At 34.0% G+C, this 57,671-nt stretch carries 53 protein-coding genes and 3 tRNA genes (1 of these 56 running past the window's edge); 34 read left to right on the forward strand and 22 right to left on the reverse strand.

What is annotated here, in order from left to right; genetic code table 11:
• On the forward strand, window positions 1–1,267 hold a 1,267-nt coding region (locus tag ACM55G_RS12040), incomplete at its 5' end, for a T9SS type A sorting domain-containing protein (RefSeq protein ID WP_416844187.1).
• A gap of 778 nt (window positions 1,268–2,045) precedes the next feature.
• Here the strand turns inward: ACM55G_RS12040 and ACM55G_RS12045 are convergent.
• The 3 genes from ACM55G_RS12045 to ACM55G_RS12055 all read right to left on the reverse strand — a co-directional run bounded on the left by ACM55G_RS12045 (window position 2,046) and on the right by ACM55G_RS12055 (window position 2,319).
• A tRNA-Arg gene (locus ACM55G_RS12045) sits at window positions 2,046–2,119 on the reverse strand.
• A 23-nt stretch (window positions 2,120–2,142) separates the two neighbouring features.
• Window positions 2,143–2,217 (reverse strand) — tRNA-Pro (locus tag ACM55G_RS12050).
• An 18-nt stretch (window positions 2,218–2,235) separates the two neighbouring features.
• Window positions 2,236–2,319: transfer RNA gene (locus ACM55G_RS12055), tRNA-Ser, on the reverse strand.
• Between the two features lie 229 nt (window positions 2,320–2,548).
• Here ACM55G_RS12055 and ACM55G_RS12060 point away from each other — a divergent pair.
• Both ACM55G_RS12060 and ACM55G_RS12065 read left to right on the forward strand, forming a co-directional pair.
• Entirely contained in the window at window positions 2,549–3,727 is a 1,179-nt protein-coding gene (locus tag ACM55G_RS12060) for an acetyl-CoA C-acyltransferase (RefSeq protein ID WP_416844188.1), read from the forward strand.
• 73 nt (window positions 3,728–3,800) lie between these two features.
• Window positions 3,801–4,562, forward strand: a complete 762-nt coding sequence (locus tag ACM55G_RS12065; RefSeq protein ID WP_416844189.1) for a C40 family peptidase — start codon at window positions 3,801–3,803, stop codon at window positions 4,560–4,562.
• 61 nt (window positions 4,563–4,623) lie between these two features.
• Here the strand turns inward: ACM55G_RS12065 and ACM55G_RS12070 are convergent, their stop codons facing one another.
• Together ACM55G_RS12070 and gyrA are read right to left on the reverse strand one after the other, a co-directional pair.
• Window positions 4,624–5,892, reverse strand: coding sequence for a tetratricopeptide repeat protein (locus ACM55G_RS12070; RefSeq protein WP_416844190.1), 1,269 nt, complete (start codon window positions 5,890–5,892; stop codon window positions 4,624–4,626).
• 48 nt (window positions 5,893–5,940) lie between these two features.
• Window positions 5,941–8,592 (reverse strand): DNA gyrase subunit A, encoded by a 2,652-nt coding sequence (gyrA, locus tag ACM55G_RS12075; protein WP_416844191.1) that lies wholly within the window; start codon window positions 8,590–8,592, stop codon window positions 5,941–5,943.
• Between the two features lie 256 nt (window positions 8,593–8,848).
• Between gyrA and ACM55G_RS12080 the strand changes: the two genes are divergently transcribed.
• The 5 genes from ACM55G_RS12080 to ACM55G_RS12100 all read left to right on the forward strand — a co-directional run bounded on the left by ACM55G_RS12080 (window position 8,849) and on the right by ACM55G_RS12100 (window position 15,263).
• Complete coding sequence (locus ACM55G_RS12080) at window positions 8,849–11,395, forward strand: ATP-dependent Clp protease ATP-binding subunit (RefSeq protein WP_416844192.1); 2,547 nt, start codon at window positions 8,849–8,851, stop codon at window positions 11,393–11,395.
• A 137-nt stretch (window positions 11,396–11,532) separates the two neighbouring features.
• Entirely contained in the window at window positions 11,533–12,903 is a 1,371-nt protein-coding gene (gene rimK, locus ACM55G_RS12085; RefSeq protein WP_416844193.1) for a 30S ribosomal protein S6--L-glutamate ligase, read from the forward strand.
• A 97-nt stretch (window positions 12,904–13,000) separates the two neighbouring features.
• The gene (locus tag ACM55G_RS12090; RefSeq protein WP_416844194.1) at window positions 13,001–13,516 is read left to right on the forward strand and encodes a DUF421 domain-containing protein; all 516 of its coding nucleotides are present in this window, start codon (window positions 13,001–13,003) and stop codon (window positions 13,514–13,516) included.
• 484 nt (window positions 13,517–14,000) lie between these two features.
• The gene (locus ACM55G_RS12095) at window positions 14,001–14,879 is read left to right on the forward strand and encodes a pirin family protein (RefSeq protein ID WP_416844195.1); all 879 of its coding nucleotides are present in this window, start codon (window positions 14,001–14,003) and stop codon (window positions 14,877–14,879) included.
• Window positions 14,880–14,981: 102 nt separating this feature from the next.
• Window positions 14,982–15,263, forward strand: coding sequence for a GNAT family N-acetyltransferase (locus ACM55G_RS12100; protein ID WP_416844196.1), 282 nt, complete (start codon window positions 14,982–14,984; stop codon window positions 15,261–15,263).
• Window positions 15,264–15,333: 70 nt separating this feature from the next.
• Here the strand turns inward: ACM55G_RS12100 and ACM55G_RS12105 are convergent, their stop codons facing one another.
• Genes ACM55G_RS12105 through hutH form a run of 3 tightly spaced genes read right to left on the reverse strand, consistent with a single transcriptional unit; the run spans window position 15,334 to window position 18,914 of the window.
• Complete coding sequence (locus tag ACM55G_RS12105; protein WP_416844197.1) at window positions 15,334–16,674, reverse strand: inorganic phosphate transporter; 1,341 nt, start codon at window positions 16,672–16,674, stop codon at window positions 15,334–15,336.
• 31 nt (window positions 16,675–16,705) lie between these two features.
• Complete coding sequence (locus tag ACM55G_RS12110; RefSeq protein WP_416844198.1) at window positions 16,706–17,350, reverse strand: DUF47 domain-containing protein; 645 nt, start codon at window positions 17,348–17,350, stop codon at window positions 16,706–16,708.
• Between the two features lie 49 nt (window positions 17,351–17,399).
• Window positions 17,400–18,914, reverse strand: a complete 1,515-nt coding sequence (gene hutH / locus ACM55G_RS12115; RefSeq protein ID WP_416844199.1) for a histidine ammonia-lyase — start codon at window positions 18,912–18,914, stop codon at window positions 17,400–17,402.
• A 651-nt stretch (window positions 18,915–19,565) separates the two neighbouring features.
• Between hutH and thrA the strand changes: the two genes are divergently transcribed.
• The 6 genes from thrA (at window position 19,566) to ACM55G_RS12145 (ending at window position 26,275) form a co-directional block, all read left to right on the forward strand.
• Window positions 19,566–22,013, forward strand: coding sequence for a bifunctional aspartate kinase/homoserine dehydrogenase I (thrA, locus tag ACM55G_RS12120; protein WP_416844200.1), 2,448 nt, complete (start codon window positions 19,566–19,568; stop codon window positions 22,011–22,013).
• 170 nt (window positions 22,014–22,183) lie between these two features.
• Window positions 22,184–23,104 (forward strand): homoserine kinase, encoded by a 921-nt coding sequence (locus ACM55G_RS12125; protein WP_416844201.1) that lies wholly within the window; start codon window positions 22,184–22,186, stop codon window positions 23,102–23,104.
• A 136-nt stretch (window positions 23,105–23,240) separates the two neighbouring features.
• A complete protein-coding gene (thrC, locus tag ACM55G_RS12130; RefSeq protein ID WP_416844202.1) occupies window positions 23,241–24,530 on the forward strand; it encodes a threonine synthase in 1,290 nt (429 codons plus the stop codon).
• A gap of 234 nt (window positions 24,531–24,764) precedes the next feature.
• Complete coding sequence (locus tag ACM55G_RS12135) at window positions 24,765–25,259, forward strand: hypothetical protein (protein ID WP_416844203.1); 495 nt, start codon at window positions 24,765–24,767, stop codon at window positions 25,257–25,259.
• A 56-nt stretch (window positions 25,260–25,315) separates the two neighbouring features.
• Window positions 25,316–25,585, forward strand: a complete 270-nt coding sequence (locus ACM55G_RS12140; protein ID WP_416844204.1) for a hypothetical protein — start codon at window positions 25,316–25,318, stop codon at window positions 25,583–25,585.
• A gap of 174 nt (window positions 25,586–25,759) precedes the next feature.
• Entirely contained in the window at window positions 25,760–26,275 is a 516-nt protein-coding gene (locus ACM55G_RS12145; protein WP_416844205.1) for a DUF421 domain-containing protein, read from the forward strand.
• A gap of 330 nt (window positions 26,276–26,605) precedes the next feature.
• On the opposite strand, the gene ACM55G_RS12150 is transcribed toward ACM55G_RS12145, so the two are convergent.
• Window positions 26,606–27,145, reverse strand: a complete 540-nt coding sequence (locus tag ACM55G_RS12150; RefSeq protein ID WP_416844206.1) for a lipid-binding SYLF domain-containing protein — start codon at window positions 27,143–27,145, stop codon at window positions 26,606–26,608.
• A gap of 240 nt (window positions 27,146–27,385) precedes the next feature.
• Here ACM55G_RS12150 and ACM55G_RS12155 point away from each other — a divergent pair, with 240 nt between their 5' ends.
• On the forward strand, window positions 27,386–27,895 hold the full coding sequence (locus ACM55G_RS12155; protein ID WP_416844207.1) for a GNAT family N-acetyltransferase: 510 nt from the start codon (window positions 27,386–27,388) through the stop codon (window positions 27,893–27,895).
• A gap of 385 nt (window positions 27,896–28,280) precedes the next feature.
• Window positions 28,281–29,471 carry a BaiN/RdsA family NAD(P)/FAD-dependent oxidoreductase gene (locus ACM55G_RS12160; protein WP_416844208.1) on the forward strand — a complete coding sequence of 397 codons (1,191 nt, stop codon included), beginning with the start codon at window positions 28,281–28,283 and terminating at the stop codon, window positions 29,469–29,471.
• A 72-nt stretch (window positions 29,472–29,543) separates the two neighbouring features.
• Here ACM55G_RS12160 and ACM55G_RS12165 read toward each other — a convergent pair whose 3' ends face one another.
• Together ACM55G_RS12165 and ACM55G_RS12170 are read right to left on the reverse strand one after the other, a co-directional pair.
• On the reverse strand, window positions 29,544–29,927 hold the full coding sequence (locus ACM55G_RS12165; protein WP_416844209.1) for a DUF3037 domain-containing protein: 384 nt from the start codon (window positions 29,925–29,927) through the stop codon (window positions 29,544–29,546).
• On the reverse strand, window positions 29,905–30,699 hold the full coding sequence (locus tag ACM55G_RS12170; protein WP_416844210.1) for a HipA family kinase: 795 nt from the start codon (window positions 30,697–30,699) through the stop codon (window positions 29,905–29,907). Before ACM55G_RS12170 ends, ACM55G_RS12165 begins: the two co-directional genes overlap by 23 nt.
• A gap of 286 nt (window positions 30,700–30,985) precedes the next feature.
• Between ACM55G_RS12170 and ACM55G_RS12175 the strand changes: the two genes are divergently transcribed.
• A complete protein-coding gene (locus ACM55G_RS12175; RefSeq protein ID WP_416844211.1) occupies window positions 30,986–32,332 on the forward strand; it encodes a TlpA family protein disulfide reductase in 1,347 nt (448 codons plus the stop codon).
• 28 nt (window positions 32,333–32,360) lie between these two features.
• Here ACM55G_RS12175 and ACM55G_RS12180 read toward each other — a convergent pair whose 3' ends face one another.
• The 3 genes from ACM55G_RS12180 to nadC all read right to left on the reverse strand — a co-directional run bounded on the left by ACM55G_RS12180 (window position 32,361) and on the right by nadC (window position 35,057).
• Window positions 32,361–33,209, reverse strand: coding sequence for an NAD(P)H-hydrate dehydratase (locus ACM55G_RS12180; RefSeq protein WP_416844212.1), 849 nt, complete (start codon window positions 33,207–33,209; stop codon window positions 32,361–32,363).
• An 82-nt stretch (window positions 33,210–33,291) separates the two neighbouring features.
• Complete coding sequence (locus ACM55G_RS12185; RefSeq protein ID WP_416844213.1) at window positions 33,292–34,203, reverse strand: YihY/virulence factor BrkB family protein; 912 nt, start codon at window positions 34,201–34,203, stop codon at window positions 33,292–33,294.
• The gene (gene nadC / locus ACM55G_RS12190) at window positions 34,200–35,057 is read right to left on the reverse strand and encodes a carboxylating nicotinate-nucleotide diphosphorylase (RefSeq protein WP_416844214.1); all 858 of its coding nucleotides are present in this window, start codon (window positions 35,055–35,057) and stop codon (window positions 34,200–34,202) included. Before nadC ends, ACM55G_RS12185 begins: the two co-directional genes overlap by 4 nt.
• A 274-nt stretch (window positions 35,058–35,331) precedes the next feature.
• On the opposite strand from nadC, the gene ACM55G_RS12195 reads away from it, so the two are divergent.
• The 5 genes from ACM55G_RS12195 (at window position 35,332) to ACM55G_RS12215 (ending at window position 38,867) form a co-directional block, all read left to right on the forward strand.
• On the forward strand, window positions 35,332–35,814 hold the full coding sequence (locus ACM55G_RS12195; protein ID WP_416844386.1) for a hypothetical protein: 483 nt from the start codon (window positions 35,332–35,334) through the stop codon (window positions 35,812–35,814).
• Between the two features lie 427 nt (window positions 35,815–36,241).
• Window positions 36,242–36,733: a VOC family protein gene (locus ACM55G_RS12200; RefSeq protein WP_416844215.1), complete on the forward strand. Its 492-nt coding sequence runs from the start codon at window positions 36,242–36,244 to the stop codon at window positions 36,731–36,733.
• A 326-nt stretch (window positions 36,734–37,059) separates the two neighbouring features.
• Window positions 37,060–37,488, forward strand: a complete 429-nt coding sequence (locus ACM55G_RS12205; RefSeq protein ID WP_416844216.1) for an SRPBCC family protein — start codon at window positions 37,060–37,062, stop codon at window positions 37,486–37,488.
• A 102-nt stretch (window positions 37,489–37,590) separates the two neighbouring features.
• Entirely contained in the window at window positions 37,591–38,064 is a 474-nt protein-coding gene (gene rlmH, locus ACM55G_RS12210) for a 23S rRNA (pseudouridine(1915)-N(3))-methyltransferase RlmH (protein ID WP_416844217.1), read from the forward strand.
• Between the two features lie 320 nt (window positions 38,065–38,384).
• A complete protein-coding gene (locus ACM55G_RS12215) occupies window positions 38,385–38,867 on the forward strand; it encodes a CHRD domain-containing protein (protein ID WP_416844218.1) in 483 nt (160 codons plus the stop codon).
• A 461-nt stretch (window positions 38,868–39,328) separates the two neighbouring features.
• On the opposite strand, the gene folP is transcribed toward ACM55G_RS12215, so the two are convergent.
• Window positions 39,329–40,153 carry a dihydropteroate synthase gene (gene folP / locus ACM55G_RS12220; protein WP_416844219.1) on the reverse strand — a complete coding sequence of 275 codons (825 nt, stop codon included), beginning with the start codon at window positions 40,151–40,153 and terminating at the stop codon, window positions 39,329–39,331.
• A gap of 87 nt (window positions 40,154–40,240) precedes the next feature.
• Here folP and ACM55G_RS12225 point away from each other — a divergent pair, with 87 nt between their 5' ends.
• The 8 genes from ACM55G_RS12225 (at window position 40,241) to ACM55G_RS12260 (ending at window position 46,828) form a co-directional block, all read left to right on the forward strand.
• On the forward strand, window positions 40,241–40,789 hold the full coding sequence (locus tag ACM55G_RS12225) for a DUF1599 domain-containing protein (RefSeq protein WP_416844220.1): 549 nt from the start codon (window positions 40,241–40,243) through the stop codon (window positions 40,787–40,789).
• A 9-nt stretch (window positions 40,790–40,798) separates the two neighbouring features.
• Window positions 40,799–41,899 carry a BT_3928 family protein gene (locus ACM55G_RS12230; protein ID WP_416844221.1) on the forward strand — a complete coding sequence of 367 codons (1,101 nt, stop codon included), beginning with the start codon at window positions 40,799–40,801 and terminating at the stop codon, window positions 41,897–41,899.
• 334 nt (window positions 41,900–42,233) lie between these two features.
• On the forward strand, window positions 42,234–42,728 hold the full coding sequence (locus ACM55G_RS12235; RefSeq protein ID WP_416844222.1) for a TlpA family protein disulfide reductase: 495 nt from the start codon (window positions 42,234–42,236) through the stop codon (window positions 42,726–42,728).
• 51 nt (window positions 42,729–42,779) lie between these two features.
• Window positions 42,780–43,532, forward strand: coding sequence for a triose-phosphate isomerase (gene tpiA / locus ACM55G_RS12240; protein WP_416844223.1), 753 nt, complete (start codon window positions 42,780–42,782; stop codon window positions 43,530–43,532).
• A gap of 105 nt (window positions 43,533–43,637) precedes the next feature.
• Window positions 43,638–44,471: a 50S ribosomal protein L11 methyltransferase gene (gene prmA, locus ACM55G_RS12245; protein ID WP_416844224.1), complete on the forward strand. Its 834-nt coding sequence runs from the start codon at window positions 43,638–43,640 to the stop codon at window positions 44,469–44,471.
• A gap of 46 nt (window positions 44,472–44,517) precedes the next feature.
• Complete coding sequence (locus ACM55G_RS12250) at window positions 44,518–44,793, forward strand: ATP-dependent Clp protease adaptor ClpS (protein ID WP_416844225.1); 276 nt, start codon at window positions 44,518–44,520, stop codon at window positions 44,791–44,793.
• A gap of 94 nt (window positions 44,794–44,887) precedes the next feature.
• Entirely contained in the window at window positions 44,888–46,141 is a 1,254-nt protein-coding gene (locus ACM55G_RS12255; protein ID WP_416844226.1) for a sterol desaturase family protein, read from the forward strand.
• A gap of 15 nt (window positions 46,142–46,156) precedes the next feature.
• Window positions 46,157–46,828 carry a lysoplasmalogenase gene (locus tag ACM55G_RS12260; RefSeq protein ID WP_416844227.1) on the forward strand — a complete coding sequence of 224 codons (672 nt, stop codon included), beginning with the start codon at window positions 46,157–46,159 and terminating at the stop codon, window positions 46,826–46,828.
• A gap of 41 nt (window positions 46,829–46,869) precedes the next feature.
• On the opposite strand, the gene ACM55G_RS12265 is transcribed toward ACM55G_RS12260, so the two are convergent.
• Both ACM55G_RS12265 and ACM55G_RS12270 read right to left on the reverse strand, forming a co-directional pair.
• Window positions 46,870–47,283, reverse strand: a complete 414-nt coding sequence (locus ACM55G_RS12265) for a DUF6691 family protein (protein WP_416844228.1) — start codon at window positions 47,281–47,283, stop codon at window positions 46,870–46,872.
• On the reverse strand, window positions 47,280–47,843 hold the full coding sequence (locus ACM55G_RS12270) for a YeeE/YedE family protein (protein WP_416844229.1): 564 nt from the start codon (window positions 47,841–47,843) through the stop codon (window positions 47,280–47,282). The genes ACM55G_RS12265 and ACM55G_RS12270 overlap by 4 nt, the downstream gene beginning before the upstream one ends.
• Window positions 47,844–48,036: 193 nt before the next feature.
• On the opposite strand from ACM55G_RS12270, the gene ACM55G_RS12275 reads away from it, so the two are divergent.
• The 4 genes from ACM55G_RS12275 (at window position 48,037) to ACM55G_RS12290 (ending at window position 51,050) form a co-directional block, all read left to right on the forward strand.
• Complete coding sequence (locus ACM55G_RS12275; protein ID WP_416844230.1) at window positions 48,037–48,489, forward strand: 2-dehydro-3-deoxyphosphooctonate aldolase; 453 nt, start codon at window positions 48,037–48,039, stop codon at window positions 48,487–48,489.
• A 179-nt stretch (window positions 48,490–48,668) separates the two neighbouring features.
• Window positions 48,669–49,487, forward strand: coding sequence for a 3-deoxy-8-phosphooctulonate synthase (gene kdsA, locus ACM55G_RS12280; RefSeq protein ID WP_416844231.1), 819 nt, complete (start codon window positions 48,669–48,671; stop codon window positions 49,485–49,487).
• 16 nt (window positions 49,488–49,503) lie between these two features.
• Complete coding sequence (locus ACM55G_RS12285) at window positions 49,504–50,349, forward strand: hypothetical protein (RefSeq protein WP_416844232.1); 846 nt, start codon at window positions 49,504–49,506, stop codon at window positions 50,347–50,349.
• A 431-nt stretch (window positions 50,350–50,780) separates the two neighbouring features.
• Entirely contained in the window at window positions 50,781–51,050 is a 270-nt protein-coding gene (locus tag ACM55G_RS12290; protein ID WP_416844233.1) for a hypothetical protein, read from the forward strand.
• Window positions 51,051–51,162: 112 nt separating this feature from the next.
• On the opposite strand, the gene bglX is transcribed toward ACM55G_RS12290, so the two are convergent.
• The 5 genes from bglX to ACM55G_RS12315 all read right to left on the reverse strand — a co-directional run.
• Window positions 51,163–53,463 carry a beta-glucosidase BglX gene (gene bglX / locus ACM55G_RS12295; protein ID WP_416844234.1) on the reverse strand — a complete coding sequence of 767 codons (2,301 nt, stop codon included), beginning with the start codon at window positions 53,461–53,463 and terminating at the stop codon, window positions 51,163–51,165.
• Between the two features lie 127 nt (window positions 53,464–53,590).
• Entirely contained in the window at window positions 53,591–54,958 is a 1,368-nt protein-coding gene (locus ACM55G_RS12300) for a glucoamylase family protein (RefSeq protein WP_416844235.1), read from the reverse strand.
• Between the two features lie 96 nt (window positions 54,959–55,054).
• A complete protein-coding gene (locus ACM55G_RS12305; RefSeq protein WP_416844236.1) occupies window positions 55,055–55,957 on the reverse strand; it encodes a LamG domain-containing protein in 903 nt (300 codons plus the stop codon).
• 18 nt (window positions 55,958–55,975) lie between these two features.
• Complete coding sequence (locus ACM55G_RS12310) at window positions 55,976–57,430, reverse strand: RagB/SusD family nutrient uptake outer membrane protein (RefSeq protein WP_416844237.1); 1,455 nt, start codon at window positions 57,428–57,430, stop codon at window positions 55,976–55,978.
• Between the two features lie 4 nt (window positions 57,431–57,434).
• Window positions 57,435–57,671, reverse strand: partial view of a SusC/RagA family TonB-linked outer membrane protein gene (locus tag ACM55G_RS12315; protein ID WP_416844238.1) — the final stretch only. Its footprint extends 2,772 nt past the window's final position; 237 of the gene's 3,009 nt are visible here — the last part of the coding sequence; the start codon falls outside the window, past its right edge; it ends in the stop codon at window positions 57,435–57,437.

Here is a 57,671-nt window from a genome sequence, read left to right on the forward strand (position 1 = left end):
CAACTATCAAATCAGCCCTGTCTTCGCCAATCTGGCCTCTGGCAGCTATAATGTAACGGTAAATGATGCTCTCGGATGTACTTCCGCTGCAACCCCAGCGGTGCTTCTCAGTGCTCCGCCAGCATCGGTAGCGATTGTTTATGCAGGAGTCTCATTCTGTACTACGACAACCACTGCAGCCGTTACTTTAACCGGAACAGGAGGCGGAACATTTAGTTCAACCGCAGGATTAACAATTAATGGCACAACAGGGTTAATAACACCAAGTGCGAGCCTTGCAGGTACGTATGTCGTAACATATACCATTGCGGCGAGCGCAAGCTGTCCGGCAGTAGTGGCTAACAAAAGTGTAACCATTACGGCAGCGCCAACGGCAACCATTGTTTATGCAGGAGCGTCATTCTGTACTACGGTAGCCACTGCAGTTGTAACCTTAACAGGAACGGGGACTTACCTAGGCGGAACATTTAGTTCAACCGGAGGATTAATAATTAATGGCACAACAGGATTAATAACACCAAGTACGAGTGTTGCAGGTACGTATGTCGTAACCTATACCATTGCTGCGAGTGCAGGCTGTCTGGCAGTAGTGGCTAACACATCAGTATCAATTGAATCTTGTTATGTTGCGGAAGGATGTACTTTGGGATATTGGAAAAATCACACCAATAGATGGTGTTCAACCTATACCCATTCAATGTTGTTTGGTAGTGTGTTTACAAATGCCCCAAGTCTTGCTAATTTAACTTTATTACAAGCTCTAAATTTAGATGGTGGAGGTATTTATAATTTAGCTCGTCAAGGGGTAGCCGCTTTACTGAATGCTTGTAGTGATGAAGTTGATTATCCAGAACCTTATTCTATTAGTCCTCAATTGGTAATAAATGCTGTTAATGCGGCGTTTTTAACTGGAGGAAAAGCGCCGGGAGCATTAGCAACTCAATTGAACATTCTTAATAATTCAGGTTGTCCTTTAGGAGGAACTCGTGCTACAAAAAATTCGAAAGAAGCTGATTTCACAGCCTACCCAATACCATTCAAAGAAAGCATCACCATTCGTTATGACTTTGATTACATAACAAATGCAAAAATAGAGATATTTGATGCGCTAGGGGTATTGTTGATGACATACGATGATTCGGATGCTTACTTTAACAAAGAAGTGATTTTACACACCAGATTTAGTCATAGTGAAGCACAAATATTCTTTATTAAAGTGATTACAAATAAAGGTGCTATGACTAAAAAGATAATCTCTAGTAAATAATTTAATCGACTTATTTACTTAAAAAACACTTGTAAAATAAGTGACTATTAGGTAGAGAAAGAATGCAGATTACATGAAATTCAAAGAGAAGCTGAAGAAAAAATAAGAAAAGAATTTGAAGCACGAAAAGAGAACATTTTCATAAGACACACTCTGCTAGAAAAAAAATAAAAAAAGAAAGTAAATTTAAGTTACGGTTTCAAAAGTCAAGTTCAGGCTCTGTTTTTTGAAAAAATATCACCCTTATATTTTCAATTCAGAATCCGGATGTAAAATCAGTTATGCACAACTCAAGACGAGTTGGATTGTATTTTTTCAAAAAAAATGGACTTCTTTTGAAACCTCCGCTAATGCGACTACTTTCTTTTTTTCCTTTTTTTCTTTTGAAAAATCGATGAATGAGTGGAAGTTGAAACATCCCTTGAGAGTACTATAGCTCGCTGCAAATGCTGCACGGCCTATATAAAGCCCTACCCCAGGCATCCTGACAATTTTCAACAGCTAGTATGTAATTTCACCACATTCTAAAAGCTTTCATTAGAGATTTTTTATCTTAAATTTTGGTTTTTGCAACATCAAAAATAATTATGAGCCATAGAAGCAGTGATGCACTAGGCGGTTATCCACCCCGTCAACATATATGGGAAAATGAAAATGGTAGCGAAATTTCTAAGTTAGATACTTGTTTGAAATTATTTTGATGGAGGAAGTCTTATATTTTAAACAAACAAAATGGCTTAAAAAAAAATAACCCACTGATTATCAGTGGGTTATTTAGTGAAGGCAGAAGGATTCGAACCTTCGACCGCCTGCTTAGAAGGCAGGTGCTCTATCCAGCTGAGCTATGCCTCCATTACTCATGTAAAAAAATCTAGTCGGGGTGGCAGGATTCGAACCTGCGGCCTCCTGCTCCCAAAGCAGGCGCGATAACCGAGCTACGCTACACCCCGAAGTGCAAAAAAATTAAGCGGAGGGACAGGGACTCGAACCCTGGCATCGATTGCTCGATGACAGTTTAGCAAACTGCTCCATTACCACTCTGGCACCCCTCCAAGCTCAAAGAAACGTGTCCTGTTTTGCGGTTGCAAATTTAAGACATCTTTAGACTTCTCACAACTATTTGAGGTCTTTTTTTTAATATTTTTTATCATTTTTACAAAAACACTTCACAATCAAATATATAGAATCAAAATAAATTTAAAAAAAGATAATGATATAATCTAAATTTGAAATTGTTCAAAAAAGATTAAATTTGCTTCATAAACCAACATTCTATAAGTTATGGACAAAAGAGTTGTTATCGTTTCTGCCGTTAGAACACCTATCGGAAGTTTCATGGGGGGATTATCTACAGTTACCGCTCCAAGATTAGGCGCAGTCGCTATTAAAGGTGCTTTGGAAAAAATAAATTTAGATCCAAATTTAGTTGACGAAGTATTTATGGGCAATGTAGTTCAAGCCGGCACAGGACAAGCTCCTGCACGTCAAGCAGCTCTATTTGCCGGTTTACCAAATACCGTTGCCTGTACCACAATAAATAAAGTTTGTGCTTCTGGAATGAAAGCTATTATGTTGGGCGCGCAAGCAATTCAATGTGGCGATGCTGAAATTGTAGTTGCTGGTGGAATGGAGAACATGAGTATGATTCCACATTATATGCACTTGAGAAATGGAACTAAATTTGGTCCTACAACTATGATTGACGGCATGCAGAAAGACGGACTGACTGACGCATACGACAACAGCGCTATGGGAGTGTGTGCTGACTTATGTGCTGCAGAATATAAATTTACCCGTGAAGACCAAGATAACTTCGCAATTCAATCGTATGAACGTAGCACGAAAGCATGGGATTCTGGGAAATTTGACAATGAAGTGGTTCCTGTTCCAGTTCCACAACGAAAAGGAGATCCTATTGTAGTTTCTAAAGATGAAGAATACACTAATGTAAAATTAGATAAAATACCATCATTAAACCCTGTTTTCACAAAAGACGGAACCGTAACTGCAGCCAATGCATCTACTATAAATGATGGAGCAGCAGCGGTAATATTAATGAGTGAAGAAAAAGCGGTCTCTTTAGGTCTAAAACCTTTAGCATACATTAATGGTTACGCCGATGCAGCACAAGAACCAAAATGGTTTACCACTACTCCATCTAAAGCAATTCCTAAAGCTTTAGAAAAAGCAGGAATAGCAATTGGCGATGTTGATTATTTTGAATTCAATGAAGCTTTTGCCGTTGTAGGTTTAGCAAATTCAAAAATTCTGGGATTAGATGACAGCAAAGTAAATCTAAACGGTGGCGCTGTATCTTTAGGACATCCATTAGGTTGTTCAGGAGCACGAATCATTGTTACGTTAATAAATGTTTTAGAACAAAATAACGGTAAATTTGGAGCTGCTGCAATTTGTAACGGCGGTGGCGGTGCTTCAGCAATTGTTATCGAAAGAGCCTAAAAAAATTATAAGTTATGGGTTATGAGTTTTGAAACTTATAACCCATAATTATTAACTCATAAACCAACCCTAAATGTTCGGAATTTGTAATCTAGCCATAATCCCACTTCGCTTTGAACCCAGTGACAGAAGCGAAATTGTTTCTCAAGTTTTATTTGGCGAACATTTTGAAATTCTAGAACAATTAAAACAATGGTCCCGAATCAAAATGCAATATGATGATTACGAAGGCTGGGTAGATTTTAAACAATACCAACTGATTTCCGAATCCAGTTTCAATCAACTCTCTGAAGATGCAAACATTTTGAATGCTGATTTAATAGAATACATTACAGCACCAAATAATATATTAATCCCAATTCCATTAGGTTCATCGGTATCATTTTTAAATTATAATGAAATCAATACTTCAAATTTTGATTTTGAAGGAACTAAAATTAGCGGTATAAAGACTAAAAAAGGTTTGATCAACACAGCCTTCCTATATCTAAATGCTCCTTATCTATGGGGAGGAAAAACACCATTTGGCATTGATTGTTCCGGTTTTACACAAATGGTTTATAAACTCAACGGATATAAATTATTACGCGATGCGTCACAACAAGCAACGCAGGGAGAGCCTTTGAGTTTTATTGAAGAAAGCGAGCCCGGGGATTTAGCTTTCTTTGACAATGAAGAAGGCAAAATCATACATGTAGGAATCATTATGGAAGACAACTATATCATTCACGCCAGTGGAAAAATACGGATAGATAGATTAGATCATCTCGGTATTTATAATCCCGAAATAAATAAACATACTCATAAACTTCGCGTAATTAAAAAAATAATTTAAAAAAAACCTATCAAGAATTATTTTCGAGATAGGTTTTTTAAAATCTTTTTAGAAAGAATTATTACATTTTAGCTTTCAATGCTTTTTTCTTCTCAGTCATTTCTAATGCTCCGTAAACATTTAACAAAGTAGCCTTAACTTCTTTATTTGATGGATCCAATTCACTTGCTTTTTCCAAAAATGGCAAAGCATTCATAAATACCACTTCTCTCTGTTTTTTAAGAACCAAATAACGCTTATTATCCTTTTCTGAGTTTCCTAATTTATTCATTTCCTCAAAAAGTTTTTTATCAGCATCCAGTTTCAAAATTGCTAAATTAAGATAGGCATTTACATAATCTGGTTTTATTTCGATGGCTCTCTTATAATATTTCTCAGCTTCAACAGTATTATTGGCAGTTGTACTTATCACTCCTAGATTAAAAATTAAATCGGCATCATTAGGATTTTTTTCTAATACTTCTGAGATTAATTTTTTATAAGTAACATAATCTTTCGTTTCTAAATATAAATTAGCTTCTGTCAAAATCAATGAAGTATCATCCGGGTTTGCAACTCTGGCAGTAGCGATAGCTTTTTTAGCTTCTTCAGTTTTTCCGTTTTGAACCAAAATTAAAGCAATATTTTTATATATTTCTCCTCTTTTGGAAGGGACAGCCTCAGTTCTTGGTTTTTCATGAGTTCCCAGTTTCACCATTCTGTCTCTTTCTTGAGCTGTAGCATAAACATCTTCTTCACTAGATAATTTATTCATCGCAAAATAACTCGTTCCTTTTCCAGAATAGTTTAAGTTTTTCAACTCATCATATAACTTAAGTGCTGAATCATATTCTTTAGCATTTATATAAGTAGAAGCTGCATAATATAAATTAATAGTGTCATTTTTATCTAACAAATAAGCATCATATAATTTTTTAGCACTATCCGCGTGTTTATCAATTTTAGAATCTGCAATCGCATTATTAATTAATTTAAATTTTATCTGCGTAATTGAATTAGCAGCTTGAGTAGAAAATTTAACTTTTCCAGAGGCTTTTTCAACAGCAATTAAATCTTGATACGCTTTTGCAGCAAGTGAAAGATTTTTATTGATGTCAACATTCTTATTTGCTAAGTCTAGCAAAGCATTTCCTTTTATAAAGAAAAACTGTGCTTTCTCAACATCAGTGGCATTAGTAATCAACGATTCAGCACCTTGTAAAATTGTTGCCGCTTCTTGAGAATTTCCGCCTTTCATAGCTTTTTCTGCAGCTTTAATTTGATCTTTTTGAGCAAAAGTAGCTACTGATATCAATAATGCTGATGCAAGTATTACATATTTACTTTTCATAATATTCTTGTTTTTGTTTTAATAATTATTTTTTTTACATTTTTATTTTTATGCTTCATCATCAGAATCTTCGTCTTCGGCATCATCTTCAGAATCCTCGTCCTCTTCAGAATCATCCTCATCATCGTCTTCCTCTGTCCCTTCGTCTTCAAGTACTTCTAAAACTGGCTTAACTCTTTCAATAGCCTCTGTTTCAATAATATTACCTTCTTCATCAACAACAACTTCAGCCACATCGTCTTTCATTACTTTTGTAACTGCTGCAATTGAATCTTTACCTTTTAGATTAATCAATTTAACACCTTGAGTGGCACGACCCATAACGCGTAAATCTTCAATAGCCATTCTGATAGTCAATCCAGATTTGTTGATAATCATTAAATCATCGGCATCAGAAACTGCATTGATGGAAATCAATTTTCCTGTTTTCTCGGTAATATTAAGGGTTTTAACACCTTTTCCTCCACGATTTGTAATTCTATAAACATCTTCACCATCTTCGTCAACTAATTTGGTACGTTTACCATATCCGTTTTCAGTTACCACTAAAATTTGTGAATCAGTAATATCATTTTTATCAACAGTAACCATGCCAATCACTTCATCAGTATCATCTTTAAGCGTGATTCCACGAACTCCAGAAGCTGTTCTTCCCATTGGACGGGTTTTAGTTTCTTCAAAACGAACTAATTTACCAGATTTCACAGCCAAAATAATTTGGCTTTCTCCATTGGTTAATTTGGCTTCCAATAATTCATCACCTTCCTTAATCGTAATTGCAGCAACACCATTAACTCTGGGTTTAGAATATTTCTCTAAAGATGTTTTCTTAACCTGACCTTTTTTGGTTACCATAATAAGGTTATGGCTATTGATGTACTCTTTATCTTTTAAATCTTGGGTACAGATAAATGCTTTTACTTTATCGTCACTTTCAATATTTACCAAGTTTTGGATTGCTCTACCTTTAGCCGTTTTACTTCCTTCCGGTATTTCATAAACACGCATCCAGAAACATTTCCCTTTTTGGGTAAAAAACATCATATATTGATGATTCGTTGCCACAAACATGTGTTCTAAGAAATCTTGATCTCTTGTTCCAGCACTTTTTTGACCAACTCCTCCTCTATTCTGAGTTTTGTATTCCGTAAGATTAGTACGTTTAATATAACCTGCATGCGAAATTGTAATTACCACATTTTCATCTGCAATTAAATCTTCAATACTGACATCTCCTCCTGAATATTCAATTACAGAACGACGTTCATCTCCATATTTATCACGAATTTCAGTCAATTCTTCTTTAATCAAAGCAATTCTCAAGTTTACATCTGCTAATAAAGCTTTCAAATGCTCTATTAACTTCATGATTTCATCGTATTCTGTTCTTAACTTATCTTGTTCCAGACCTGTTAATTGTCGCAAACGCATTTCTACAATGGCACGAGATTGAATATCTGATAAATTGAATCTTGCGATTAATCTTTCTCTTGCTTCTTCGGTACTTTTTGAAGCTTTTATTAAAGCAATCACCTCATCAATATTATCGGAAGCGATAATCAAACCTTCTAATATATGCGCTCTTGCTTCCGCTTTTTTCAATTCAAATTGCGTTCTACGAGTCACCACATCATGACGGTGTTCAATAAAATAATGAATCAAATCTTTCAGATTCAACATTTGCGGGCGCCCTTTTACAATTGCAATATTGTTTACACTAAACGAAGATTGCAATTGTGTAAACTTATAAAGTGTATTTAAAACCACATTTGGTGTAGCATCGCGTTTTAAAATATAAACGATACGCATCCCGTTTCTATCCGATTCATCACGGATATTTGCAATTCCATCTATTTTTTTGTCATTTACCAAATCAGCCGTACGCTTAATCATATCGGCTTTGTTGACTTGATAAGGAATTTCAGTAACGATAATACACTCTCTTCCGTCAACTTCTTCAAAACCTACTTTAGCACGCATTACAATACGACCTCTACCTGTTTTAAATGCTTCACGAACGCCTTCATATCCATATATGATACCACCAGTAGGAAAATCTGGCGCTTTAATATGCGTCATCAACTCGTCAATCTCAATATCATTATTGTCCATGAAAGCTAGCGTACCGTTGATTACCTCGGTTAAGTTATGAGGTGGCATATTAGTAGCCATACCTACTGCGATTCCTGTTGCCCCATTTATTAATAAGGTAGGAACACGAGTTGGCATAACTGTTGGCTCTTCTAGTGTGTCATCAAAATTCAATTTAAAATCAACCGTCTCTTTATCGATATCCGCCAAAATTTCTTCCGAAATTTTACGCATCCTAGCCTCCGTATAACGCATCGCTGCAGGACTATCGCCATCTACAGAACCAAAATTACCCTGACCATCAATCAATAAATAACGCATACTCCATTCTTGTGCCATACGAACCATGGCATCATAAACAGAGGTATCACCGTGTGGGTGATACTTTCCAAGAACTTCCCCGACAATTCTTGCTGACTTTTTATGGGCAGATCTTGAGTTAACCCCTAAATCATGCATTCCAAATAATACTCTTCGATGTACTGGTTTCAAGCCATCTCTAACATCTGGAAGTGCTCTGGATACAATTACGGACATCGAATAATCGATGTAAGCAGTTTTCATTTCATCTTCAATGTTAATAGGAATTAACTTTTCTCCTTCAGACATAAGTTGTTATATTAAAAAATTATATTAGTTTCAAAACGTGCCAATATACGGCTTTTTGAAATTTTTGAACTTATTTTGACCTACTTATTTCAATGATTTATTAACAAATTAATCTTCACTTTTAGTTAATAAATTAAGGGAAATTTAACTGTACTATTATTAATATTTTTGTCTATTAGCTGACAGTAGTTGTTAAAGGAACGATTTTTGTTTTTCAATTACTAATTCACTAAATTTACTATATCAAATATATATTATGGATGATAATTTTTCACCAAGAGTAAAAGATGTTATTACCTATAGCAAAGAAGAAGCTTTGCGATTGGGTCATGACTTTATAGGAACTGAACACCTGATGCTGGGTATTTTAAGAGATGGAAACGGAAAAGCAATACAAATATTGAATAACTTATCTGTCGATTTAGATCATTTACGCAGAAAGGTGGAAATCCTAAGCCCCGCAAGTCCAAGCGTAGAAGTTAATATTGAAAAGAAAAATTTACACTTGACACGCCAGGCAGAACGAGCGTTGAAAACGACTTTTCTTGAAGCAAAAGTATTTCATAGTTCGTCTATTAGTACAGCGCATTTATTGCTATGTATTTTAAGAAATGAAAACGATCCAACAACCAAGCTATTGAATAAACTTAAGATTGATTATGATGTAGCTAAAGAACAATATTTAAATATGACTCCAAGCGAAGAAGAATTTTTAGAAAACTTGCCAAGAAACGAATCGTATAATGACGATTCAGGACAAGATGACAGTCTTAAAGAAGGCAACTTTAATAATCCTGCCAATAAATCAAACAAAAAATCTAAAACACCTGTTTTGGATAATTTTGGTAGAGATTTAACCGAAATGGCCGAAGAAGGAAAGTTAGATCCTGTTGTAGGACGTGAAAAAGAAATCGAACGTGTTTCTCAAATTTTGAGTCGTCGCAAAAAGAACAATCCACTACTGATAGGGGAACCTGGAGTAGGAAAATCAGCTATTGCCGAAGGATTAGCTTTGCGCATTATTCAAAAGAAAGTATCCCGAATCCTTTTCAACAAACGCGTTGTAACATTAGATTTAGCAAGCCTTGTCGCTGGTACAAAATACCGTGGACAGTTCGAAGAGCGCATGAAAGCAGTAATGAATGAATTAGAAAAGAATGATGACATTATTCTTTTCATAGATGAAATTCATACCATTGTAGGAGCTGGTGGCGCAACAGGTTCATTAGATGCATCTAATATGTTCAAACCTGCATTAGCAAGGGGTGAAATTCAATGTATTGGCGCTACAACACTAGATGAATACCGTCAATATATTGAGAAAGATGGCGCACTGGAAAGACGTTTTCAAAAAATAATTGTGGAACCAACATCTGTTACCGAAACGATTACGATTTTGAACAATATCAAAAACAAATACGAAGACCATCACAATGTTACTTATTCTCAAGAAGCAATTGAAGCTTGTGTGAAATTAACGGACAGATATATGTCGGAGCGTTTCTTACCCGACAAGGCTATTGACGCATTAGATGAAGCAGGTTCAAGAGTTCACATTACTAATATTGAAGTTCCAAAACAGATTTTAGATTTGGAACGCCAATTAGAAGATGTACGAGAATTAAAAAATGTTGTTGTTAAAAAACAAAAATACGAAGAGGCTGCCAAACTTCGTGATGACGAAAAAAAGATTGAAAAAGATTTAGCAATTGCTCAGGAACAATGGGAAGAAGATGCTAAAAACAATCGAATTGAAGTTACCGAAGACAATGTAGCCGATGTGGTTTCTATGATGACTGGAATTCCTGTAAATCGTATTGCACAAACTGAAAGTAACAAACTAGCTAAACTACCAGACCTTATCGAAGGAAAAGTTATTGGACAAAGAGAAGCGGTAATGAAGATTTCTCGTTCTATCCAAAGAAATCGTGCTGGATTAAAAGATCCGAACCGACCAATTGGTTCTTTTATTTTTTTAGGACAAACTGGTGTTGGTAAAACACAATTGGCTAAAGTATTGGCAAAAGAATTGTTTGATTCTGAAGATGCGTTAATTCGTATTGACATGAGTGAATATATGGAAAAATTTGCGATCTCTCGTTTAGTTGGTGCGCCTCCGGGATACGTGGGTTACGAAGAAGGTGGACAATTAACAGAGAAAGTAAGAAGAAAACCATATTGTGTTGTATTATTGGATGAGATCGAAAAAGCGCATCCTGATGTTTTCAATATGCTATTACAAGTGCTTGATGATGGATATTTAACAGATAGCTTAGGTCGAAAAATTGACTTCAAAAACACTATAATCATCATGACTTCAAATGTTGGAGCCAGACAATTAAAAGATTTTGGTCAAGGAGTTGGTTTTGGTACTGCAGCTAAAGTGGCTCAAGCCGATGATAATTCGAAAAGTATCATTGAAAATGCATTGAAAAAAACTTTCGCCCCTGAATTCCTTAATAGAATTGATGATGTAATTGTGTTCAATGCTTTAGAAAAACATGATATTGATTTGATTATTGAAATCGAATTGAAAAAATTATATGCTCGTGTTGCAGAATTAGGGTATCAATTAAATCTTTCTGATAAAGCCAAAGCTTTTATCGCTGAAAAAGGATTTGATAGACAATTTGGTGCAAGACCATTAAAAAGAGCTATTCAGAAATATGTTGAAGATGCACTTGCTGAAGAAATTATCACTTCAAAAATTGCTTCAGGAGACGAAATTTTCATGGATATTGAAGAAGGAGCACAAGAACTGACAGTACAAGTTCATAAAGCCGGCGAACCAACCAATCCATAAATTCTTTTGAAATTACAAGAAATATACCCGTTACGTTTTTATAACATAGCGGGTTTATTCTTTATACAAATTCGACATTTTTTGAAAACAAATATTTACATTTGGTTTTTAAAAAATAGGTCAAATAAAATTAATTTATGTCTCAAGATAAAGTTATACTGGGTAGTGAAGAATGGTGTTCTTTTCCTGAATTAGGAATTCCTACAATAAAAGCAAGAGTTGATTCAGGAGCAAAAACGTCCGCTTTACACGCTATAAACATTGCCCCTTTTATAAAAAATGAAGCAAACTGGGTAAAGTTTGATATCAATCCAATTCAAAACAATCTAAAAACGGTAATTCATTGCGAGGCTCCTTTAGTTGATAAACGTTTTGTAAAAAGTTCCAGCGGATTTAGAGAACAACGGTATGTTATCCAAACCAACTTGAAAATTGGTGATTCGATGTGGCCTATTGAAATGACATTGACCAATAGAGATTCCATGGGTTTTAGAATGCTTTTAGGTCGGGAGGCCATGAGCGGAAGAGTTCTTGTAGACCCGGAACAGAAATATCTTTTAGGACAACCTACCTCAGATATTTTAAAAGAACTTTATAAAAATTCAGAAAAAGCAAGTTCTGGTTTACGTATTGGTCTTTTAGCCAGCAATCCCGAATTATACAGCAACAAGCGTATTATGGAGGCGGGTGAAATGCGTGGCCATGAAATGCATTTTTTGAATATCAAAGAATGTTATATGAAACTGGATGCAAAAACACCGGAAATTCATTATCGTGGAGGGAAAATATTAAATCAATTTGATGCCGTTATTCCTAGAATTAGACCTAGCATCACCTTTTATGGCTGTGCTTTAACGAGACAGTTTGAAGCCTTGAATGTGTTTTGTTTAAATTCTTCTAATGCGATTACACAATCACGCGATAAATTATATTCCTTACAATTACTCTTACACAGTGGAATTGACATCCCTACAACAGGATTTGCAAATTCACCTTTGGATACTGACGATTTGATAAAAATGGTTGGAGGCTCTCCTTTAATTGTTAAATTATTGGAAGGAACACAAGGGAAAGGTGTTGTATTAGCTGAAACCAAAAAAGCAGCAGAAAGTGTAATTAATGCTTTCAAAAGTCTAAATGCTAATATATTAGTTCAGGAATTTATAAAAGAAGCCAATGGCAAAGACATTCGTTGTTTTGTAATTGACGGAAAAGTGGTAGCTGCTATTCAACGGGAAGCAATGCCAGGAGAATTTAGAGCTAACATACATCTTGGAGGAACAGCTTCAGTCATAAAAGTGACAGCTGAAGAAAAACGTATTGCGATAAAAGCAGCAAAAGCAATGGATTTGAAAGTAGCTGGTGTTGATATTATTCGTTCCTCAAAAGGACCATTATTATTAGAAGTAAATTCATCTCCAGGATTAGAAGGAATTGAAGGCGCCACCAATAAAGATATTGCAGGCGAAATGATAAAAGCAATTGAGAAAAATTTTAAATTGAAATAGTTTTAAAGAGGTTCAGTCTCACTTGCAGTTTACAGTCTGCTATGTAACTCAAAACTGAGACTGAAAACTGAGACCAAAAAACCGAAAATTAAAAACAATGAATCCATATTTCGATATTATCATTCGCAGTGCCGCCGTTTATTTTTTTATGGTTATTGCTTTGAGGTTTTTTGGAAAGAAAGAATTATCCCAACTCAATACTGCCGATGTCATTTTAATTTTGCTGATAAGCAATTCTGTACAAAACGCTATGGTTGGTACGAACACCTCTCTTTATGGTGGTATGGCTGCAGCAACAGTACTTTTTACTATTAATTTCATCTTGAAGAAATTGATGTTTAAATACAAGAAATTCAGTGATTTTATGCAGGAAAAACCGGAGATTTTAATCCACGATGGAAATCTGGATTTTAAAGCATTAAGCAAATTAAATATTTCTTCCGATGAATTAAAAGAAGCAATGCGCGAGCATGGAATTGAATTTTTTAAAGATGTAAAATTAGCTATGCTAGAGATTGATGGTAATATCAGTATTATATCCGGTAATAAAAATTTAAAACAAACCCATTACAAACGAAAACGCATTCATAAAAATTTAGCAGGAATAAACTAGATCTAAACCAACTCAAAAACATTTTCACGAATCTTTCTGCAATAGTGAAATATTTATGTTTGATTCATTCAAAACATATTTTTAATCCAAAAGCAATCTGATTTTCGAACAATTTCTTTTGATTATGGGTACATAACAATCCAAAAAGTAGAAAAAGGAACTAAACTTCTCCATCAGGTCGGTATTTTTCATCATTCCTTTTTTGTAGTTCGTATTTCAACGAACCTTCTGAATTATTTATTGATACCATCGAAGAAAGAGAAATTGTTTTAATCGATAAAAATTTCATCAATGCCGCAGCTGAAATTAGTATTTCTTTCCGACTATATGGTTTAGAAAAAATTATTTAGAATAAGTTTTGCGTTTTTGATATTAATCAAGCTCAGGTTATTAATTTTTATACAAATTATTTTCTTTTCCTATATCAATACATCTGGTTTAAATCTATGGTAAATTTGTACTATAATTTAAATCCGAGATAGAAATGAAAACAAAAAATATTGAACTAGTATTGGCTCCACCGACACCTCACATGGTTGGTGACGGATTTAGAGTACATAATTTTATTCCGAGTGGTCATAATTTAGACATGAAAAGAATGAGTCCGTTTATTATGATGGATTACAATTCTAAATTCTATTTTCCGCCAACGGATCAACCCAGAGGTGTAAGTGTACATCCACATAGAGGTTTTGAAACCGTTACAATTGCCTACAAGGGAAAAGTGGCACATCACGACAGTTCAGGAAATAGCGGTATCATTGGCGAAGGTGACGTACAATGGATGACTGCAGCTTCGGGAATTTTACATAAAGAATACCACGAAGCTGAATTCAGCAAAAATGGGGGTGATTTTCAAATGGTACAGCTTTGGGTTAACCTTCCTGCAAAGGACAAAATGTCAACACCAAAATACCAAGGAATTACCAACGACCAAATCAATAAATTTGAACTTCCTGAAAATGGTGGGATAATTGAAGTTATAGCGGGACAATACGAAAATGTAAAAGGTACTGCTTCGACTTTTACTCCTGTTCATTTACTAAATGCCAAATTAAATAAAAATGCAAAGGCATCCTTTAATTTTCCGGCAAATTATAACACCGGATTATTGGTAATTGAAGGAAGCATAAAAGTTAATAATACCGAAAATGTTCCTGCAGACCATTTTGCATTATTTCAAAACGACGGAGAAACATTCACCATTGAATCTACTGAAAACACAATCGTTTTGATTTTAAGTGGGGAACCAATTATCGAACCAATTGCAGCACACGGTCCTTTTGTGATGAACACTCAAGCCGAAATCATGCAAGCATTCGACGATGTGAATAGGGGAAAATTTGGTTATTTGGAAGAATAATTTCTTTTTTTAAATTAAACATACAGAAATATCAAATTGAGCATAGAAGAACTCTCATTACTCTATTGGTAACTTTATGGTTGGGCGATTAAACTAAAAATTATGATAATTGAACAAATAAACGAAATTAAAAAAGGCTATTTCAGAGCTTCTGATAATGAAATAGAAGCCGGAAGAATGACTTATACTTGGGCTGGAACTGATAAATTTATTATTGTTCATATCGAAGTGAATAATGAATTTGCAGGGCAAAGCGTGGGCAAAAAACTGGTAATGGAAGCGGTACAGTATGCGAGGGCAAATAATCTTAAAATCTTGCCTTTATGTCCTTTCGCAAAAAGCATATTTAACAAAACGGAAGAAATACAGGATCTTTTATATTAAAGAAATTAAAAGGTATAAAAAAACCATTCGTAACTCGAATGGTTTTTTTTATAAATTTTAAGTATTAAAATTACAAAAACAAACTTAGGAAATAGTAAACCAATGCCGCTAATAAAGCCGAAATAGGAATCGTTAGAACCCAAGCCCATAATAAGCTTACTGTTACCCCCCAACGAACCGCAGAAACACGTTTAGTTAGTCCAACTCCAATTATAGATCCTGTAATAGTATGTGTAGTACTTACCGGCACTTTAAAATGCTCCGTAAAATATAAAGTCAATGCACCAGCTGTTTCGGCAGCAACCCCTTCAAAAGAGGTCACTTTGGTGATTTTTGAACCCATTGTTTTCACAATTTTCCAACCGCCACTTAAAGTACCTAAAGCAATCGCAGTATAACAAGCTAAAGGAATCCAACCCGGCATCGCCCCTTTTATATTTTTATCTTCGTTTGGAAGTATTACTTGTAACCAATCTGGAAGACTTACAATGTCAACACCACTTGCATGAATATAAACGGCAACTGCAGCTGCAATAATACCCATCACTTTTTGCGAATCGTTACCACCATGGCCTAAACTAAAGGCTGCAGAGGATAATAATTGCATCTTTTTCAACCAAGCTGTAGCTTGATGTAAATTTAGGCTGCTAAATATTAAGCAAAACAAACTCACTGTAAGGACAATAAAGGCAACCAAAAACCATTTTATATTATGAGATTCAAAAACAACGCTCCAAAAATGAGAATCAAAACGCGGTTTTTCAATTTCAGCAAAATTCACCATTTGTCCTTGAACAAACCAAATTGTTAAAATCATTAATGAAAGTGTAAAAAGTTTTGGGTATATACTTTTTCTTGAAGCATTAAGAAGCCAAATCGAAATTAGATAAGAAATAAAAGCGCCTAATAAAGGGGCTAATACTATAAAAGCAATGATAACAACAACACCAGATGGCATTCCGCCGTCTTTCCCTACTTTGTACCAACTTACTATATTATACCAATGATGGATTGTCCCATCAACAGTATAGTCGGCAAAACCATGTGTGGCAATGGCATGAGCAAGTGCAGCACCTGCGAAACCACCAATTAATGTATGCGAAGAACTCGAAGGAATACCTTGCCACCATGTGATTAAATTCCAAACAATAGCTGCAATAACTCCTGCAAGAATTACCACTAAGTTTATTTCACTTGTTTCGGCTGTTTTGGCTACTGTATTTGCCACCCCTAAGCCAAAAACCCAATAAGCCAAAAAATTAAAGAAGGCAGCCCAAACTACAGCTTGAAAGGGGGATAAAACTTTTGTTGCAACAACAGTAGCAATAGCATTTGCCGCATCATGAAAACCATTGATATAATCAAAAATTAAAGCTAGAACTATAATAACTATTAATAAAGTAAATTCCATAAAATATTATTTCAGAATAAAACTGATTGAATTAAGAATGTTTTACAGCGATCGATTCTAAAACACTTGCCACGCTCTTGCATTTATCCGTTGCCGATTCTAAAACCGACAATACCTCTTTATATTTTATAATATTTTTTACATCGGTTTCATTTTCAAATATTTCAAATACGGCTTTATTATAAACAGTATCGGATTTATTTTCAAGTTTACTAATTCTTGCACAAGCATCTGTTATATTCTTGATTTTTTTAAAATTTTTCAGCTCTTTTACTGCAACATCAATATTTTGACAAGCTTCAAGATTTATTTCCGTCAATTTTCTAATCGATTTTGTAATCTTATCCACATGATATAATCTAATTCTACTGGCAGCACCATGAAGATTATCAGCAACATTGTCAATTGAAGTAATCAAGGAATGAATATCTTCTCTATCAAAAGGGGTAATAAAATTTCTGCTCAATTCCAAATTTGTCTGACGAGTAATGTCTTCTCCTTTTTGCTCCAATGCATCAATTTTTTGAAAAAGAACTTCTCTTTCTTTCAAAGGAAGATTTACTGCTTCGTGCAAATTTGAAGCTAATTCGATTAAATTACTGGATGCTTCTTCGAAGAGAGGAAAGAATTTTTTGTCTTTTGGAACTAAAAATTGGAAAATACTATTTATTGACATTTTATTAGATTTTAGAATTGCAAAAATAATTTATTATTTTTCGTAAATGTTAATTTATTAATAACAAATCGTCCTCTATTTGGAAACTATTCAAAAAAGAAACTGTTTTTTCAATGTCATAATGCAAAATTCGGTCTTCTTTTACCAAAGGAACTTCCTCGCGATACGCAGTTAAAAACATTTCGATAAAATCGCTGGATTGTAATGGCCTTCTATATTCTATGGCTTGCGAGGCGTTCATCAATTCTATTGCTAAAATTCGCACCAGATTATCCATCACACGTAACGCTTTTGTAGCGCCGTTTGCCCCCATACTTACATGGTCCTCCTGTCCGTTACTAGATACAATACTATCAATACTGGAAGGCGTTGCTAATTGCTTATTCTGACTTGCAATACTGGCAGCCGTATATTGTGGAATCATTAAACCGGAGTTTAAACCTGGGTTATCGACCAAAAAAGCTGGAAGATTTCGCAAACCTGATATTAATTGATACGTTCTTCGTTCTGAAATGCTTCCTAATTCCGCTAAAGCAATTGCCATAAAATCCAAAGCTAACGCCAATGGTTGTCCATGAAAATTACCTCCAGAAATGATTTGGTCACTTTCGATAAATATATTAGGATTATCCGTCACCGAATTGATTTCTGTTTTGAAAACTCTTTTTACATAATCAAAAACATCTTTTGAAGCACCGTGAACTTGTGGCATACATCTAAATGAATACGGATCTTGAACATGTATTTTTTCTTGCGCAATGATTTCGCTTCCTTCAAGAAAACCTTTTATTCGATTAGCCGTTATAATTTGGCCTTTGTGAGGGCGAATAAAATGAATCAATTCATGAAAAGGTTCTATTCTCCCATCAAATCCTTCAAGGGAAATAGCGCCAATTAAATCCGCTAAATAAGAGAACTTATTCGCTTTCATCAATATTTGAGCTCCGTAAGCACTCATGAATTGAGTACCGTTCAATAAAGCCAAACCTTCTTTGGATTGCAAAACAATCGGTTCCCAATTAAAACGCTTCAAAACTTCACTGGAATGGACTTTTTTACCTTCAAAATACACATCTCCTTCTCCCAATAAAGGCAAAGACAAATGGGCTAATGGAGCTAAATCGCCCGAAGCACCTAGAGAACCTTGCGTATAAATTACAGGTAAAATATCATTATTATAAAAAGCAACCAATCGTTCTACTGTTTGCAATTGAATTCCGGAATGACCATAACTCAACGATTGAATTTTGAGCAACAGCATCAATTTGACAACTTCATTTGGCACTTCCTCACCTGTTCCGCAAGAATGCGATTTTACTAGATTTTCTTGAAGTTTTGATAAGTTTTCATTCGAAATTTTCACATTACAAAGGGAACCAAAACCAGTATTAATTCCATAAATAGGTGCTGAATGCGTGACCATCTTTTTATCCAAATAATCTCTGCATTTCTGGATATTTATTTTTGCCTCGTCTGATAATGCTATTGTTTTTTGATGCGTAATAATTTCGTTTAAAACCTCTAACGAAAGTACTTCTGTGCTTATATAATGTGTGTTTTCCATTCCAATTGTATTTTAAATATCCAAAATTGAATAAATCAATATTATAAATCAATATTTTTTAATAATAATCTAAAATTCATATCCAAAAAAAACAAATAATAGATTTCATGCAAATTATTCTATATTTAATGTTATTAAAATTCTTAATTTTAGAATCCTGCCTAGATTTATAATAATGAAATAATTTTATTGGCATAAAATTAAAGAAATTCAGAGCGAATTGAATATAAACAGAACAAATTTAGAATTTAAGTTTAATTAAAAGTGAGTACAACAACTCAAAGCGTTATAAAATCCTGACAATTATAAGAATCATACCAACGAAAAGGATATTTATTGAAAAATATTTATTTTTAACCCAAATGCGATTGAAATTTTAAAATATTCGCAAAAACTTAATTTAATGCTTTGGTTTTTATAAAAAAATGTACTTTTGGTGAATCAAAATGGCAAACAACAGATCTAAATATCAATCTTCGATAACAACTCAAAACTGGGTTGCAATTTCTGTTACATTTACTGCTACAACAACTACAACTACCCCTTAGGGGTATTCATTTTACATATAATCCTATTTATTATACTTTTTTCTCAAAGAAGAAAGATTTTGGATGTATAAAAAACATTGCCTTTTAAAATAAAACATATATAATGAAGATATTAAAATTTGGCGGAACTTCGGTTGCCAATCCACAAAATATAAAACTGGTACTAGATATCGTCATCAATAAAGCAAAAGAAGAAAAATTAGTAGTAGTGGTTTCTGCTTTTAGTAAAGTTACTGACATGCTTCAGCTGGCTTCCCAAAAAGCGGCTGCCGGAGATGAAAGCTTTAAAGATATTCTTGCCGAAATAGAGAAAAAACATTTAGATGCCTTAAAAGAATTTATTCCTGTAAGCGAACAAAGCAGTCTGTTAAGCCATATAAAAAGAATTGTAAATCATCTTGAAACGTTACTGGACGGTTGTTTTCTTTTGGGGGAATTATCCGCTAGAACTTCGGATACAATTTTAAGTTTTGGTGAATTATTGTCTTCTTATATCATTTCTGAAGCATTAAAACAAAATCTAAAAAACAGCGGTTATAAAGACAGCCGAGAAGTAATAAAAACGGATCATCATTTCGGAAAAGCTATCGTGAATTTTGAAGTTTCAAATCAACTAATTGCTGATTTCTTTGCTTCAAATGAGAATCAAGTGGTTGTAATGCCTGGATTTATTGCCGCATCAATTGATGGTATCAACACTACTTTAGGTCGTGGGGGTTCCGATTATACTGCTGCAATTATTGCTGGAGCAGTGAATGCATCCGACTTGGAAATTTGGACTGATGTAAACGGAATGTTTACTGCTAATCCAAAAATTGTAAAACAAGCACAACCTATCGCCTTCATTTCCTATCAGGAAGCAATGGAGTTATCTCATTTTGGTGCTAAAGTTTTATATCCGCCAACCATTCAACCGGTATTGAGAAAGAATATTCCAATTCATATCAAAAATACTTTTGAACCGGAAGCCGAAGGAACTTATATTTCAAACCAAGAAATGGCTCACACCAATCCTGTAAAAGGGATTAGCCATATCGATAATATTACTTTGATTACACTTGAAGGACCAGGAATGATTGGTGTTACAGGTTCGTCAAAAAGACTTTTTGAAGTATTATCGCATGAAAGCATCAACGTTATTTTTATTACGCAAGCTTCATCGGAGCATTCAATCTGTATTGGGATTTTAAATTCGGATTCTGATATTGCTGAAGAAGCCATCAATAAAGTTTTTGAAATTGAGATTTTACAAAACAAAATTGATCCCTGTATCGTTGAAAAAAACCTTTGCATCATTGCTTTGGTTGGCGAAAACATGAAAAACCACCAAGGTTTGAGCGGAAGAATGTTTAGCACTTTGGGTAAAAATAACGTAAACATCAGAGCCATTGCTCAAGGTGCTTCCGAAAGAAATATTTCGGCGGTTATCAATGAAAGAGATGTAAAGAAAGCATTGAACACGTTGCACGAAAACTTTTTTGAAGAAAACACCAAACAATTGAACCTGTTTGTAATGGGTGTTGGAAATGTAGGGGAAAAATTCATCGAACAAATTCACCAACAAAAGAAATTCCTAAAAGACAATCTAAAAATAAACTTACGCGTTATCGCTTTGTCAAATTCCCGAAAAATGTATTTTGATGAAGACGGAATCGCTTTAAAAGAATGGCAATTTCTACTAGAAACTGGGGAACCTGCTGACAAAGAAAAGTTCATTTCGAATGTAAAAGAACTCAATTTACGCAACAGTATTTTTGTTGACATTACTGCAAATGAAAGCGTATCCAAAACCTATGAACACTATTTAAAACGCAATATTGCCGTAGTAACTTGTAATAAAATTGCCTGTGCTTCTGAGTACGACAATTATAAAAAACTAAAAAAACTATCCAGACAATTCAATGCACCTTTTCTATTTGAAACCAACGTTGGAGCTGGATTGCCAATTATTGATACCGTAAAGAACTTGATTGCCTCAGGTGATAAAGTGAATAAAATCCAAGCTGTTTTATCAGGAAGCTTGAACTTTATCTTTAATAATTTTGATGAAAACAATACTTTTCATGATGTTGTTAAAGAAGCTGGCGTACAAGGATTTACAGAACCAGACCCTAAGATTGATTTAAGCGGAATTGACGTTGCCAGAAAGATCTTAATCCTGATCAGAGAAAGTGGTTATAAAATGGAAATTGACCAGATTGCCAACGAATCTTTTATGCCTGCTGAATGTCTCGAAACAACTTCAAATGAAGCATTTTTTGAATCTTTAGTGAAACATGCCTCTCATTTTGAAACTATTTATAAAGAAGCGTTGAGCAAGGAATCCAGACTAAAATATGTAGCCCAATTCGAAAACGGAAAAGCAAATGTTGGGTTGCGATTCATTCCTAAAGACCATCCTTTTTACAATTTAGAAGGAAAAGACAATATTGTTTTATTCTTTACGGATCGTTACGTAGACCAACCTTTATTGATAAAAGGTGCCGGTGCCGGAGCAGCAGTTACGGCTTCAGGAATATTTGCTGATGTAATCCGAATTGGAAATGTTTAAAAAGAGATACTAAGGCTAAGGTTCTGAGGCACTAATAAATCCCGGAACTTTAGATTCTTAAAAACAGAATTGGAAGCATGTAAAAGAAGTTGCTAAAACACTAAGGAATGAGGAACTACTGAACCTCATAACCTTAGCACTTAGATACTCCGAACCTAAAAAAAAAAAATATGAATGAAATAAAAATATTTTGCCCCGCCACAATTGCCAATCTATCCTGTGGATTTGATGTCCTTGGGCTTTGTTTAGAAACTGCGGGTGACGAAATGATTATTCGAAAATCAGACATAAAAGGGATTCGTATCACTAAAATTGTGGGTGCCGACTTGCCTTTGGAAACCGAAAAAAATGTTGCTGGAGTATCTGCTTTGGCGATGTTGGAAGCCATTGACACGGAATTTGGATTTGAAATCGAAATCTACAAACACATCAAAGCCGGAAGCGGAATTGGCAGTAGTGCCGCAAGTTCAGCGGGTGCTGTTTTTGGAATCAATGAATTATTGGGGCGTCCATTTACCCGAAAAGAATTGGTTTTATTCGCCATGCAAGGCGAAAAATTAGCCAGTGGAAACGCCCATGCCGATAACGTTGCTCCTGCCCTTTTAGGTGGCTTTACGTTGGTAAGAAGTTCAAATCCTTTAGACATTATCAAAATAGAAAGTCCCTCCGAATTGTACGCCACTGTGGTTCATCCTCAAATTGAGTTGAAAACATCGGATGCGCGTTCGGTATTGAAACAAACTGTTTCCTTGAAAAGTGCTATTACACAATGGGGAAATGTGGGCGGATTAGTAGCTGGATTATACACCAAAGATTACGATTTAATCGGACGTTCGCTGCATGATGAAATCGTGGAACCACTGAGAAGTGTATTAATTCCGGGTTTCGATTTAATCAAGCAAACAGCTTTAGAAAACGGAGCTTTAGGTTCCGGAATATCAGGTTCAGGTCCTTCTATTTTTGCTTTAAGCAAAGGAAAGGAAACCGCTGATAAAATCGCCAAAGCCATGAGCGTCGTATACGATGCCATGAATTTACCGTATGAAATTCACGTTTCTAAGGTAAATGATGAAGGAATGAAAATAATATAATCCCTCTACCCCCGAAGGGGAATAAAAGGAATAAAAATAGTGATTTTAAAATTACAATAAACACATTCTGAATCCAGTTTCGTCTCCCTTCCCTTTGGGGACGGTTGGGATGGGGATTCTAAAATTAGTATATATAATGAAATATTACAGTTTAAACCATAACGCACCTAAAGTTTCTTTTCAAGAAGCCGTAATACAAGGATTAGCAACAGATAAAGGATTGTATTTTCCGGAAACAATTACCCCATTAGCTCCTACTTTTTTTGAAACTATCGAAAATTTAAGCAACGAGGAAATTGCTTTTGAAGCGATTCAACAATTTGTAGGTGACGAAATCCCGGAAGCCATTTTAAAACAAATCATCACCGAAACTTTATGTTTTGATTTCCCAGTGGTTGAAGTGGAAAAGGGCATTTATTCCCTTGAATTGTTTCATGGTCCAACGATGGCTTTTAAGGACGTTGGTGCGCGTTTCATGTCGCGTTGTTTGGGTTACTTCAATAAAGACAATAAAGACAGTAAAAACACCGTTCTTGTAGCCACTTCTGGTGATACTGGAGGTGCAGTAGCCAGTGGTTTCCTTGGTGTAACCGGTGTGGAAGTGATTATCCTGTATCCATCCGGAAAAGTGAGCGATATTCAGGAACGACAATTGACCACTTTAGGACAGAATATTAAAGCGCTTGAAGTAGACGGCGTTTTTGATGATTGTCAGGATATGGTCAAAAAAGCGTTCTTGGACGAAAGTCTAAAACATAAAAATCTAACTTCGGCGAATTCAATTAATATTGCGCGCTGGTTGCCACAAATGTTTTATTTCTTCTTTGCATATAAAGCATTAAAAAAACAAAATAAACCATTGGTTTTCTCTTGCCCAAGTGGTAATTTCGGGAATATTTGCGCAGGTATCATTGCCAAAAAAATGGGATTGCCTATTGAACATTTTGTAGCTTCTACGAATGTGAATGATACGGTGCCACGATTTCTAGAAAACGGAATTTACGACCCAAAACCTTCTATCGCAACGATTTCGAATGCTATGGATGTTGGGAATCCAAGTAACTTTATCCGAATTCAGGAAATGTACCACAATGATTTGGATCAGTTCAAAAAAGATTTTTCATCGTTTACGTTCTCCGATGCAGAAACTTTAGAAGCCATGAAAACCATTTACAATACTGATGGTTACATTGCAGAACCTCACGGAGCAGTTGGTTATTTGGGATTAAAAAAAGAATTGCAAAACCACCCGAATGCGATTGGTATTTTCTTAGAAACTGCCCATCCGATAAAGTTTTTGGATACGGTTGAACCAACATTAAACGTGAAATTGCCAATTCCTACACAAATTGAAAGCGTATTAGGAAAGGAAAAAGTGAGTACAAAAATTAAAACGTATGAGGAATTTAAAGCGTTTTTGGTATAATAGTTCAATATTCCAGATAAAAATACAAACCGACTGAGAAGTGATTTTCAGTCGGTTTTTTTGTGGGAATTAGTAAGATTTTTTTTCATTAGTTAGATTAGTTTTCTGTAAGTAAAATCATTAATTTTATTGAGTATAAAAAAATTATAGCGCTAAGCCTACCAAAAACAGGCAGATATACGCTATTTGATATCGAGTATATATAAGTTACCATACAGTTTTGAAAACCGAAATATGACAGAAACATTAGAATATAAAATATCAAAATACTTGTCAGAAAATGATAACGGTATTTATATTGATATTTCATTTTTATCCGAAAATAAAAATTTGATGTTACAGAAGTCAATTGAGTTAAAAAAAGCAGGTTATCTTACTTTTTATCCTACAACTCGAATTGGATCTTCGACTCGCTTACAAGTTCCTGACTGCAAAATACAACTTGCAGGAAAAAAGTTTTTATCTGAAATTGAACTAAAAAATAATAACATAACTAATCAATTCAATAATTCTACAATTAGTCAGTTAAATCAAGATTCCGATTTTTTTAAAAGTCCTAATAGTATAAAAACAAAAGCTGCACCAAGCAATAATCCAGTAATAAAATCCCGACTTAATACTATATTATTAAATCCTTGGCTTATTGGAATTTCATTTGCTTTAATAGCTGCTATATTTAACGGAAAAAGATTTATGAGTTTTATAAATAACATACTTGACAATTTTTAAATTTATTATTTCCACTTTTATGGTGGAAAAGAGAAACCAAAAACAAACTAATTTTTATGGAAATTAAAGACTTTTTAGAAAATCCAGGCGGACAAAAATTTGAAGTAGACTTAGGTTTATCTTTAATAAAAATTTTACAGATTAGTTACTCTAATCAAAACTACTTGAGATCCATATTAAAACGACAATTAGAAACACAAGAATTAATAAAAGGAAATACAATATTAAACGAGAATATTTCTGAAAAAATGGCTGAAATAGAAAATTTAATTTATAAGTTTTCCGATGAGGGTTTTCAGGACATTTTAAATAAGGTTTTGAAATAATTGTATTTAAATCACCAGCTAGCGCGATCGTCCCGCTCATGCTACCTAACAAAAGGAAATAAGAGATTATAATTCAAAATTGTAATAGGCACGAGCGAGGATCAATCTTACTTGCAGTTTACAGTCTGTTATGTAACTGAAAACTGAGATCAAAAAAAACAAAAACTAAAAACAATGAATCCATATTTCGATATTATCATTCGCAGTGCCGCCGTTTATTTTTTCATGGTTATTGCTTTGAGATTTTTTGGAAAAAAAGAATTATCCCAACTTAATACTGCCGATGTCATTTTAATATTATTGATTAGCAATTCTGTACAAAACGCAATGGTTGGGAATAACACCTCACTTTATGGCGGTATTGCTGCGGCAACAGTCCTTTTTACTATTAATTTTATCTTGAAGAAATTGATGTTCAGATACCCGAAATTTAGTGATTTTATGCAGGAAAAACCGGAAATTTTAATTCACGATGGAAATCTGGATTTTAAAGCATTAAGTAAATTAAACATTTCTGCTGACGAATTAAAAGAAGCAATGCGCGAGCACGGAATTGAATTTTTTAAAGATGTAAAATTAGCTATGCTAGAGATTGACGGTAATATCAGTATTATATCCGGTAATGAAAATTTAAAACAAACCCATTACAAACGAAAACGCATCCATAAAAATTTAGCGGGAATTAACTAGATCTAAACCAACTCAAAAAATATTTTTACGAATCTGTCTGCAATTCTTAAATTTATGCTTGATTCATTCAAAACATATTTTCAATCTTAAAACTAATCTGACTGACGAATAATTTCTTTTGATTACGTGTACATTACAATCCAAAAAAGCACAAAGAGGAACTAAACTTCTCCATCATTCCTTTTTGTGCTTTTTTGGATTGTTGCGCTCTTATACGATTGAATAAACAGAAAAAAAGCTAGATTTTTAAATAAATATAGCTTTTTTTTATATCTTGTTTTAAAATAAAAAAATGTTCAAATCACTCTTATTTCACAATCAAAAATAGTATCACATTTTATTAAACTTAAACTTCTGTCCACCAATCGAAGCTTCGTACATAAGTCCACCTTTCTGCATGGTGAAAACCATAACGCCATTAGTATATTTCACGTTTGCTGAGGCGCCTTCTGATACTGCTACTGCTGAAGCTTGTCCGGAAAACTCGAATCGGCTTTCTTTAAAGCGATCCAAATCCTTTTTTGACTCAAAAAATATTACTTCCCGATACGCTTGTCCGCCTGCCTGAAATCCTATGCTTAATTGTGTTAACTTTGCCATACCTACCATCGTGTTATGTTCATAGACAACCCCATTACCAGCCGCTCCTCCAATGCCGAGTCCTGCTTTACCCACATTAGGAAAGATGGCATAGCCGGACGCTTTTTCAAAAAGCCCTTTCATAAGCGGGTCACTTTTAATGAACTCCGCCTTTGCTGTATGGCTATCAGCGATAATTTTATTCTTTCTTGCGGTCGATTGCCCTAATATTGGACTTATGTTTAGCACACAAGTCATCACAATTACCCAAATAATATTTAAATTTTTCATAATTATAGCTATTAAATTGTTATAAATTTTCTTTACTCAAAGGTAAAAAAAATTTACATAAAATACTGACTATCAATAAAATGAATTTAAACACTATGTAATTAACGCAATTTTGAAAAGTGAATTATTTTTTATTCATCATCTAATTCGATACTAACAAGACTGGAACGAAATTCAATAATGCAATCCTTTTTTCTACCTTTGAAAAACACAAAGCAGTAACTCAAGAATATAATACGCATGATTATAAAAGCAACAATAGCAGACGTTTCTGCATTAAGTAGATTAATCAATTCAGCATACCGAGGGGAATCCTCTAAGAAAGGATGGACCACGGAAGCGAACCTTTTAGAAGGACTGCGAACTACTGAACAGGAACTAACTGAAACCATTCAGGACCCAAAAAATACGATTCTAAAATTCACGGAGAACAACCAGATTATAGGTTGTGTATTGTTAATTGAAAAAGAGCATCAAATGTATTTAGGAATGCTATCAGTTTCGCCTGAGTTGCAAAATAGTGGTGTAGGAAAAAAATTATTGCAACAGGCTGAAATTCATGCTTTGGAATTGAGTTTACCTAAAATTGTAATGACGGTGATTTCTGTTCGGGAGGAATTGATTGCATGGTACAAACGCAATGGTTATACAGACACGGGAGCAAGAGAACCTTTCCCGGCAAGCGACGTTCATATTCCAATTACTGAACAGCCTTTGGAGTTTATTGTATTAGAAAAAAGAATTGGATAGTTTTTATTTGTTCGGTTAATCATGAATTCTATGTGAATTCAAGTTAATATTATTGGTTAATAGATTTTTGAATGAAGATTAACAATTCTTGATTGCAGATTTCTGAAAATCTTTAATCTTACGATTGATGTTTATATAAAACGACTGTTCTGCATAAAGTAATCGGATAATTTCTCTAGATCAAGGATTTCCGCGTAAGGGATTGCGGCGGCATCCTTTATTTTTTTTCTTTAAAAAAATAAAGATAAAGCCAAAAGCCCGACCCCTGAGCTGTAGATTCGCGAAGCGAAACGGGGATTTTCTGCTTTGGGGTTACGCCCAAACAATAGCCAATATAAAAACCCATATCAGGGTTAATCGGTAAAACAAACCGTATTTTTGCAGCGTGAAGAAATCAATTTCAATTATTGGAGGAGGACCTGCAGCACTTTTACTCGCTGCATTACTCGATTGCAAGAAATTTACCGTTACCATCTACGAGAAAAACAAAACACTGGGGAGAAAATTTCTGGTGGCCGGAAAAGGAGGCTTTAACCTCACCCATTCGGAACCTATTGCTGAACTCATAGCGCGGTATACACCATCCGATTTTTTAGAAAAAGCACTCCTTGATTTTGACAATCACGATTTCCGAAATTGGCTTGATTCCATCGGTATTCCAACCTACATCGGCAGTAGCAAACGGGTGTATCCTGAAAGCGGCATTAAACCTATAGCGGTGCTCAACGCAATCCTTACCGTTCTTGATAAAAAAGGTGTTTCCATACAATACGAACACACCTGGACGGGTTGGACTAACAATAATACTCTTGTTTTTAATACTGCTAAAGAAGTACAAGCTGATTATACCATTTTTGCTCTGGGCGGAGGCAGTTGGAAAGTAACCGGATCTGATGGTGCGTGGCTCGATTTATTCAAAACACAGGGAATTGGTGTCGTACCGTTTCAATCTTCTAATTGTGGGTACGGTGTGAACTGGCCAGAAGATTTCATCAGGGAACATGAAGGGAGTCCGCTTAAAAACATTTCTATTAGCTGTTCGAATAAAACTCAAAAAGGCGAAGCGGTAATCACGAGTTTCGGTTTAGAAGGCAATGCGATTTATGCGCTCAGTCCACAAATTAGGGAGCAGCTTGAAAGCCAACAAAAAGCCACTGTTTTTGTGGATTTAAAACCTGCATTAAGTTATGAGGATTTGTATCAAAAGATCAAGAAATCAACCTTAAAAAAGACAAGCGAAAAATTACAAAAAGAAGTTAAATTGAGCCCTGCGCAGATTGGACTTTTGAAAAAATACCTATCAAAGGAAACCTACCTGAATCCGGAGTTATTAGCACAAAACATCAAAAAATTGCGTATAGAAATCACTAGTTCTTCGCTATTGAACGATGCGATATCCACAACTGGAGGTGTTCAATTGAATGCCGTGGATAAAAACTTCCAAATGGCAAAGATGAAACACCACTATTGTATTGGCGAAATGTTGGACTGGGATGCACCCACCGGTGGGTATCTTCTTCAAGCATGCTTTAGCATGGGCATGCATCTTGCACGTCATCTGAATAGTATTTCTTAATTTTTTTATTTATATCCGAATTCAAAAGAATATTTTATAAAACTTCTCAACCATTTTTCCAATCCAATTCATTTACAATACCATTTCCTCAAACAAGCGTTGGGCCGTTTGTTCCAAATCATAACACAATCCCGGATGCGGTCTCGAAGTTTGAATCGCCGAACTGCGAAGTGCTGTCAACCAACGGAAACGCGATGGAATATCGAATTGCGCTATTGGCCCACCCGATTTTTCCCCATGCCCCACTTTCTCAAATGCTTGCAAATTTAAATGCAATTGTTCCAAATCTAAATCGGCTGAAAACAATTGAAGCTTGGCTTCGTTAAACGAACAGAGCACTTTTATAAACTTGGCTTTTTTACTAAAGAGAATAATGCCCACATTGAGGAATTCTTCGCGTTCTACCCTTGGCACAACCCGGATTACGGCATACTCATATAAGTGTTTCTCGTGCATTTTGGGCTTCATTTATAAAAATTTCGGAATGGTTTAAGCGTATGGATAAAAACTGGAAATAGACTTCCCGGAGTGCTTCGGGAGTTTCATCGGTGCCTTCCCACTGAAGCCATTCTGTTGGAATAAGATTGACAATAGATTGCAACACTTCGTCACTAAGTATTTTTTTGAATACTGCGTCGGTTTCTTTCAGCAATGAAGCTTGTGGCAACAATACATGATCTTTTATTAATACGAAAGGACTTTGCGCGTGCGCTTTCCAATTGTTCCACGAATGATGAAAATAAAGGCTGGCGCCGTGATCAATCAGCCATAATTCCTTATGCCAAATCAGCATATTCGTATTTCTGAAGGTTCGATCGACATTAGTAATAAAAGCGTCGAGCCAAACAATTTGAGAAGCTAGTTTTGCATCAACCACCGTCACCACAGGATCAAAATTTATGGCTCCCGATAAATAATGCAAAGCCAAATTAAGTCCCTGACTTCCTTGAAGCAAGTCTTGAATTTCTTCGTCGCCTTCTGAACGACCAAAAGCTTCGTCGAGATGTGCATAAACGAGTTCCGGCATTTTTAGGTTTAAAACACGTGCTATTTCTCCGCCTATTAATTCGGCAATTAAGGCCTTTACGCCATGTCCGGCACCTTTAAATTTCAATACATATTTAAAATCATCATCGGCTTCAGCAAGCGCAGGTAAAGAACCGCCTTCCCGCAACGGAGTGATGTATCGCGTAACATTTACGGTTCTAAGATGGGGTATTTTTTCCATAATCAAATTGGATAAAGCTGTTTTGCTTACGTGCAAACTTACAAATAACTGGGGTAAAATTCATTTATAAGCACTATTTACTCAAACTTTCTAAACTAAAATAAGCTTTACCAATATTTAAAATAACATCTGAAACGATAAACGATTGATAGCCCGTTTCGGTAAAAATGAAATCAAGTATTCATTTATAGATAAAAGTACAAACCCTTTATTCAATTTCCAAAAAATAAAACATTAATTTTATAGGAATTAGTTTATATTTGAGTACCCTTAAAAATACCCCGCTATGAAAAAAACTATTTATCTGTTGCTAATCGTGGTTTTTGCCTCATTCACCATTTCAAATGAGCTAATAACAATTTCAGGAAAAATTACAAATACCGAGAACAGGAAACTCACCATTAAAGGAGAGTCATTTGAGAAAGAAATCAAATTAAAAGCTGACGGTACTTTTTCAGAAAACATAACAATAGAATATAATGGAATTTACACCCTGGAAATCAACAAAAACAGTAGTTTAATATATCTGTCAAAAGGTGCAAAACTAACACTGATTGCTGATGACAAAGCTTTTAATACCAGTATAAAATATACAGGTAAAGGAAGTATAGAAAATCAATACTTGACCAAAAAATCAAATATAACTTCTCAAATTCCAGATGAAGAACTTTATAAGTTAGACGAAAATGATTTCCTGAAAAAAATTAAAGAAATAAAAAGTGCTATTACGACTTTGTATAATAAAACAAAATTTTCTGATATTAATTACAAAGAAAAAGAGGCTAAACATATTCACTATTGGGAGCAGAAAAATTTATTTACTTATAAAAAATATCATTACTTCTTCGCAAGATTAAATGGATTTGAAGTTTCTGAAAATTTTCCAAAAATTGACGAGGAAATCAACTTGGATAATGATTCTGATTTTTTGTTTTCCAATGAATATAAGGAATTAGTATTGACTAAATTCTACGAAAATATCAAAGGGGGAGATGGAACAATTACGGCTAAAGATGCAATTCCAGAAATTAAGGCTCTTAAAAGTCAAAGCATAAAGAATCGCTTAATTCAAAACTCGGTCTCTGATATTAACATTGAAAATATTAATTACGAAAAAATATACAACGAATACCTTGCTATCACAACTGACACAAAATTAAAAGAGATCCTTACTGCTAATTACAACAATACCATAATTTTAAAAAATGGCAATCCCTCTCCAAAATTTGATTATGAAAACTACAAAGGCGGAAAAATAGCATTAGAAAGCCTAAAAGGAAAATACGTTTACATCGATGTTTGGGCTACTTGGTGCGGTCCATGTCGCCAAGAAATTCCATCTCTTCAAAAAGTGGAAGCACAGTATCAAGGTAAAAATATTGAGTTTGTCAGCATTTCAATTGACAGCATGAAAGATCATGAAAAATGGAGTAAACTTGTAAATGAAAAGCAATTGGGAGGAATTCAATTACTGGCAGATAAGGAATGGGATTCTAAATTTATAAAAGATTATGGCATTCAGGGAATTCCCAGATTTATTCTTATTGATCCAAATGGCAATATTATTAATTCCCAAGCCCCGAGACCATCCGACACTAAACTGATTGATTTATTCAACAGTTTGCAACTATAATTTCTGAAGCCCTTTTTAAGGGCTTTTTTTATGCTGTAATACTCAAAAAAGCTTTTCCAATATTCGCAATAACATCAGAAGCGATAAAGGATTGATAACCGGTTTCAGGCAGTGCGATATCAGCAGTTAATCCATGAAGGTAAACGCCAAGTATGGCCGCATTTATTGGTTCATAAGATTGTGTCAATAAACTGGTAATCATTCCCGTCAAAACATCTCCGGTTCCTGCAGTAGCCAAAGCGGCATTTCCAGTGGTATTTTCGTAGATTGTATCTCCATCGATGATTCGGGTTGGTGCGCCTTTCATTACTATAATTAGGTGATATTGTTTCGAAAAAGCAACTGTTTTTTCTAGTTTTTCTTCTTCAGAAGTCCATTTTCCTATTAAGCGTTCCAGTTCTTTGGGATGCGGCGTTAGGATGGTTTTGGGTTGTACTAAAGGAAACCATTCTTTATTTTTGGATAAAATATTTAACGCATCCGCATCAATTACCAAAGGAATTTTATTCGTTTTTAGCAATTTATAAACAGCTTGTTGCGTTTCGATTTCCAAACCTAAACCCGGTCCTATTCCGATAGCTTGTGGTTTGATATCGAAAGTAATATTGGAGATGAATTTTTCGTCTTTATCCGTTACCACCATGACTTCTGGAATGGCGATTTGAAGGATATCGTAGCCGCATTTTGGTATAAAAACAGTGACTAATCCGCAACCGGTTTTTAAACAAGCTTTGGACGAAAGACAAACGGCTCCCATTTTCCCATAACTCCCACCAATGATAATCGCGTGTCCCTGAATTCCTTTGTGGGTATGCGGATCAGGTTGTTTATAGCGTTTCAGAACTTCTTTTTGGTCGATGTAAATTGGATTCATCATGGAATTTATTTATCAAAAAATTCATATTTAAAATGAAAGGACACGAGCGAAGCGAACTGCGGAAGTTAATAATTCTTAAAAACTAGGCTTCTTTTTTTATTTTTAATTTGTTTATTGAAGCATTCAATTCAAAACCCAACAGTAATATCATGCAGTTGATCCAAATGTAAAACATCAGTATTAATAAGGTTCCAATAGAGCCATATAATTCATTGTATTTTGAGAATCGTACTACCCAAATACCAAAAACATACGAATCCAAAAGAATCAATATTGTAGTAAATACAGAGCCTATCGAGATAAAAGCCCTGTTTTTGTCGTGTTTTGTGCCAAACTTGAAAAGTATCGAGGTTGTCGTCAAAATCATTAAAATTATAAATACATATCTTCCTAAAATGATCAATTGGACCTGATCGTTAAATACGGTTTTTTGAATAAATACCTCAAAAATCACTATTATCGCTACGGTTACTATCAAGAGTAATGACAATAACAATGACATGCCCAGTGCGACAATGTATTGGTGTACAAATCCTCTTTTGATTAGGACATGACGCGAGGATTCAAAGCCGCCCAAAATTCCATTCAGTCCATTTGCCATCAAGAAAATAGACAATATAAAACCCGAAGACAATAATCCGGAATGACTGTTATTGAGAATATCATTGATGATTTTATAAATCGCTTCATAGGTATTTGGCGGTACTCCTTCCCTCACAAATTGAAGAAAATCATCTTGAAAACCTAAAATCGGAATGTATGGAATAAGATTTAATATGAACAGCGCAAAGGGAAATAATGCCATAAAGAAACTAAACGCAATTGCACTTGCATGATAAGTCAAGGCGCTTTCGACAATTCCTAATCCGTACAATTCCAATAAATCATACAACGATAAACCCTGCAACCATGGGAGTTTTATTTTTTTTAACCCACGGGCAAGATTCCGTATTACCGGGATTCTTTCTATTCTCTTTTCTATTTCTTTACTCATATTGCTTTTAAGCTCAAATCCATGTTATAGACAGAATGCGTTAAGGCTCCGGACGAAATATAATCTACGCCACATTCCGCATAATGGCGAATTGTTTCTTCATTAATATTCCCTGAAGATTCAGTTTGACACTTGTCACCTATTAAAATTACTGCTTTTTGGGTATCTTCATAATTGAAATTGTCTATCAAAATTCTATAAACACCTTCGCTTTCTAATATTTCTTTGATTTCGTCCAAATTTCTGGCTTCGACAATGATTTTTAGATCCAAATTATTTTCTTTGAGATAGGCTTTGGTTTTGGCTATGGCCAAAGTAATTCCACCGGCAAAATCATTGTGATTGTCCTTGAGCATAATCATATCATACAAAGCAAAACGGTGGTTTTCCCCTCCGCCAATTTTCACTGCCCATTTCTCACAAGCTCTGAAACCAGGTGTTGTTTTGCGAGTGTCAAGGATTTTAGTTTTTGTTCCTTCTAAAAGACGAACATATTCCTTGGTTTTGGTAGCAATTGCCGACATTCTTTGCATCGAATTCAAAACTACCCGTTCCGATTTTAAAATGGATTGTGAACTTCCCGAAACATGAAAAACAACATCCCCCTTTTTCACAGGAATTCCATCCTCAATAAATGTTTCTACTTGCAAATTAGAATCTACATACTCGAAAACCATTTTGGCGAAAGCCACTCCAGCAATAATACCATCTTCTTTTACAAGCAACTTCGCTTTTCCGGTTGCAGTTGCGGGAATACAAGCCAAAGAGCTATAATCACCAGGGCCAATATCTTCCCGAATGGCGTTTTTTATCAGTATTTGTAACTCGTTTTTGAACTGTGCTTCGCTAATCATTTTAAAGGAAATTTATTGGAATGCTAAAGTAAGATTTATTTTGTGGATTTAAAAACATGTGCGCTTTGTTCTTAATAAAACAAGTTAAATTAATCTATTTTAACAAAATATTATCCAGTGTGAAAGATGAGATCACAATAGAATGTTGCATTAAAAATTCTAAACATTATCATTTAATTATCAAGAGATTGAAACTCTTTAAAGCAGATATTTTATTTGGGCCTTTAGTTTTAAAATCTTATATTTGAGTTTTGTAACAACAAAATAACTGACGATGAAATCTCTTTTAAGCCTTCTTTTTATATCCTCAATATTATTGATTTCTTGCAAAAAAGAAATCGAACTTCAGAATAGTACTAGTCCGGCAAACATAGTTCCCTTTACTGAAGTTGGTAAACAAATGCGTAGTCAAGCTTCAACGCCATCTGAAGAACAGCAAAAAACTAATGCGGTCGATCAAAATCAAGCTTCTACAACTTCTAATCCTGTTGCTAAAGGACTAAATCCAGCACACGGTCAACCTGGTCATCGTTGCGAGATCCCTGTTGGAGCTCCATTAAATTCTCCTGTAGCTTCAGCTAAAAATACTCCCGCAACACAGCAAATAACTTCTCCTCAAAATCAGTCGGTTTCAACTAGTCCAGCTGCTACAACACCAATAGTAACAACGCCTACTCCTGAGGGAATGAACCCACCACACGGTCAAACAAACCACAGATGTGATATTGCGGTAGGAGCACCGTTGCCAAAATCATAATTTAAAATAAGGTAAAAAAACCTGAAAGATGACTGAAGAAACTAAGCAGGTTTAAAAGCCTATTTAGAACACAATATTGAGCTAAATTTAATTTCAGAACGTTTTCCAAAGGAATTTAATGAATAAATATCAAACGGCGCATAACAAAAAATAATAACTGCCGCTATCTTCTAACAAAATACTAAAAAAAACCTTAAAAAAGCTCCTCAAACATTCTGATAAACGGAAGCTGAATAGCGTTTTTTTTATTATATAATCATAAAATAACTGACTTACAATTAATTAACACAAATACATTTAGATTAACTTTTTGTTTTCAACTAATTTTGTACTTTTAATATTCCTAAATAATTGCTTTGTTTCGAATAATTGAATCTTCTTAATTTTTACTGTAAGTAATTTAAGTTCAATGTAAATAAACTAATTTATGGAAATAAAAAAAATAATTACTCAAAAAATAACTCCGTGTTTGTGGTTTAATGATAATGCTGAAGAAGCAGTCACTTATTACGCTTCCATTTTTAAAAATTCAATAATTGGAAAAGCAACTTATTACGGTAAAAATGCTCCCTTACCGGAAGGAACCGTTTTAACGATTCCATTTCAATTAGACGGACAAGATTTCTTGGCTTTGAACGGTGGTCCTGTGTTTACCTTTTCGGAAGCCATTTCATTAATTGTTAATTGCGAAAACCAGCCAGAGATTGATTCGTTTTGGGAAAAACTTTCTGAAAGCGGACAAATTCAACAATGTGGGTGGCTGAAAGATAAATTTGGAGTTTCTTGGCAAATTGTACCTGTTGTATTAGGCAAAATGATGCAAAGCGATGATAGTGAAAAATCAAACCGAGTGATGCAGGCAATCATGCAAATGGTAAAAATTGATATCGAAAAGCTAGAAATAGCATATCGTGGCTAAAATAGTAGCTTGACCATCTTCTTAAAAGTAAACAAAGAAATTATCCTATAAATTAAAAACAAATGGCACGATTAGGCGCACACATTTTGATGCAACTGATGCTCCTGAATAAATCGGTTTTAAAGTAAATTTTGGAAATAATATTTATATAAATTTGTAACCAGATACAAGAGCAGAAACGAAAAAATTATTTGATACCCTAGCCCGCTGGAGGAACAATAAGTATGGAACTTCTAGTCATGTTATAGGGCCTATCATCGAAGCTGCACCGACAAACTTGGTATTCAATAGATGTTTAACTGTGTTGAAACACAATATTTTAAGATATGGAAAATAATAATAAAACATTGATAACAGTAGAAACTGTAGTTAATGCACCAATAGAAACCGTTTGGGATAAATGGACAAATCCTGAAGATATTGTAAAATGGAACAATGCTTCAGATGACTGGCATACAACCAGAGCTGAAAATGATTTGAAAGTTGGAGGTAAATTTGTTTCAAGAATGGAAGCAAAAGACGGCAGTATGGGGTTTGACTTCAGTGGAACTTATGACCTCATAAAACGAAATGAACTAATTGAATATTCCGCTGATGACAATAGAAAAGTAAAAATTAGTTTTTCTGATGCTAATGGTAAGACCAAAATTATTGAAGTCTTTGAAGCAGAAAACGAAAACTCAGTAGCCATGCAAGAATCGGGTTGGCAATCTATATTGAATAATTTCAAAGAATATACTGAATCAAAATTGTAAAAAAATCCAAAACTAACTTTAAAAAGTTCATTTAGATGGGGCTTTTTGGTGCATCAAATGCAATATCAATTTTCTATCTTTGCGCCTCTGAAATCCCACAAAATGAACATTAAACTTATTGCTATCGGTAAAACTGATAACAAAGCGTTACAATCTTTGATTGACGATTACACTAAACGTTTGTCTTTTTATATCAAGTTTGATCTGGATATTATACCTGACATCAAAAACGTAAAAAACTTATCTGAAAGTCAGCAGAAAGAGAAAGAAGGCGAATTGATTTTAGCAAAAATAACACCAACGGATCAACTTATTTTATTGGACGAAAATGGAAAAAATTTTTCCAGCGTTGGTTTTTCAGATGAATTACAAAAGAAAATGAACTCAGGTATCAAGACTTTAGTTTTTGTAATTGGAGGCCCTTATGGATTTTCGGAAACGGTGTATGCCAAAGCACAAGGGAAAATTTCGCTTTCCTTAATGACTTTTTCGCACCAAATGGTTCGGTTGTTTTTTATAGAACAATTGTATCGCGGTTTCACAATTTTGAGAAATGAACCCTATCATCATCAGTAAGAATTTTGTAACATTCAGTCACTGTTTTCTGTTTAAAACAACATTCTGCATTTTGGATTTAAAAATTAAGTACTAATATCCTCTTGTCCGAAAAAAGTCTGGAGATAAAAAATTAGCTTAAATTGCATTTAAATTTAAATAACTGAAAATCAGTATTTTAATTTTAAATTATTTGTGTTTTCATTATAAAAAAACTAATTTTATACTTCCTATTGTAGCGCTTTGTATTAGCTCCCTACTAAATCTAAAACCGTTACGAGAATTACTTCACTTTTTTAATAACATTGTTTCTAATTTAGTAACCTTTTAAAAAATTCATTATGAAACGTTCCATTCAATTTTTAGCTATTTTTATCACTTTATCAGGTTTACTTTCTTGCAATAAAAGTGATGATTCTACTCCAACACCAATTATAGTAACTTTTAATGCTACTTTAAACGGTGCCAGTGAAGTGCCTACTACTACTTCTACAGCTACTGGTACTGCGGTACTTAAGTTTAACAAAACTACTAAAACATTCTCGCTAACAGTGACATATAGTGGTTTAACTCCTAGTGGTGGACATATTCATAAAGGAGCGGTAGGAGTTGACGGACCAATTGTTTTTCCTCTTCCTGATTTAACCTCGCCAATAACTTATACAAGCGTTGCTTTAAATGCAACTGAGGAAGCAGACCTTATTGCGAATCTTTATTATGTAAACTTACATACTACTGCCTTTCCCGGTGGAGAAATAAGAGGACAACTTGTCACAACAAATCCAAGTGGCACCGGTGGCGGTGGCGGAGGTGGTGGTTATTAAAATAGAATTTATCACCCTTATAAAACTAAAGGCTTTCTTTCTAAAAAGAAGGCCTTTTCATTTTAAATATAAACCAATAGAAATAAGGTTTAATGATTCTTTTAATCTTTTTTAAGGGATAAATAATATTGTTTCCGTTACTAGACAAAATCTGAATCAACCAAAGTTAGTTCCTGTTCTAATTTTAAAATTTTAAATTTTGCAAGAAATTTCATCTTTAAAATAGCTTTCAAAACTTAAATATTTATCGAAACAAAAGACATATTTATTAGTTTTGTCGCTAGACACTTTATTTAAATTCGCTAGAAGTTCTTCTTTTTTTTACCATAATATTGACGACTACAACAGTATTATTTATGGTAAAATTCGATTTTTTTAACTTGTAATACCCATTTGTAAAAGGAATACAAGTTAATTTTTCACCAATGGTATCAAAAAAAAATAGATTGGCGAATTCATGTTTAGGGATTGATTTTATTAAATAAGGTCACACATTCCATCGCTTCTTTTACATCATGAACACGAAGGATTTTTGCTCCTTTAGTCAATGCTAATGTATTTAAAACAGTGGTTCCGTTTAAAGCCTCTTCCGCATTAAAATCCAGTGTTTTATAAATCATTGACTTTCTGGAAATCCCTATTAACATTGGTAATTCTAATAGGCTAAACAACTCCATTTTTTGAAATACTTCGTAGTTTTGTTCCAGTGTTTTGGCAAAACCAAAGCCAGGATCTATAATTAAATCATTAATTCCAAAACTTCTTGCTTTCGCGATTCGTTCCGAAAAATAGAATACCATTTCTTTTACAATATCGTCATAATTAGTGAGTGTTTGCATCGTCTGAGGATTACCACGCAGGTGCATCATAATATAAGGAACATTGTATTTTGCAATTACCTCAAACATCTTTTCGTCCAGATTTCCTGCAGCAATATCGTTGATAATGGCCGCTCCACTTTCAATAGAGGCTTTTGCCACTTCAGCTCTGAAAGTATCGATTGAAATAATCGTTTCAGGAAAATTTTTTAGAATCAAATCAATGGCAGGAACAATTCTTGAAATTTCTTCTTGTTCCGAAACAAATTCGGCACTGGGCTTGCTGGAATAAGCGCCTAAATCAATGAAAGTCGCCCCGTCAACTAGCATTTTTTCAACTCGAGAAAGTATTTCGTTTTCATTTTTATACTTTCCACCATCAAAAAAAGAGTTAGGTGTAACATTCAAAATTCCCATTACTTTGGGAGTTGACAAGTCGATAAGTTGCCCTTTGCAGTTAATAGCCATTTGTTTACAGTTTTAAAGACTTGAAAATTCTACATTCAAAAAAAATATGTTATTTTTGAAAAAATTTTAGACAAATATACACCAATAATGAAGCATACTTCAAAAGAATATGATACTGTGATTGCGATTTGTCGTTCGCTGTTTATCAATAAAATGAAAGATTATGGATCTGCATGGCGTATTTTAAGATTGCCATCGCTGACTGATCAAATCTACATTAAAGCCCAAAGAATACGAAGTTTACAAGAAAACAAAGTTCGTAAAATTGATGAAGATGAAACAGGTGAATTCATCGGGATCATTAATTATTCTATTATGGCATTGATTCAATTGGAATTAGGCGTAGCTGAACAACCTGATTTAGAGGTTTCAAGAGCAGCCGAATTATACGATGCCAAAATTACACTGACTAAAGATTTAATGGAAGCCAAAAATCATGATTATGGCGAAGCTTGGCGCGATATGCGTGTGAGCTCATTGACGGATTTGATTTTGCAAAAACTGCTTCGTGTCAAACAAATTGAAGATAATAAAGGAAAAACATTGGTATCTGAAGGTATTGATGCTAATTATCAGGATATGATTAATTATTCGATTTTCGCATTGATTTTAATGGGCTTTGGAAATAAAAATTAAAATAAAACTATGAAAAATATAATTACTCAATTCTCCCGAATTTTCGTTGGAATCTTATTTATCATTTCGGGATTAATAAAGTTGAACGACCCAATTGGTTTTTCCTACAAACTGGCGGAATATTTTGGTGAGCCCGTTTTCAATATGCCTTTCTTAGTGCCATTTGCATTAGCGATTGCTTTGTTTTTAGTTATTCTAGAAGTTGTTCTGGGTGTTATGTTGCTCATTGGTTACAAATCAAAATTTACGATTAACAGTTTGTTACTATTAATTGTGTTTTTCACTTTCCTCACCTTTTATTCTGCCTATTTTGATGTTGTTAGAGACTGCGGTTGTTTTGGCGATGCTTTGCACATTACACCATGGCAATCCTTCATCAAAGATGTAGTTTTATTATTTTTCATTCTGGTATTATATTTCAATAGAAAATTGGTGCAACCGTTATTTGGAAATACAGTTCAAAATATTTTGGCTTTTGCAAGTGTTGCTTTATGTGCCTTTATGGGTTACTGGGTTATCAACCATTTGCCTATAATCGATTTTCGACCGTATAAAGTAGGAACTAATATCCAAAAAGGAATGCGGATTCCTGATAATGCCCCAAAAAGCGTAGTCGAAATGGTTTTTATTTATAAAGTAAATGGCGTGGACAAAGAATTTAATGAAAAAGATTTAATGGCGCTGCCTGAAGGAGCCACTTTTGTAGATAGAAAAGACAAAGTAATTACCGAAGGTTTTGTCCCTCCCATTCATGATTTTGCTATGGAAAAAGATGGATCTGATTATAAAGAGGAGTTCTTAAATGAGCCAAAATTAATCCTGATTGTGGCTTATGATTTAGTTCATGCTGATAAAGCAGGTTTAATTAAATTGCAAAAATTGAATCAGGAAGCTAAAGCAAAAGGGTATAAAGTAATAGGAATGACCGCTTCTTCACCAGAAGAAATTGCCAAATCAAAAAAAGAATTCGGAATGACATTCGATTTTTATTTCTGCGATGCCACAGCTTTAAAAACTATCGAAAGAGCCAATCCTAGCATCGTAATCCTTGAAAAAGGAACAATTTTACAAAAAGTGCATTATAATGATATTGCAAATTTGAAGCTATAAATAAAAGGTTTGATATTTTAATTTAAAGGTTTAAAGTTACTGAAACGGGTAATTTTAAACCTTTTACTTTTATTTGTTCCCATAAATCAGATCTAATTTAGCATCATATTTTATTAAAATAGGCATTTAATACAATTAAATAGGCTCGTTTTGAAAGCCCTCCTTTTAATTTATTTCAACAAACACTCTATTTAACAGCTAACTATTACGATTTCACTACTTTTAACATTATAAAAAAATCATTTTTTGTGGCATATCCGTTAAGTATTCAAAATTCGTCAATCTATATTCCCCAATCAAATTGTTTGTTTAACTTTGTTCCAAATTATAAAAAATGAAAAAAATATTCGTATTATTCATCGCTTTCGTTACATTTTCTTGTACGCAAGCTCAAAAAAAAGTATTTCCAAAAGAAGCGTTATCAGAAACATTATTGGCAACCGATGGAAGCCAAGTTGCTTTTAAGAATATTCTAAAAAAACACAAAGGCAAAACTTTAGTAATTGAAGTTTGGGCTTCATGGTGTGGAGATTGTATAAAAGCAATGCCGAAAATTAAAGAATTACAGGCTACTAATCCTGACGTTGCATATGTTTTTATTTCTATGGACAAAGCTGCCGATAAATGGAAAGTTGGTATTGAAAAACACAAATTAAATGGAGATCATTTCATGGCAAATGACCAAATGAAAGGTGCTTTTGGAAAAGCAATTGATTTGGATTGGATTCCAAGATATATCATCATTGACAAAACAGGAAAAATAGTTTTATATCGTGCGATAGAAACTGATTTTGACTTAATAAATCAAACTTTAAAAAAATTGAAATAATAGCCGTAATCATTTCAAAAAAACAACCTAACTAAAATAAAAAACAACAAAATGAGAAAGAAGATTGTAGCAGGAAACTGGAAAATGCATAAAAACGCAGAACAGACTGAAGATTTATTAAATGAACTAATTGCACAAATCCCAACAGAAACGAACGCACAAGTAATTGTAGCTCCGACATTTGTAAACTTGGCTTCTGCAGTTGATCATTTAGAATTTACAAATATTGATGTAGCGGCTCAAAATGTACATCAAGCTGAAAGCGGTGCTTTTACAGGTGAAATTTCTGCTGATATGCTTAAAAGCGTTGGTGTAAATATCGTAATTCTTGGGCATTCTGAACGTAGAGCTATTTTTAACGAAACGGATGCTTTAATTGCTAATAAAGTGAATACTGCTTTGAAGCATGACATGACAGTAATTTTTTGTTTTGGTGAAGAATTGAAAGACCGTCAATCTAAAAACCATTTTAATATTGTTGAAAATCAATTGCGTGATGGTTTGTTCCATATTGAAGCAAAAGACTGGTCAAATGTTGTTTTAGCATACGAGCCAGTTTGGGCAATTGGAACTGGAGAAACAGCATCTCCGGAACAAGCACAGGAAATGCACGAATTCATCAGAGAAACTGTACGTAAAGCTTTTGGAAGCGAAATCGCTGATGATGTTTCAATTCTTTACGGAGGAAGTGTAAAACCAGAAAATGCAAAAGAAATTTTCTCTAAACCCGATGTAGACGGAGGTCTTATTGGTGGAGCTGCTCTAAAAGCAGATGATTTTGTAGCTATTGTAAACGCAATATAATTTTTTACTATAAATAGGAAAAAGGTTTGATATTTTATCAAGCCTTTTTTTTGTTTTAATTCTTCAATAAAAAGAGATAATACTACCTTTGCAAAAAAAATAAACATGTCAAACATTTATATCGGATATCATTTTACCATAGAACCAAAAGAACTTGGTTCAGAAATATTAATTGCTCAATTAGGAGAAAAAGCATTTGAAAGTTTTACTGAAACCGAAACGGGTATTTCTGCTTTTGTTCAAAAGGATTTATGGGACGAAATGATTCTTGATGAAATTCAAATTTTAGAATCGGAGGAATTCAAAATTGACTATACTTTCGAAGAAATAGAGCAAGTGAACTGGAATGAGGAATGGGAAAAGAATTTTGAACCAATTGATGTAGATGGAAATTGTCATGTACGTGCCCCTTTTCACCCCAAAACGGATGCCGAATTTGATATTATAATTGAACCAAAAATGAGTTTTGGAACCGGTCATCACGAAACTACACATATGATGATTCAACATTTATTGGAAATTGATGTTACTGGCTTAAAAACACTTGATATGGGTTGCGGAACAGCAATTTTGGCCATTCTTGCCGAAATGAAAGGAGCTCAACCAATCGATGCTATTGATATTGACAATTGGTGTTATTTGAATTCTATCGAAAATTCGGAACGCAATAATTGTGAACATATTACAGTTTATGAAGGTGATGCAGCTTTGTTGAAAGACAAAAAATATGATTTGATAATTGCTAACATCAATAGAAACATTTTGCTGAACGATATGCAAAGCTATGTGGATTGTTTGAACCCAAAAGGGACGTTACTTTTAAGTGGTTTCTATGTCGAGGACATTCCATTTATTGATGCCTCCTGCACCGAAAAAGGTTTAACTTATGTTAAAAAATTCGAAAGAAACAACTGGGTTTCTTTAAAATACGTAAATTAGTTCTTTATTTTTTTTATTAACAATACAAGTACAAAAAACCTACAAAATGAGTACTAAAGAAAAAGTAAGAGAAAGAGTCAGTGTAAAAGAAATTGTATCGATAGATAACGAAATTATAGTTTATAATGATGATGTAAACACTTTTGACCATGTCATAGAAACTTTAATACGTGTTTGTAATCATACACCAGAACAAGCCGAACAATGTTCGTTGATTGTTCATTACAATGGAAAATGCACCGTAAAGACAGGTCCTTATAATAAGCTAAAACCGCAGTGTACCCAACTATTGGAAGCTGGATTAAGCGCTGAAATTATATAACCGTATTTAAATTAATAGCCTGTTATAGAATTATTACAAATAATTCAAAAAATATATACTTTTATTATATATTTGAACAATACAACAGGCTTTTATGATAGAATACGGAAAAATTTTAGTTTTTGTAATGCCCGTTTTTTTGATATTAATCCTAATAGAAAAAATATATGGTCATTATAAAGGTCCTAATATGGATACTGTTTCAAGCGTAAGTTCTGGAATGGTCAACTCCGTAAAGGATGTTTTAGGGCTTAGTATCACCCTTGTTTCTTACGATTGGATTGCTTCAAAAATTGCACTTTTCCATTTAGAACCTACCGTTCTTGCCTATATTATTGGTTTCATAACTATTGATTTTTATGGTTATTGGAATCATCGTTTTTCGCATCAAATTAATTTTTTATGGAATAAGCATGCCATTCATCATAGTAGTGAAGAGTTTAATTTAGCTTGTGCTTTACGTCAGCCAATATCCAGTTTTGTGAATTTATTTACCTTTTTGCTAATTCCTGCAGCGCTGTTAGGAGTTCCCTCAAAAGTAATTGCGATTACACTTCCCATTCATTTATTTCTACAATTTTGGTATCATACTAAGCATATTAAAAAAATTGGCTTTCTGGAAAACATCTTGGTTTCGCCTTCTCACCATAGGGTTCATCATGCTATTAATCCAGAATATATGGATAAAAATCATTCCCAAATATTTATAATTTGGGATAAATTGTTTGGAACATTTCAAGAAGAATTAGAATCAGTTCCACCTGTTTTTGGAATAACAAGACCCGCACAAACCTGGAATCCTATTCGCATTAATTTTCAGCATCTTTGGCTACTGATAACCGATGCTTGGCGTGCCGAAAAATGGAAAGACAAATTCACCATTTGGTTTAAACCAACGGGATGGCGTCCAGAAAATTTTGAAGAAAAATATCCTGTAAACAAGATTAAAGATGTTTATTCTTTTGAAAAATATGGAACCAAACATTCTAAAAAATTGATGTTTTGGTCGATGATTAAAGCTGTTATTACTTTATTATTTATCAGCTATTTATATAATTTTATTGCCTTCATAGGTTTACCCAATGTATTTATATATGGAGCGTTTATTTTTGTAACGGTATACAGCTACACAGAATTAATGGATACTCGAAAAATTTCAATCTTTTGGGAAATCCTCCGATTTGCTTTTGGAATAGCCATTATTGCTTATTTTGGGGACTGGTTTTCAATGAATCAACTTTTCCCTCATGCAAATTATATAATTATTGGATATCTTACGTTATCCTTAATAGCCACAGTCTACTTTGTAAGTGTAAATTTCGAAAAAGAAACAGTCGAAGTCGCATAATCTTAAAAATAATTCATGAGAAGCACCTTATCTTTTAAAGCCTATATTGGAATTAGTTTCGTTTACCTTTTATTAATTATTTTAGGAAGAGAAGACATTTCGTGGTTTATAAAACCTTTTTTAATCCCTATTCTTATAGTGGCTGTTTATTTTTGTGGAGACTTTCCATCAAAAAAATTTCTTTCAACAGCTTTGACTTTTTCTTGGATGGGAGATGTTATTTTAATGTTTGCTTATAAAGCTGAGATCTATTTTACGATTGGATTGGTAGCATTTCTAATTTCGCATATTGCTTATATTGTATTGTTTAGCAAACAATTACGAATAAATTCATTCAAAAACAAAGCTATTTTCTGGATAGGTATCACAGCTATTATTGTATATTTAGTAGTAATGTTTTTACTATTACTACCAACTTTAGGCGATTTAAAAATACCGGTTTTGGTTTATGCTATCGTTCTATCTACAATGCTTTTATTTGCATTTAAGGGATTTTTAAAATGGAGCAAACCTGCTGGGACTTATATATTACTTGGGGCGTTTATTTTTATAAGTTCCGATAGTATTCTGGCTTTCAATAAATTTTATGAACCCATCTTTTTCAGTTCATTTCTTGTAATGGCAACCTACCTACTTGCACAATACTGTATTGTAGTTGGTATTTTAAAATTAAACCGAAAAAAATAGCATTCCCTTTTTCAGAAAATGCTATTTAAGTTTTAGTGGAATTAATGAGGTAATTTATCTTTTAATAATCCATAAATATAAGTACCCAACAAAGCACCAAAAAGCACTAAGAGTACACTCCAGAAACCAGCACCAATTAGAATAAATATTGGACCTGGACAAGAACCTAAAAGTGCCCAACCTAATCCAAAAAACAATCCGCCAATCAAATAACGGGAAGAACCAGCTTCTTTATCCAGAATTTCAATTGGCTCTCCTTTTATATCTTTTAAATTTTTTCTTTTTATGATTTGGATACCAATTACTCCTGTCAAAATAGCTACGGAAATAATTCCGTACATGTGAAAAGATTGAAATTGAAACATTTCATAAATGCGATACCAAGAAACTGCTTCTGATTTTGTAAGTACAATTCCGAAAACAAATCCCACAATTAAATATTTTAATACATTCATATTCTAAGAATTAAGGGTAATAAAAAATGAGCCATAATCAATCCTCCAACAAAAAATCCTATAACCGCTTTCAAAGATGGAAGTTGTAAATTACTTAAGCCCGATATAGCATGTCCTGAAGTGCAGCCTCCTGCATAACGGGAGCCAAAACCTATTAAAATTCCTCCAATTATTAGAATAAAAATGCTTTTGGGAGAGTGCCAAATTTGGCTACCAAAAAGGGCATCAGGCATTAATTTTCCGTTTGGAGCATCGATTCCCAGTTGTGCTAATTGCGCGATAGTTTTAGAGTTAATTGACACATTTGAGGGATCACTCATATAATGCACAGCCACAAATCCACCTAATATCGCGCCTAAAACTACAACTAGATTCCATCGCTGTTCTTTCCAATCAAAATCAAAAAAAGATATTTTTTTTCCGATTCCTGTCATTCCACAAAGTGATCGTAGATTTGAAGACATACCAAAAGTCTTCCCAAAATAAATTAGACAAAGCATAATCATGCCTATCAAAAAACCAGAAACATACCAAGACCATGTTTTAAAAATAATATCCATATTTAATAAATTTTATGCAAATATATAAAGCAAATTATTCAATCTATGTGAGAAAAGTTACAATATTAAAAAAACGGTATTATAAATTAATATTTGTTATTGTTACAGGCTTTAAAGTTCTGTTTATATTTGTAATCTTTAAACAGGTAATGGTATCATAATTGCTATAATTATTATTGAAATTAATTAAAACATGAAAAAAAAACTTTCTTTTATTGCTTTATTAATACTGAGCGTTTCTTGTGTTAGCACACAATCTACTTTAAAAAACGTAGACGATAATGCACCGACTCTCACCCTTACAAATGAGAATACTTTTGTAATAACGGAATACAGTAAAGACAAAAAATATGGTTATAATGAAAATTATCCCATCAATATATTTTATAGAAATACGGCAAACGAGACTATCAATCAGGAACGCTTTCTGAATGCATTGACTGGACCAAAAGGAGAAAAAATTATTTTTACAAAATTAGAAAGCTGCTGTCCTTTTCCAACAAAAAGAACAGATTTAGGTGCGGGTTTTCTGGATGTTTATGAACTAAAATGGGACGGACAAAAAAAACCTGTAAAACTCTATTTGAATATTTACGAAAAAGGTGTTTTATTGGTGCCAGTTGGTCTTAATTTAAAAAAGAAATAAATATAACACGACTGAGCTAGCGTTGATAATAGTAAAAATATTTTTCTTTTTTTTCAACCAAAGTTTTATTTTTATTATATTTTAGTGAATTTCATTTGTAACAAATCGCAGGAAATAGCTTCAAAAAAATACTAAATCATTATTTCTAATTATCTTTGCACTTTCAAAAAATAAATTTTATGAACATACAACATATTCCACTGATCAAACATACTGAAAGTGGTAATTTCTTTCTTCTCGCCGGTCCTTGTGCAATTGAAGGTGAAGAAATGGCGATGCGTATTGCCGAAAAATTAATTGGTATCACGGATAAACTGATGATTCCATTTGTATTTAAAGGTTCGTTTAAGAAAGCCAATCGCTCAAGAATTGACAGTTTCTCAGGGATTGGAGACGAAAATGCATTAAGAATTCTCAGAAAAGTATCTGAAACTTTTGGTGTTCCTACTGTAACTGATATCCATACCAATGAAGATGCCGAAATGGCTGCACAATATGTAGATGTGTTGCAAATTCCTGCTTTTCTAGTTCGTCAAACTGATTTGGTTATGGCTGCTGCCAATACAGGAAAGGTTGTAAACTTGAAAAAAGGGCAATTTATGAGTCCTGAAAGCATGAAACATGCCGTACAAAAAGTTTTGGATTGTAACAATGAAAACGTAATGGTTACGGATCGTGGAACTATGTTTGGCTACCAAGATATGATTGTTGATTTTAGAGGTATTCCTACCATGCAACAGTATGCAACAACTGTTCTTGATGTTACACATTCGTTACAACAACCCAACCAAACAGCTGGAGTAACTGGCGGAAGACCTGATATGATTGAAACTATTGCCAAAGCAGGAATTGCTGTAGGTGTGGATGGGATTTTTATCGAAACTCATTTTGATCCGGCTAACGCTAAAAGTGATGGAGCTAATATGCTACATCTAGATTATTTTGAAGGTCTAATGACCAAATTAGTCGCCATAAGAAAAACTATAAATCAGTTTTAAATTCAAGTTAAATTCATTGAAAAATATAATTTTATATTCTGCATTCTTAATTATGTGTTCTTCGATAAACACTTTTGCTCAAGAACAAATTAAATTACAAGATAAATATACGGCTCACAACAAAGGAAAATTCTTTGTATCATGGGGTGGAAACAGAGATAATTACTCTAAATCTGATGTGACTTTTCGAGGAAAAGATTATAATTTCACTCTCGATAATATGGTTGCTCATGACAAACCAAAAGGTTGGCATGTCGATTATATCAATCCGTCAAAAATGACTATTCCCCAAACTAATTTTAGAATGGGGTATTTCATAAATGACCATTATAGCATTGCCATTGGAGTGGATCACATGAAATATGTGATGACACAAGATCAAACGCTGAACATGACTGGCACGATTACCGGAAACCCACCCTATAATGGGGTTTACAACAATACGCCTACTGTTATGACTGAAAGCTTCTTGCTTTATGAACATACAGATGGACTAAATTATGTGAATTCTGAATTTTCAAGACATGATGATATTTCGTCATTATTCAAAATTAGAAATACAGATAAAATCCAAATTAATTTAACCGAAGGTGGTGGTATTGGTCTATTATATCCAAAAACCAATACGACACTTTTAGGAAAACCACGTCATGACGACTTTCATATTTCTGGTTATGGAACTTCTTTGAAAGCTGGTTTGAATATTACTTTCTTTAAACATTTTTATGTTCAAGGAGAATTAAAAGGTGGCTATATCAACATGCAGGATATTAGAACTACTCAAAGTACCGAAGATAGTGCCTCACAAGATTTTTTCTTTCTACAAAGAATAATCGCTTTTGGAGGTATTTTCAAAATATAAAGTGTGTTCAAATAATAAAAAACTAGGCTGTCTTTAAAATGACAGCCTAGTTTTTTATAGCCTATATTTTATTTGAATTTTGAATCCAAATAACAAATAACTGTTAAACTCAATGACCATAAAAAAAGGAATTCTGATTGAGTTGGGGAATATCACTACAATATTTTTTTTTAAGATCTCAGCTGATTTTATTTGTATTGCAGGATTTGATGGTTATTTCAAAAAAAAAATCCCCCTGTTTCAAAATTATTAGGTTATTAATTTGCAATCCGTATTTGATCTCATTGCTATTTCTAAAATTAATGATGAAGAAACACTTAAGTTTATAAATTCTAAAAACAACAAAAAAGAGTTTAAGACAAACTTTAAAAAAATCAGTAGACGAATTAATTCATAAAGAGGAATTAAATTCTCCTATTGAAGAATTAGATTTGAACGAAAATTTAAATGAAGTATTACTTTCTATAAATTCTTTAATAAGAAGTTCAAAAATCATACTTAATATCGATTTTTCAGAGCTTGCTGACATTCATTTTAATAAAGAATACTTGAAAAATATATTCTTAAACTTGATTACAAATTCAATAAAATATTTAAAAACAGACACCTTACCTTCTGTTTCTATTGTTTCTAAAAAAGTATACGGAATCAGTATTGAGAACGTTACTCCTTCCTACCGAATTGATTTTGATGTTTTTTAGGTTTGGATAATACAAAAGCTATTTAAATCCGTACACAATTCCATTTCATTTATCAAAAAAAAACCCTTCGATTTAAATACCGAAGGGCTGTCACTAAATAAACAAACCAAATTTATTTAATCAACTCCAAACTAACTTTCTTCTCTGCATTTGAATTAGTCCCAACAAAAATTTGAAAGGCACCCGGCTCAGCAATAAATTGTAAATCTGAATTATAAAACTTTAACTCTTCAACAGAAATTTCAAAAGTTACCGTTTGTTTTTCTCCTTTTTTAAGAGCGATTTTTTGAAATCCTTTCAGCTCTTTTATAGGTCTTGTAACAGAACCTATAAGATCCCTTATGTACAATTGAACCACCTCTTTACCATCATAATTTCCGGTATTTGTAACCTCAACAGTAACGTTTACTTTTTCGTTAAAATTCATTTTATCCGATGAAATCTTCAGGTTCGAATAGTCGAATGTGGTGTAACTTAATCCAAATCCAAAAGGAAATAAAGGTTCATTTCTTTCGTCGATATAATTAGATCTGAATTTTTCAAACTTTCCTTCTTTGTTCCCTAAGGGTCTTCCTGTATTTTTTTGATTGTAATAAATAGGCACCTGCCCTACACTTCTAGGAAAAGTAGCGGTCAATTTTCCCGAAGGATTTTCATTTCCAAACAAAACGTCAGCAATAGCACTTCCTGCTTCACTTCCTGCAAACCAGGTATTCAATATCGCTGGAACAGTTGCATTTTCCTGAACTAAAACTAATGGACGCCCAGTAAATAATACTAAAACCACCGGTTTTCCAGTTTTCAATAATTCTTGTAATAAATCTTTTTGAGCCTGCGGAATTTCTAAATTGGTACGGCTGCTGCTTTCTCCACTCATTTCAGCAGATTCACCAAGGGCTGCAATAATCACATCGGATTGATTGGCAATTTTCAAAGCTTCCGCCAATAATTCAGCTGCAGTTCTGCTATCACGGTGCAAGGTTTTACCAAACATAGTTGCTTTTTCTTCGAAAGCTGCATCATAATCCAGATTACTTCCTTTGGCGTAAAGCACTTTTGTAGCATTCCCTACTACTTCTTTAATTCCTGATACTAACGATATCGATGTTTGCATGTTAGTTGCTACACTCCAAGTACCCGCCATGTTTTCTTTGGCATCAGCCAATGGACCAATCACCGCCACAGTTCCTGATTTTTTCAAAGGAAGTAGTTGGTTTTGGTTTTTAAGTAAAACCAAAGATTGAGCAGCAATTTTTCTGGCTTCAGCTCTATTACTATTTGTAAAAATCTCCGTTTTTGCTCTTTTTTCATCACAATATTTATAAGGATCTTGAAACAATCCTAAATCATATTTGGCATTCAAAATAAGTCGGACGGCATTATCAATTTGTTCTATACTTACCTTTTTTTCATCCAATGATTTTTTTAAAGTCGTAAGGAAACCTTCGCCCACCATATCCATTTCAACTCCGGCATTTAAAGCCAACGCTGATACGGTTTGCAAATCGCCCATTCCGTGTTCGATCATTTCAGGAATTCCTGTAAAATCAGTAACCACAAAACCTTTAAAGCCCCATTGTTTTCTCAACACATCAGTCATTAACCATTTGTTTCCTGTTGCAGGAATTCCATCAATTTCATTGAAAGATGCCATAACAGAACCTACACCAGCTTCAACAGCCGCTTTATATGGAGGAAAATAATCATTGTACATTTTTATTCTGCTCATATCAACAGTGTTGTAATCGCGTCCCGCTTCCGGCGCACCGTACAAAGCAAAATGTTTCACACAAGATAAAATGGTATTATTCTTTGACAAATCATCTTGTTGGTATCCATGCACCATTGCTTTGGCAATTTGGCTTCCCAAAAACGGATCTTCACCCGAACCTTCAGAAACTCTTCCCCAACGCGGATCACGTGAAATATCAACCATAGGAGAAAAAGTCCAGTTGATTCCATCGGCGCTGGCTTCTTGAGCTGCAATTTGAGCACTTCTTTCAATCAGTTTCATGTCCCACGTACAAGACAATCCAAGCGGAATAGGGAAAGTCGTTTCATAACCATGAATGACATCCATTCCAAAAAGCAACGGAATTTTTAATCGGCTTTTTTCGACTGCAATCTTTTGTACTTCTCTAATTTTCTGAACGGACTTGATATTGAATAAACCACCTACTTTACCTTCTTCAATATTTTTAGCCACATTAGAACTATTGGCTGCACCCGTTGTAATATCTCCAGAAGTAGGTAAATTCAATTGCCCTATTTTCTCCTCCAAAGTCATTTTCGACAATAATTCGGATACAAATTCGGTTTTGGGTTTAATTTTTACCGTCTTTTTAGCAGTCTTTTTTTGGCTATAGCCAAAAAGTGAAAAGCCTAAGAGGAGTATAATTAGTTTAATTTTCATTTTTTATTTTTTTATTTGTTTAAACGTCCAGTCATAAATTTCTTGGTTGTCATATATGCTGGACCAACGTCGTTACCTTCATCATCAAAATGGTTAGTTCGACATTTCCATTACACTTCATAATTCCTTAAAAATTATATTTCCCGGAATGAAAGCCAAGTTTCATTAAACCTTGTTTTACCTCTGGCGCATTCATAAATAATTTCCATAATAAACCGGTACGATAATTTTCAACCATTGGTGCAATTGTGCCTTGATCGATTGCTAAATATCGTGGTGTTACCCAATTATAATGCGGAGAAAAAGCATCATAAGGTCCCGCAATTCCAACTAAAGAACTCTTTTTCTCATCATATAAATAATGGAGAAATTTCATTGATTCAGCTGGCGTATAAGGAAAAGAAGATAAGGCCGCCGTTGGTGAAATCACTCCTAAATCATTATTAGGCTGATGCGCTGAATATCCTGTCGATCCATCACTATTACGAGAATAACTTGCTGTTAATCCCCAACATTTTTCAGAATAATCCTTCCATTGACGTGGATTGGCAACACAATATTTGTTCATTATTTTAGCATGATTTTGAGTCAATGCCCAATAATCCGCATATTGATCCGTCAAGTTAGTGGGATCTAAACCTAAATAAGAATAATGCGCCCAAAACATAGGGCCTACATTTCCTGTTGCTCCATTATGATTAAATACTACTGGTATTCCGTATTGTGAACTACCATTTACAATTGCGCCATTTCTTGCCCAAGCTTGGTGATACGCTGCAGCCGGAATAGGATGTGTAGGAGATGCAGCACCCATTATATAGGTAATCAAACATTCGTTGTATCCTTCCAGTTTAAAATTCATTTCCCAACCGTAAGTAGGTGACCAATGCCAGTATAACGCATTTTCGCCTTTGGTATACCAATCCCACTCTACACCTTTCCATAAATTATCTGCTTTAGTGGCTAAAGCTTGTTCTGCAGCAGTTCCATTTTTGAAATATTCTCTAACGGTTAACAAACCCTGACATAAAAAAGAGGTTTCTACTAAATCCCCTCCATTATCTTTCGTTCCAAAAGGAATTACTTTACCTGTTTTTCCATTTATCCAATGTGGCCATGCACCATGAAAACGTTCCGCATTTTCAAGAAAAGTCAGAGCAGTTGTAAGTCGGGAAACAGCTTCAGTTCGATTAACAAATCCCCGCTCTACACCAACGACTATTGACATTAACCCAAAACCTGAACCTCCAGTGGTAACTATATTAGCTTCAAAACTTGGATCATCAGTTAGGTAACGCTCTCTTGCTAATTTTGAATTGGTTTCAGCATAATCCCAAAAATATTTGATAGCATCTTTTTGAACTTGATCCATAGCTTCAGCATCTGTTAAAGCAGGTACTGGAGTTGTAGGAGTCGTTGGTAATGGCGTGCCGCTACCATTGTTCCCTCCAGGAGATGAAGATGAACAAGAATTTAAAAAAATTAAAAAAAACATTATGTATAAACCGTTTTTCATCTTTATAAAAATAATAGGATTAATAGTAAAAAATACACACCTAGTTTTATGCAAACTAAGTGTGTCAATAAGTCTTTATCTGTTATCTTTTTCTAATTTATATAAAGCAACAACTTCATTGTCAGAAAGTGCCGTTTTATAAATTCTGAACTCGTCCATTAGGCCTGTATAATTCAGCATCCAACCATCAGCAGCACCCCAAGGAGCTCCTAAATGTTGTTGAAACCCACCAATAATGAATTTAGAAACATTCGAATTAGCGAGTTCACCATAACCCACTCCACCAGTAAGAGGATCGCTTGCATATCGTTTTGCTATTGAAGCAGGCAAATCAAGCTTCTTTCCATCAATGTACATACTGTAAGTTGAACTAGTTCCACTATAAGTCCATACTACATGTTTCCAAGTTCCAAACATATTAGCCAAAACATTAGCACCACTGTGTTCTATAAACTGACCTGACCAAGCAATACTGGGTGTCACATCTTTTTGAAGATGATTTTTCATTAACATAGTAGTTGCTGGACCTGTACCTTCAATCAAGGAGAAAATATTTCCCCAAAAATCTGTAGTTTTTGGTAACATAAATAACGATTGTGCTCCTCCTGTATGCGGATTTGTATTGATCCACATAGAAACTGTAATACTTTTTACATCTACCAAAGAACTGGATACAGTACTGTAAGCGATAAAAGAATTTGAAGAACCTTTATACGCTTGTCCTTTGATTCCAGCTCCGTAACTTACATTTGTTCCAACTCCACCAGTTATTCCATTTTTTGAATCCGAAATAGTATTCTCAAAACTAAATTTAGCGATCAAATTACTGGCAGCAATATCATCTGAGTTTTCATAACCTCCAATGGACTCATAGGGAATTGGGCTGTTTACTTTATCTATACTATCCTCATTACAGCTCACAAAAAATTGAGAAGCCAGAACAGAAGCAAATAAGAAAATATATTTATTTTTTTTCATTTTTACTGTTTTTTTAAATTAATAACCAGGATTTTGTGTTGATAATCCGTTTGCTTGCGTAATGAATGCTTGCGGTAATGGAAACAATTCATGTTTACCGGCAACAAATGTTTTCCCATCAATTGCAAACGCAGCAACTGCTTGACCCGTTCTTACTAGATCAAAAAATCTATCGTGTTCGAATGCCATTTCAACTCTTCTTTCTTTCCAGATTGCTGTTCTAACAGCCGCTTGAGATACAGCAGTTGTATTCCCTAATCCTGCTCTTGCTCTAATTTGGTTTAACAAAGGAATAGCCGCAGGAGTCTGGTTTAATTCATTTAATGCTTCCGCTTTCATTAGTATAACTTCGGCATATCTCAAATATTTGATATTCACATCAGTTTCCCAACCATCTGTGAAAGCAGAAGAATACGCTTTGTAGTTGTATCTTTCATTTTCAACAGTAACTGGTACAACTCTACCATCATACAAAGTGGTACCTCTAAAAATGATTGTTGCATTTTTTCTAACATCACCAGTTTCATAAGCATTTACTAAACTTTGAGATGGTGTATTGAAACCCCAACCCCATCCACCATTACCACGAGCACCTTGTGTATTGGAATATCCTGAAATTCCTTTAGCAGGAACTGAACCTGTACCTTGAATTTCAAAAATTGATTCGGCATCATTTTCTCCAGCTAATCTAAACATAGAAGCATAATTTGAAACAATAGCATATCCTGTAATCAAATTACAGTTGTCCACTACTTTCTGCCAGTTTTTTTGGTATAAATTTACTTTTGCCAATAAAGCATAAGCAGCTCCTTTTGAAGCTCTTCCTTTTTCAGCAGCAGCATATTCGGATTTGTTAGGCAATGCTGCAATAGCATCATTCAAATCACTTTCGATAAAAGCATACACTTCAGCACTTGTTTTACGTGTTAATTGCATGATTCTGTCTTCATCAGAAGATGGATTTGGCAAATGATCTACAATTGGCACACCACCGTACGTTTTTACCAAAGTAAAATACATAAAAGCTCTTAAAAATTTAGCTTCACCTAATAATCTGGTGCGTAAAGCTGGATTAGCTTGGTCTAATTGCGGAACAATACTTAATGCTTGATTGCACCTGTTAATCCCCTCATAATTAGCTGCAAAAATCTCACTTGTTGATGGAGTTGAAGCATTGTAGGTTAAGGCGTCCATTAAATCTTTGTCTGAACCTGTATCCCCCGGAGAAGATCCTTTGTCAGCATCATCAGAGGCAATACTTGACAACCCAATCCAAGAAAATGAGGTCATGTTCCAATCTAAAAACTTACTATAAATTGCCGTTACAAAAGTGGCTGCTCCTTCGTCATTGTTGAACAATGCTATATCTTTTGTAGAAATAGATTCAGTTTGATCTGCATCTAAATACTCGTTTGAACATCCAGAGAAAAAGTATGCGGATAGGGCAAAAATTGATATATATATCTTTTTCATTGTATTAAAATTTTAAATTAGCACCGATAACGAATGATCTTAATGTTGGATATGCATCCAACTCAATACCTTGTGTTCCATAAGGATCTCCATTACCATTTAATTCAGGTGAAAAACCTGAGAATTTTTGAGTAATAAATGGATTTATTGCATTCACATATACTCTGCAAGAATTCAAAAATTCTCCTTTTAATGGTATTTTGTATCCAAGCGAAATATTGTTAATTCTAAAGAAATCGCC

The organism is Flavobacterium algoriphilum, from assembly GCF_048158655.1.
Classification (GTDB): Bacteria; Bacteroidota; Bacteroidia; order Flavobacteriales; family Flavobacteriaceae; genus Flavobacterium; species Flavobacterium algoriphilum.

Excerpts from the sequence above, each read along its gene's own strand:
- ACM55G_RS12060 (WP_416844188.1), top strand. The coding sequence starts at position 2,549 with ATGGACAAAAGAGTTGTTATCGTTTCTGCCGTTAGAACACCTATCGGA.
- ACM55G_RS12065 (WP_416844189.1), top strand. The coding sequence starts at position 3,801 with ATGTTCGGAATTTGTAATCTAGCCATAATCCCACTTCGCTTTGAACCC.
- ACM55G_RS12070 (WP_416844190.1), bottom strand. The coding sequence starts at position 5,892 with ATGAAAAGTAAATATGTAATACTTGCATCAGCATTATTGATATCAGTA.
- gyrA (WP_416844191.1), bottom strand. The coding sequence starts at position 8,592 with ATGTCTGAAGGAGAAAAGTTAATTCCTATTAACATTGAAGATGAAATG.
- ACM55G_RS12080 (WP_416844192.1), top strand. The coding sequence starts at position 8,849 with ATGGATGATAATTTTTCACCAAGAGTAAAAGATGTTATTACCTATAGC.
- rimK (WP_416844193.1), top strand. The coding sequence starts at position 11,533 with ATGTCTCAAGATAAAGTTATACTGGGTAGTGAAGAATGGTGTTCTTTT.
- ACM55G_RS12090 (WP_416844194.1), top strand. The coding sequence starts at position 13,001 with ATGAATCCATATTTCGATATTATCATTCGCAGTGCCGCCGTTTATTTT.
- ACM55G_RS12095 (WP_416844195.1), top strand. The coding sequence starts at position 14,001 with ATGAAAACAAAAAATATTGAACTAGTATTGGCTCCACCGACACCTCAC.
- ACM55G_RS12100 (WP_416844196.1), top strand. The coding sequence starts at position 14,982 with ATGATAATTGAACAAATAAACGAAATTAAAAAAGGCTATTTCAGAGCT.
- ACM55G_RS12105 (WP_416844197.1), bottom strand. The coding sequence starts at position 16,674 with ATGGAATTTACTTTATTAATAGTTATTATAGTTCTAGCTTTAATTTTT.
- ACM55G_RS12110 (WP_416844198.1), bottom strand. The coding sequence starts at position 17,350 with ATGTCAATAAATAGTATTTTCCAATTTTTAGTTCCAAAAGACAAAAAA.
- hutH (WP_416844199.1), bottom strand. The coding sequence starts at position 18,914 with ATGGAAAACACACATTATATAAGCACAGAAGTACTTTCGTTAGAGGTT.
- thrA (WP_416844200.1), top strand. The coding sequence starts at position 19,566 with ATGAAGATATTAAAATTTGGCGGAACTTCGGTTGCCAATCCACAAAAT.
- ACM55G_RS12125 (WP_416844201.1), top strand. The coding sequence starts at position 22,184 with ATGAATGAAATAAAAATATTTTGCCCCGCCACAATTGCCAATCTATCC.
- thrC (WP_416844202.1), top strand. The coding sequence starts at position 23,241 with ATGAAATATTACAGTTTAAACCATAACGCACCTAAAGTTTCTTTTCAA.
- ACM55G_RS12135 (WP_416844203.1), top strand. The coding sequence starts at position 24,765 with ATGACAGAAACATTAGAATATAAAATATCAAAATACTTGTCAGAAAAT.
- ACM55G_RS12140 (WP_416844204.1), top strand. The coding sequence starts at position 25,316 with ATGGAAATTAAAGACTTTTTAGAAAATCCAGGCGGACAAAAATTTGAA.
- ACM55G_RS12145 (WP_416844205.1), top strand. The coding sequence starts at position 25,760 with ATGAATCCATATTTCGATATTATCATTCGCAGTGCCGCCGTTTATTTT.
- ACM55G_RS12150 (WP_416844206.1), bottom strand. The coding sequence starts at position 27,145 with ATGAAAAATTTAAATATTATTTGGGTAATTGTGATGACTTGTGTGCTA.
- ACM55G_RS12155 (WP_416844207.1), top strand. The coding sequence starts at position 27,386 with ATGATTATAAAAGCAACAATAGCAGACGTTTCTGCATTAAGTAGATTA.
- ACM55G_RS12165 (WP_416844209.1), bottom strand. The coding sequence starts at position 29,927 with ATGCACGAGAAACACTTATATGAGTATGCCGTAATCCGGGTTGTGCCA.
- ACM55G_RS12170 (WP_416844210.1), bottom strand. The coding sequence starts at position 30,699 with ATGGAAAAAATACCCCATCTTAGAACCGTAAATGTTACGCGATACATC.
- ACM55G_RS12175 (WP_416844211.1), top strand. The coding sequence starts at position 30,986 with ATGAAAAAAACTATTTATCTGTTGCTAATCGTGGTTTTTGCCTCATTC.
- ACM55G_RS12180 (WP_416844212.1), bottom strand. The coding sequence starts at position 33,209 with ATGATGAATCCAATTTACATCGACCAAAAAGAAGTTCTGAAACGCTAT.
- ACM55G_RS12185 (WP_416844213.1), bottom strand. The coding sequence starts at position 34,203 with ATGAGTAAAGAAATAGAAAAGAGAATAGAAAGAATCCCGGTAATACGG.
- nadC (WP_416844214.1), bottom strand. The coding sequence starts at position 35,057 with ATGATTAGCGAAGCACAGTTCAAAAACGAGTTACAAATACTGATAAAA.
- ACM55G_RS12195 (WP_416844386.1), top strand. The coding sequence starts at position 35,332 with ATGAAATCTCTTTTAAGCCTTCTTTTTATATCCTCAATATTATTGATT.
- ACM55G_RS12200 (WP_416844215.1), top strand. The coding sequence starts at position 36,242 with ATGGAAATAAAAAAAATAATTACTCAAAAAATAACTCCGTGTTTGTGG.
- ACM55G_RS12205 (WP_416844216.1), top strand. The coding sequence starts at position 37,060 with ATGGAAAATAATAATAAAACATTGATAACAGTAGAAACTGTAGTTAAT.
- rlmH (WP_416844217.1), top strand. The coding sequence starts at position 37,591 with ATGAACATTAAACTTATTGCTATCGGTAAAACTGATAACAAAGCGTTA.
- ACM55G_RS12215 (WP_416844218.1), top strand. The coding sequence starts at position 38,385 with ATGAAACGTTCCATTCAATTTTTAGCTATTTTTATCACTTTATCAGGT.
- folP (WP_416844219.1), bottom strand. The coding sequence starts at position 40,153 with ATGGCTATTAACTGCAAAGGGCAACTTATCGACTTGTCAACTCCCAAA.
- ACM55G_RS12225 (WP_416844220.1), top strand. The coding sequence starts at position 40,241 with ATGAAGCATACTTCAAAAGAATATGATACTGTGATTGCGATTTGTCGT.
- ACM55G_RS12230 (WP_416844221.1), top strand. The coding sequence starts at position 40,799 with ATGAAAAATATAATTACTCAATTCTCCCGAATTTTCGTTGGAATCTTA.
- ACM55G_RS12235 (WP_416844222.1), top strand. The coding sequence starts at position 42,234 with ATGAAAAAAATATTCGTATTATTCATCGCTTTCGTTACATTTTCTTGT.
- tpiA (WP_416844223.1), top strand. The coding sequence starts at position 42,780 with ATGAGAAAGAAGATTGTAGCAGGAAACTGGAAAATGCATAAAAACGCA.
- prmA (WP_416844224.1), top strand. The coding sequence starts at position 43,638 with ATGTCAAACATTTATATCGGATATCATTTTACCATAGAACCAAAAGAA.
- ACM55G_RS12250 (WP_416844225.1), top strand. The coding sequence starts at position 44,518 with ATGAGTACTAAAGAAAAAGTAAGAGAAAGAGTCAGTGTAAAAGAAATT.
- ACM55G_RS12255 (WP_416844226.1), top strand. The coding sequence starts at position 44,888 with ATGATAGAATACGGAAAAATTTTAGTTTTTGTAATGCCCGTTTTTTTG.
- ACM55G_RS12260 (WP_416844227.1), top strand. The coding sequence starts at position 46,157 with ATGAGAAGCACCTTATCTTTTAAAGCCTATATTGGAATTAGTTTCGTT.
- ACM55G_RS12265 (WP_416844228.1), bottom strand. The coding sequence starts at position 47,283 with ATGAATGTATTAAAATATTTAATTGTGGGATTTGTTTTCGGAATTGTA.
- ACM55G_RS12270 (WP_416844229.1), bottom strand. The coding sequence starts at position 47,843 with ATGGATATTATTTTTAAAACATGGTCTTGGTATGTTTCTGGTTTTTTG.
- ACM55G_RS12275 (WP_416844230.1), top strand. The coding sequence starts at position 48,037 with ATGAAAAAAAAACTTTCTTTTATTGCTTTATTAATACTGAGCGTTTCT.
- kdsA (WP_416844231.1), top strand. The coding sequence starts at position 48,669 with ATGAACATACAACATATTCCACTGATCAAACATACTGAAAGTGGTAAT.
- bglX (WP_416844234.1), bottom strand. The coding sequence starts at position 53,463 with ATGAAAATTAAACTAATTATACTCCTCTTAGGCTTTTCACTTTTTGGC.
- ACM55G_RS12300 (WP_416844235.1), bottom strand. The coding sequence starts at position 54,958 with ATGTTTTTTTTAATTTTTTTAAATTCTTGTTCATCTTCATCTCCTGGA.
- ACM55G_RS12305 (WP_416844236.1), bottom strand. The coding sequence starts at position 55,957 with ATGAAAAAAAATAAATATATTTTCTTATTTGCTTCTGTTCTGGCTTCT.
- ACM55G_RS12310 (WP_416844237.1), bottom strand. The coding sequence starts at position 57,430 with ATGAAAAAGATATATATATCAATTTTTGCCCTATCCGCATACTTTTTC.